The organism is Cupriavidus sp. OV096 (assembly GCF_900115455.1).
Classification (GTDB): Bacteria; Pseudomonadota; Gammaproteobacteria; order Burkholderiales; family Burkholderiaceae; genus Cupriavidus.
This window is the reverse complement of record NZ_FOWM01000003.1, coordinates 281,447-336,885: the sequence shown is the minus strand read 5'-3', so window position 1 is coordinate 336,885 and position 55,439 is coordinate 281,447. Positions and strand designations below refer to the sequence as shown.

Here is a 55,439-nt window from a genome sequence, read left to right as displayed (position 1 = left end):
GCCGAGGGTATTGCCGGACATGATGGAAACCGCGCTGGAATTGGGGACGGCCTACATTGTAAGGCCATTGGCGGCCACTGTCGGCGCCGCCGGGGATTCGGACATGGGCGCGAACACCCCGCTGCCGACGAAATCGGGATAGAAACGCGCCCGCATCCGTGCCAGATAGGCGGTCAGATTGGCGTGCGCCGACGCCGCCGTACGGATTGGCGTCTCGAACACGGGGCTGAGCAGGCTGGCGCTGAACGCGAACAAGGTGGCGTCGGCGCCGCATGGCGCATCGCCCAGCAGGTAGGGCTTGTCGCCAAGGATGTTGGCGATGGCCGTCACGCCGTGGATTGCCATGGCGTCAGCCTCCTCGTCCGAATGCCGGCCGAGGCCCTGCGCCCAGAGCATCTGGCGTACGCGCCGCTTGACCAGCGTGGTCACGATCCCGCGCACCGGTGCCGGCACGCGCTGGAAGAACTGGGCCGGGCCGCGCTCGAAATTGGCGTCATCGAGCCAGCGCACGCGGGCCACGGCCCAGTAGAGGTTGTCTTCCATCAGCTTTTCCACGGCCCAGGCCACCCCGCGCTCGGCCTCGGACAGCCCCGCGTCGAAGTCCACGTGATAGGTCTTCTCGATATGCCAGCGGATCATCGTCGAATCCGCGACGATGCGCCCCATGTCGTCGAGGTAAGGCAGCTTGCCCTTGGGCGCGCGGCGCAGGTTGCCCGGCATGGTGCGGTACGGCAGCCCTGCCAGCTTCAGCAGCAGTTCGGCCTTCATGACGAACGGGCTGGCGTCGGGCAGGCCAAAGGCAGGGCCGAAGGTATAGAGCGTGATCATTGTCGTTGGGCTCGTCGTATCGTCGTGTCGTCGTATTGCGCCTATTTCCAGTCGCCCCGCAAGGCCAGCACCATCTGCTGGAGCCCTTCCGCCGATGCGGCCTCGGGCGCCACGGGTTCCCCCACCACGAGTTCGAGCCGGCTCAGGATGCCGCGCCGGAACGGGCGCGACATGGCCACTCCGCCCTTGCGAGAGAAAAAGCTGCCCCACAGCCCGCGCAGCGCCATCGGCACCACGGGCACCGGCGTGCGGCGGATGATCTGCTGCACACCGCCCTTGAACGGGTTGATGTCGCCGGTAGCCGTGATCTTGCCTTCGGGGAAGATGCAGACGAGGTCGCCGTCCTCAAGTGCGGCGGCCACGGCGTCGTAGGCGCGCTCGAGCATCCTGGGGTCCTCGTGCGCTGGCGCGATCGGAATCGCCTTGGCCTGCCGGAAGAACCACGACAGCAGCGGCACCTTGAAGATCCGGTGATCCATCACAAAGCGCACCGGGCGCGGGCTGGCCGCCATCAGCACCACGGCGTCGGCAAAGCTCACGTGGTTGCAGACAAGCACGGCGGGGCCGTGCTCGGGAATCCGGTCGGCGTTGATCCGGCGCAGCCGGTAGATGGTGTGGACCAGAATCCAGGCGATGAAGCGCAGCAGGAACTCGGGCACCAGCGTATAGATATAGATGGCCACCACGGCATTGAGCAGCCCCACCACCAGGAACAGCTGCGGGATGCTGTAGCCGGCCAGCGCCATGCCCACGCCGAGCAGCGACGCGGCGATCATGAAGAAGCTGTTCAGGATGTTGTTCGCCGCGATGATCCGCGCCCGGTGCGTAGGCAAGCAGCGGCTCTGGATCAGCGCATACAGGGGCACGCTATAGAAGCCGCCGAACATGGCCAGCAGGAACAGGTCCACCAGCACGCGCCAATGGCGCGTATCGTCCAGGAAACCGCCGATGCCGCTCAGCGTGGCGCCGGCCGACTGGCCGTTACTGGCCAGGTACAGGTCCACGGCGAACACGGTCATGCCGATGGAGCCGAACGGCACGAGGCCGATCTCCACGGTGCGGCCGGACAGCCGCTCGCACAGCAGGGAGCCGATGCCGATGCCGATCGAGAACATCGCCAGCAGCAGCGTAACCACGTTCTGGTCTCCGCCGAGCACGTCGCGGGCGAAGCTGAAAAAGGCGGTCAGGAAGGTGGCGCCGAGGAACCAGAGCCAGGAAATGCCGAGCAGGCTCAGGAATACCGTGCGCCGCTCGCGCGCAAGCATCAGGTTGCGCCACGTCTCGGTCAGCGGGTTCCAGTTGATGCGCAGGTCCGGCTGGGGCGGCGGCGAAACCGGCACGCCCTGCGACACCACCCGCCCCGCTACGGCGATCACCACGCAGGCGATGCCCACGTAGAGCGGCCCCACCACGGCGCCGCCGCGCATCACACCGGCCAACTCCCCGCCGATCAGCGTGCCGATCAGGATGGCGACGAAGGTACCCATCTCCACCAGTCCGTTGCCGCCCACCAGTTCCTGCTGGTCCAGGTGCTGCGGCAGGTACGCGAACTTCACCGGGCCGAACAGCGTGGAATGCAGGCCCATCAGGAATGTACCGAAGTACAACAGCGGCGCGCTGTGCCAGGCAAAGCCGGCCAGCCCCAGCACCATGATGGCGATCTCGAGCGACTTCACGAGCCGGATCAGCCGCGATTTCTCGATCTTGTCGGCAATCTGGCCGCTGGTGGCGGAAAACAGGACGAAGGGTGCGATAAAGATGGCCGAGATCAGGAACGCCGCGCTGCGCGCATCGACGCCGTCGAACAGGGCCGTGTGATAGGTCACCAGCGAGGTGAAGGCGACCTTGAAGACATTGTCGTTCATGGCCCCGAGAAACTGGGTCCAGAAGAACGGCGCGAAACGGCGTTCGCGCAACAGGCGAAACTGACTGTGCTGGCTTGGCTGGCTGTGTTGGCTCATGCAGACGGAAGCGGGCGGAGGCCGCTCGGCGGACTTCATGGACCCCGGACCCGCCGGGGCATCAGTTCGCCGCCATCATGCCAACAGTCTGGAGTGCAGGCAATAAAACTTCTGTTAAATCGCCGCCGGGCCCGCCAGCCCGGGCCAGACCGCGTTCAGTCGGTCTTTTCCTCGGGCCAGTCGCGGATATAGGCCTTGAGCATGCGGTTCTCGAAGCCCTGCTCCTCCACCACCGCCTTGGCCACGTCGTAGAACGAGATCACGCCCATCAGCGTGCGGTTGTCGAGCACCGGCAGGTAGCGGGTGTGGCGCTCCAGCATCATGCGGCGCACCTCGTTGACGTCCGTTTCCGGCGTGCAGGTCAGCGGCGCGTCGTCCATGACCTTGCGGATGCTGTGCGTGCCGAGCGTGCCGTGGTTGGCCGCCAGCGTCTCGATCAGCTCCCGGAACGTCAGCATGCCGACCAGATCGCCATATTCCATGACCACCAGCGAGCCGATGTCGTGCTCGGCCATGGTGTTGATGGCCACCAGCAGGGACGCATCCGGCGTGACGGTGTAGAGCGTATTGCCCTTGATCTGCAGGATGTCGCTGACTTTCATGGTGGTGTCTCCGCTGCCCGGTGTCGAGGCTGGTTCTGGTCTGTGGCCAGAGTTGGCCGATGCGGCGATCCTACCCAAACCGCCGTCTCTCGTAAAGGCGGCAAGTCTCAGCCAGTCTCAATGCGTTTTCAGAATCCTCCCCATTGCCAGGGCGGCGCACGGTGCTACGATGCCGGACGGAGACAACCTGCCGCCTACAACAGCCACTACAAGCGAACTCACCATGTCCGGTACCCGATTCGACACGCTGGCCCTGCACGCCGGCGCCGCCCCGGACCCCACCACCGGGGCCCGCGCCACACCGATCCACCTGACCACCTCCTTCGTGTTCCGGGACAGCGAGCATGCCGCGTCGCTGTTCAATATGGAACGCGCCGGGCACGTGTATTCCCGCATCAGCAACCCCACGGTGGCGGTGTTCGAGGAGCGCGTGGCGGCCCTGGAGAACGGCGCCGGGGCCATCGCCACGGCATCCGGCCAGGCCGCGCTGCACCTGGCCGTGGCCACGCTGATGGGGGCCGGCTCCCATATCGTGGCATCCACGGCGCTCTATGGCGGCTCGCACAATCTGTTGCACTACACGCTGCGCCGCTTCGGCATCGAGACCACCTTCGTCAATCCGCGCGACATGGACGCCTGGCGCGCCGCCATCCGCCCCGAGACGCGGCTGCTGTTCGGCGAGACGCTGGGCAATCCGGGCCTCGACGTGCTCGACATCGAAACCGTGGCGCAGATCGGCCAGGACCACAAGATCCCGCTGCTGGTCGACTCCACGTTCACCACGCCCTACCTGCTGCGCCCGTTCGACCATGGCGCCGGCTTGCTGTACCACTCGGCCACCAAGTTCCTGGGCGGGCATGGCACGACGATCGGCGGCGTGCTGTCCGAGGGCGGCACGTTCGATTTCGAGGCTTCGGGGCGTTTTCCCGAGCTGTCGGAGCCCTATCCGGGCTTCCACAACATGGTGTTTACCGAGGAAAGCACCGTGGCGCCGTTCCTGCTGCGCGCCCGGCGCGAGGGCCTGCGCGACTTCGGTGCCTGCATGAACCCGATGGCGGCGTGGCAGCTGCTCCAGGGCATCGAGACGCTGCCGCTGCGCATGAGCCGGCACGTGGACAACACCCGCCGCGTGGTGCAGTTCCTGGCCGGGCACGCGATGGTCGAGTCGGTGGCCTACCCGGAACTGGAATCCCACCCCGACCACGCACTGGCCAAGCGGCTGCTGCCGCGCGGCTGCGGGGCAGTGTTCAGCTTCAACCTCAAGGCGAACCGCGCGGCCGGGCAGCGCTTTATCGAGAGCCTCTCGCTGTTCTCGCACCTTGCCAACGTCGGGGATGCGCGCTCGCTGGTAATCCATCCCGCCTCCACGACCCACTTCCGCATGGATGCCGACGCCCTGCGCGCGGCCGGCATCGGCGAGGGCACGATCCGGCTGTCGATCGGACTCGAGGACCCGGATGACCTGATCGACGACCTGAAGCGCGGCCTGAAGGCCGCCGAGAAAGCCATGGGAGGAAAAGCCTGATGGAACTGACCGTCTCGGGCCATCCGGCCTATGCCTACACCGGCGGCAAGCCGTTCGATCCCGCCCTGCCCTGCGCCGTGTTCGTGCACGGCGCGCAGAACGACCACAGCGTCTGGGGGCTCCAGACGCGCTGGTTCGCCAGCCATGGCTTTGGCGTGCTGGCGGTGGACCTGCCCGGCCACAACCGCAGTCAGGGCGCCCCGCTGACCCGCGTGGAAGACATGGCCGACTGGGTCATGGCGCTGGTGGCGGCAGCCGGCGTCAAGGCGCCGGCCCTGGTCTTCGGCCACAGCATGGGATCACTGATCGCCCTGGAGTGCGCCGCACGTCACCCGGAAGCCGTCCGCGCCATCGGGCTGCTGGCCACGGCCTATCCGATGAAGGTGTCCGATGCCCTGCTCGACGCCGCGCTCCACCGCGAGGACGAGGCCATCGCCATGGTCAACCAGTGGTCGATCTCGAGCCTCGCCAGCAAGCCGTCGTCGCCCGGGCCCGGCGCCTGGATGCATGGCGGCAGCCAGCGGCTGATGGAGCGCGTGGCGGCGCGCAACCCGGGCGCGCACGTGTTCCACACCGATTTTTCGGCCTGCAACGGCTACGCGCATGGCGAGGAAGCGGCTGCCGCCGTGACCTGCCCGGCGGTATTCGTGATGGGGTCGAAGGACATGATGACGTCGCCGAAGGCTGCCCAGGCGCTGGCCGGCCGGATGCGCAGCGCCACCGTGGTCACGGTGCCAAGCGGTCACGCGATGATGGGCGAGAAGCCGGACGAGGTGCTCGATACGCTGGCCGCCTTCGCGCGCAAGGTTGTGGCGAGCACCTAGACTGGAACCATAACAACACCGATGCCGGAGACGACCATGGCGCAAACCCACAGCCGCGAATTCGAGAGCTTTGCCGCGTTCTATCCGTATTACCTGAACGAGCACCGGGACCGTACCTGCCGCCGCCTCCATTTCGTGGGGTCGACGGTGGCGCTGGCCTGTCTGGTGGCGCTGGTGGTCACCGGCAACGCGTGGTGGCTGCTGGGTGCCGTGGTGTCCGGCTATGCGTTTGCCTGGGTGGGCCACTTCGGGTTCGAGAAGAACCGGCCCGCCACGTTCCGGCACCCGTTCTACAGCCTGATGGGCGACTGGGTCATGTACGCGGACATCCTGCGCGGTCGGATTCCGTTCTAGCTGGAATCCGACCTAGCAGCTGGCTCAGACCTGCCCGTGCCAGCCGGGCGGCACCACCTCGAGCGTGCGGCGCTGCGGGCCGCCCCCCTCCTCTCCGGTATCGCCAGTGCCGCCACTGGCCTCCGCCGCCTCGTTGGCGGCTGGCGTCAGCAACTGCTGGCGGAACACGGCTTCGAGCGGTTGGTCCAGTTGGGGGTTGTCGAGCATCGAACGGAGCAGGTCCACGCCTTGCAACTGGTGCGCCAGCGCCGTGCGCGGCAGGCGCGCGAGGTTCAGCACAAGGCGGTCGTACAGCGTGCGCAGCGTCACCTGGGATGGGTCGCAAAGCATCGCCCAGTGCGCCTGCCCGCGGTCTTGCTGGAGCTTGCCCACGAGGTGCAGGGTCTTGAGCTTGCCGAGCAGGCTGGCCAGGTAGTCGGCCTCCATCCGCAGCTTGCGCCCCATGTCGAGTTCGCCCACGCTGCGCGGCACTTCGTCGCGGGCGCGGTAGAGCAGCAGCAGGATGCCCAGCGCATCGAAGAACTCGCTGCCGGCGAAGGTGCGGCGGCGCCAGTGGCCTTCCCGGATCACGGGCAGGTTGGCGGCGATGGTCGCCCCGAGCAGCGTGACCAGCCAGCTCACGTACATCCACAGCAGGAACAGCGGCAGGACCGCGAAGGTGCCGTAGACCGCCGTGTAGGTCGGAATATGGGTGATGAAGTAGCCGAACACGCGCTTGGCCACCTCGAAGGCCACGGCGGCCACCACACCGGCCACGATGGCATCGCGCCAGTCCACATAGGCGTACGGCACGGCCATATAGAGGAAGGCGAAGGCCAGCGCCGAGAGCATCACCGGCACGGTGCTGACCATCAGCCCCATGCCCATCGGCATGGAGCCGACGTAGCCCATCGACACCGAAATCAGGTAGGAGCTGACCGAGAGGCTGGCGCCGATCAGCACCGGGCCCAGCGTCAGCACGGCCCAGAACACCAGCACCCGTTGCGCCAGCGGCCGGCGCCGCTTGACGCGCCAGATAGCGTTCAGCGCATCCTCCACGGTCAGCATCGTCAGCACCGACGTCACCATCAGGCCAGCCAGGCCCAGCGCGGTCAGCCCGCGCGCGCTCTTGGAGAACTGGCCGAGGTAGCGCGAGACCGAATCGCTGACATTGCCGCCCGGAATCAGGTTCTGGAACAGGAAGGTCTCGATCTGGCCCCGGAAGTCCCGGAACACCGGAAACGCGGCCAGCAGCGCGAACGCCACGGTCAGCACCGGCACCACGGCCAGCACGGTGGTGAAGGTCAGGCTGGCGGACACCTGGGGCAGGCGGTCCTCGCCGGCGCGGCGCAAGGCGTAGCGCGCGAGCGCGCGCACCTTCTGCAAATTCCACTCCCTGCGCAGGCGGGCGATACGTGCGGCGGTCATGCGGGGGCTAGCTCCTGAGTCTTATAGCGGGGCACAACTATAATACGCGCATTGTTTCGCGGTGCCGGTCCGGGCCGCCCCCTCCCGATCCACGACTGAGCACCGACTCCGCGATACCTTGGCCGCCCTCCCCATCCTGGTCCTGTACTACAGCCGTCACGGCAGCACCCGCAAACTCGCCGACCTGATCGCCACCGGCATCGACAGCGTGCCCGGCGCTCATGCCCGGCTGCGCACCGTGCCGCCGGTGTCCACCGTCTGCGAGGCCACCGCGCCCGACATCCCGCCCGAAGGCGCCCCGTACGCCGAGCTGCGCGACCTCGAGGAATGCGCCGGGCTGGCACTGGGCAGCCCCACGCGGTTCGGCAATATGGCCGCGCCGATGAAATATTTCCTCGATGGCACCGTGGCCCAGTGGCTGTCCGGCGCACTGTCCGGCAAGCCCGCCTGTGTATTCACCGCCACCGGCAGCCTGCACGGCGGCCAGGAAACCACGTTGTTGTCGATGATGCTGCCGCTGTTCCACCATGGCATGCTGGTCATGGGCCTGCCCTATTCGGAGCCCGGCCTGATGACCACCACGGCCGGCGGCACCCCCTACGGCCCGAGCCACCATGCTTTTGTGGACAACCACGGCCCGGTCACCGACCAGGAAGCCGCGCTGGCCACGGCCATGGGCCGGCGGCTGGCCGAGACGGCGCTGAAGCTGGCCGGAGGGTCACGATGACCGCGCCGCGCAACGGCAGCCAGGGTGACGGCGACCTCCACAGCCCGGCGCTCTGGCGCGTCAGCGTAACCAGCCTGCTGGCGCTGGTGGCGCTGTGCATCGCCTGGGAGTGGTTCCTCGCCCCGCTGCGCCCCGGCGGCTCGTGGCTGATCCTCAAGTTCGTCTTCCTGCTCCCGGTGCTGCGCGGCGTGCTGGCGCGCAACCGGTACACGATGCAGTGGTCGTCGATGCTGATCCTGCTCTATTTCACCGAAGGCATCGTGCGCGCCACCAGCGACCGCGCGCCGTCGTCGCTGCTGGCCTGGGCCGAAGTCGCCCTGACGCTGGTGTTCTTCTTCAGCACCATCCTCTATCTGCGCCCGTACAAGCGTCGCGCGCGGGCACGGCAGCAAGCCATCCAGCCCCCCTCCCCCTCCCCCGACACCCGACCATGACCGCTCCGCACCTGGATTCGTTCCTCGACCTCTGCCGCGCCGCAGTCGGCCCGCAACACGTGCTTACCGAGGCCGCCGACAAGGCCCCTTATCTGACCGACTGGCGCCAGCGCTACACCGGCGACGCCGTGGCCGTGCTGCGCCCCGGCAGCACCGAGGAAGTGGCCGCGCTGGTCCACGCCTGCCACGCCCACAAGCTGGCCGTGGTGCCGCAGGGCGGCAACACCGGCCTGTGCGGCGGCGCCACGCCCGAGGCTGGCCCGGCGGCAGCCGCTGGCGTGGTGGTGCTGTCGCTGCAACGGATGAACCGGGTGCGCCATGTGGACCCGCTCAACAACACGATTACCGTCGAAGCCGGCGTGATCCTCCAGCAGTTGCAGGACGTGGCGCGCGAGCATGGCCGCCTGTTCCCGCTGAGCCTGGCGGCCGAGGGCAGCTGCACGATTGGGGGCAACCTGTCTACCAACGCGGGCGGCACGGCGGTGCTGCGCTACGGCAACACGCGCGAACTGTGCCTGGGGCTGGAGGTGGTAACGGCCAAGGGCGAAATCTGGGAGGGCCTGCGCGGCCTGCGCAAGGACAACACCGGCTACGACCTGCGCGACCTGTTTATCGGCGCTGAAGGCACGCTCGGCATCATCACGGCGGCGGTCATGAAGCTGTACCCGCTGCCCCGCGCGCGCGTGACGGCGCTGGCGGCTGTGCAGAGCCCGCGCGCCGCGCTGGCGCTGCTGGCCATCGCCCAGTCCCACGCCAGCGCCATGCTCACCGGCTTCGAGCTGATGTCCGCGATGTGCATGGACCTCGTGCGCAAGCACTACCCGCAACTGCGCTACCCCTTCACAGAGGCCCATCCGCAACTGGTGCTGCTGGAGCTGTCCGACAGCGAGGGCGAGGAACACGCCCGGGCGATCTTCGAGACGATGATGGAAGCGGCCTTCGAGGCCGGCGTGGTCACGGACGCCGTGGTGGCCGAGTCCGTGCAGCAGTCGCGCGATTTCTGGAACCTGCGCGAGCACATCCCGATGGCGCAGGTCGAGGAAGGCAAGAACATCAAGCACGACATTGCCGTGCCGGTCTCGCGCGTGGCGGACTTCATCGAGACCACGGACGCGCTGGTGCAGGACGCCTTCCCGGGCGCCCGCATGGTCACCTTCGGGCATCTGGGCGACGGCAACCTGCACTACAACGTGTCGCCGCCGGTGGGGGTGGATCACGAGCAGTTCCTGATCCATCAGGACGCCATCAACCTGATCGTCCACAACAGCGTGCAGTCGCACAATGGGTCGATCTCGGCCGAGCATGGCCTGGGCCAGCTCAAGCGCGAGGAGAACCGGCGCTACAAGAGCGAGGTGGAACTGGGGATGATGCGCGCCATCAAGCAGGCGCTGGACCCGCAGGGGCTAATGAATCCGGGGAAGGTGCTCTGACCGGCCCGCGTCTTCATCGTCATCGGAATCCTCTGGATCCTCTAACGAATCCAGATCGGGCAGCGCGCCGGGGGTCTCGAACAGCTCGTCGCACAGCGCGCGACCCTCGGCGGTCAGCTGGGCGGTGCCCCGGCCTGACTCGTCGATCTCGGCTTCAGCCAGGTCCGCCTCGGCCAGTTGCGTCAGCACGCGCCGCAGCACGCTCATCTGCACTGATGCGCGCTTGCTGAGGCGGGCCAGCGAGAGCGGCCCGCCACCGGGCTCCCGGGCCGCCTGCCACAGGGCAGCCAGGATGCCGGCCAGTACCGGATCGAGCGTGTCCTCATCGGCATCGGCGCCGTCGTTCCCGGTATCTTCTTCTTGGTTCATGCGCTTGTCTCCTTGTCTGGCGCCGCTTCTGCGAGCGACGTCACCAGTTTGCCCAGCGTCACCACGGCCGCTTCCACCTCGGCCGACCATGCGCTGCTGTAGTTTAGGCGGATGTAATGCGTGTACGTGGGCACGGGCGAGAAGATGTGCCCCGGCGCCACGGTAATCCGCCGCTCCAGTGCCGCGTGGTACAGCGCCATGGCGTCCACGCCCTCGGGCAACTCCACCCAGAGCACATAGCCGCCGGCCGGCCGCGACACCCGCGTGCCGGCCGGGAAGAAGCGCCGCACCGCCGCCGCCATGATATTGGCCTGCTGCGCATAGGTCTTGCGCACGCGCCGCAGGTGGTAGTCGTAGCCGTCGTTCTTCAGGAATTCGGCGATGGCTAGCTGGGGAATCGCCGGCGTGGTCAGCGTGTTCAGGAACTTGAGCCGCTCCACCTGATCCCGGTAGCGCCCCGGCAGCGCCCAGCCGATGCGGTAGGCGTTGGTCAGCGTCTTGGAGAACGACGAGCAGTGCAGCACGATGCCGGCCTTGTCGTAGGTCTTCAGCGAGGTGGGATGCGCATCGCCGTAATACAGCTCGCCATAGACATCGTTCTCGATGACCGGAATGTCGCGCTCGGTTAGCAATTTGACGAGTGCCTGCTTGCGTTCGTCCGACATCTGGAAGCCGAGCGGATTCTGGAAATTCGGCATGACCATGCAGGCAGCCACGGGCCGCTCGTCGAACAGGCGGGCCAGCGCCTGCACGTCGATGCCTTCCACGGGGTCCGTCGCGACCTCCACGGCGCGCATGCCCAGCCGTTCGATGGCATGCAGCATCGCATAGTAAGTCGGCGATTCCACGGCGATGGTGTCGCCCGGCTTGGCCACCGCCTGCAGGCACAGGTTGATGGCCTCGGTGGCGCCAATCGTCACGATCACCTCGTTCGGGTCCACCGCCTGGCCGTTTTCCAGGTAGCGCCGCGTGATCTGGCGGATCAACTGGGGCGAGCCGGGCGGCAGGTCGTCCAGCAGGCTCCACGACTCGTAGCGCTTGCCGATGGCGTTGGCGTACTGGATGATCCGCTGCCACGGGAACAGCTTGGCGTCGGGATAGGGGGAGCCGAGCGGGATGGCGTCATCGGCGCGGATCGAGCGCAGCGTGGACAGCACCAGCGCGCTCACGTCCACCGGCGACGGGCGGGCCGCCGGGCGGGTCGGCTGGAGGTCGATGGCCGGCTCGCCGGGCCGGGCGCGCACGAAGTAGCCGGACTGCGGCCGGCTCTCCAGCATGCCGCGCGACTCCAGCAGCAGATAGGCCCGGATGACCGTGGTAATGCTCAGGCGATGATGCTGGGCGGCCTGCCGGACCGACGGAATCTTCTCGCCGGGCAGCAGCACGCCTTGCTGCACCAGCGCCTCGATCTCGGCCGCGAGCTTTTCATACAGGGTCACACCGCCAACCTTTCGCCACGTCAGGGTTCATCGGAACGCTGGCGGGGGTGGGGCTGCCCTATTCGGTCACCTGGGCCGCCGCTGCCAGCGGCTCAGATCGTAATACGGATTGGGATTGTCCGGGCGGCGACGTGTACTCGACGAAGCCGTCCTGCCGGCAAAAGCTCAGCAGCCGCAGCCCGGCCTGCTCGGCGATGCGGATGGCGAGCGAGGTGGGCGCCGAGATCGTCGCCAGCATCTGGATATGCATGCGCGCGGCCTTGCGCACCAGCTCGTAGCTGGCGCGGCTGGACAGGAACACGAAGCCCTCGTCCATCACCACGCGGCGCCGGGCCAGGTGGCCGATCAGCTTGTCCATGGCGTTGTGCCGCCCCACATCCTCGAAAGCGTGGAGCACCTCGCCATCGGGCCCGCACCAGGCGGCGGCATGCACGCCGCCGGTGGTGCGCATCAGCATCTGGTGGGCCGGCAGGCCGGCGGCGGCGCGCTGGATCACCTCGCGCGACGGCACGATGCGGTGGCGCGGTACCGGCATCGGCACGGGCTGGAGGTCAAGCAGTTGCAGGCTTTCCACGCCACACACGCCACAGCCAGTGCGGCCGGCCAGCGAGCGGCGGCGGTCCTTCAGCGCCATGAACGCGCGCTGGCTGATTTCGATGCGGACCTCGATGCCGCTTATGCCATCCAGGTCATCGGTCCCGCAAGCCGGCTGCACCTCGACATCGTAGATCTCCTTGATGCTGTCCACGATGCCTTCGGTCAGCGAGAAGCCGACCGCGAACACTTCCAGGTCCAGCGGCGTGGCCATCATCACGGCATGCGAGATGCCGTTGTAGACCAGCGCCACCGGCACTTCCTCGGCCACATAGTCCAGGTCGACCGTGCGGGCGTCGCCCTTGTGACGGGCGACCTGCCGCTGGGCGTAGCCCAGTTCCCCTTCGCTCATGCCGCCGCTTGCGCCGACGTTTGCACCGAGGCGGCCCGGGCCAGCAGCACCGGGATCGACTTCGACGTCGGCGTGCCCGAGCGGTCGCCGATACTTTCCAGCGGCACCAGCGGATTGGTTTCCGGGTAGTAAGCGCCCAGGCAGCCGGTCGGGATGTCGTAGTCCACCAGCAGGAAGTCCTTGGCATGACGCGTCACGCCGTCCTCCCAGACACTGGTGATATCCACGCGCTCGCCCTCGGCAAACCCCAGCCGCGCGCGGTCCGCCGCGTTGATGAACACCACCCGGCGCAGGCCGAACACGCCGCGATAGCGGTCATCCAGCCCGTAGATCGTGGTGTTGTACTGGTCGTGCGAGCGGGTGGTCATCATCACCAGCAGGTCGTCGCCGTAGCGGGCGCGAGCGCGCTGGATCGGGGTGTCCTTGTCGATCGCATGGACCAGGAACTGGGCCTTGCCGGACGCGGTGCGCCACACGCGGTTGCGCGAGGCCGGCGTCAGGTGGAAGCCACCCGGCTGCGCCACGCGTTCGTTATAGCGCTCGAAGCCCGGGATGACCTTTTCGATGGCATCGCGGATGCGCGCGTAGTCCTGCGCGTACCAGAGCCAGTCCACCTTCTCCGAACCCAGCGTGGCGGCGGCCATGCCGGCCACGATGGCAGTCTCGGACAGCAGCTCCGGCGAGGCCGGCTTGTTCATGCCGTAGGAGATATGGACCATGCACACCGAATCCTCGACGGTCACGCCCTGCGCCACGCCGTTCTGGAGGTCGATCTCGGTGCGGCCGATGGTCGGCAGCAGCAGCGCGTCCTTGCCGATCACGAGGTGGCTGCGGTTCAGCTTGGTCGCGATGTTCACGGTCAGGTCGCACTGGCGCAGCGCTTCCCAGGTGCGCGGGGTGTCCGGCGTGGCGATCGAGAAATTGCCGCCCAGGCCGATGAACACCTTGACCTTGCCGGCCAGCATCGCGTTGATGGCGGCCACCACGTCCTGGCCGTGCGCGCGCGGCGGCTCGAAGTCGAACGCGGCGCCCAGGCGATCCAGGAAGGCGTCGTCCGGCTGTTCCTCGATACCCATCGTGCGGTCGCCCTGCACGTTCGAATGCCCGCGCACCGGCATCAGCCCGGCGCCGGGGCGGCCGATATTGCCGCGCAGCATCATCACGTTGGACAGCAACTGGATCGTGCTGACCGAATTCTTGTGCTGCGTAATGCCCATGCCCCAGCAAGCGATGGTGCGCTCGCTCTTGACGTAGACGTCCGCCAGCGCGTCGATGTCCTCACGCGTGACGCCCGATTCGGCCACGATGTCGGCCCACGATTCGGCGCGCAGGTCGGCCGCGAAGGCCTCGAAGCCGGCCGTGTGCTCGGCCAGGAAGTCCACGTCCACCACGCGCTTGCTGCCCGTGGCGATGGCTTCGTCATCGAGTTCGATCACGCGCTTGCCGAGGCCCTTGATCAGCGCGAAGTCGCCGGCCAGCTTGGGGCGGACGAACATCGACGCAATCTTGGTGCTCTGCCCCGTCACCATCTCGGAGACGTGCTGCGGGCTCGTAAAACGCTGAAGTCCGCGCTCCTTGAGCGGGTTGATCGACACGATGGCCGCGCCCCGCTTGGCGCAGTCGCGCAGCTCGTTCAGCATGCGCGGGTGGTTCGTCGCCGGATTCTGTCCAAAGACGAGGACGGCGTCGGTGAGCTGGAAGTCGTCGAGCAGCACCGTGGCCTTGCCCACGCCCACCGTTACCGGCAGGCCACGGCTGGTGGCCTCGTGGCACATGTTCGAGCAATCGGGGAAGTTGTTGGTGCCGACCATCCGCACGAACAACTGGAACAGGAACGCGGCCTCGTTGCTGGCGCGGCCCGAGGTGTAGAACGTGGCGGCGTCGGGGTTGTCCAGCCTGTTCAGATGCTGGGCGACCAGCGCGAACGCGTCCTGCCAGGCCACCGGCTGGTATTTGTCGGTGGCGGCGTCGTAGACCATCGGGTGGGTCAGGCGGCCGTGCTGTTCGAGTTCGAAGTCGGACTGGGCCATCAGCGCCGTCACAGTGTGATCGGCAAAGAACTCGGGCGTGACGCGCTTGCTGGTGGCCTCGGCGGCCACGGCCTTGACGCCGTTTTCGCAGAATTCGAAGGTCGAGGCATGCTGGCGGTCAGGCCAGGCGCAGCCGGGACAGTCAAAGCCGTCCGGCTGGTTCTGCTTGAACAGGGTCTTGTACTTGCCGCCGCCAACCTTCTCCTTGATCAGGTTGACTGCGACTTGCTTCAGGGCGCCCCAGCCGGCGGCCGGGTGCGTGTAGGGGGCAACATGCCCCTTCTCTGGGGTAGGGGTACTCATCGGGGGGCGACTCGCAATCAAGTGCTCGGAGCGCGGCCCGGTTATCCGTGATGTCGGCGCATCCGCAGCGATTGATGCAGACTAGGCGCGATTGATGAGTGGAGGGACGTACAGAACACCTGCGGGCGGAAGAGTACAGTTTGCATCATCGCGGTGCAACAATCGAAAACTGTACTTAGGTGTGAGCGGACGCTAACCCGCTATGTGTTGACTGGCATGCCTCGCCCTAATCCGGCTGTTGCGGGGTGGCGCTGATGATGTCTTCCAATTGTGCGCTCATCGGGATGTTCAGCCGCTCCCCGGTGGGCAGCCGGCTCAGGAACCACTGCTTGTAGAGCCGCTCCAGTTCGCCCGTGGTGATCAGGTCGCGCACGGCCCGGTCCACCACGGCCGCGAACTGCGGATCGCCCTTGCGCAGCATGACCCCGTAGGGGTCGTAGGACAGGAAATCGCGCGTCACATCGAACTGCTTGCCCGCGCCGGACTTGGCCAGGAAGCCGTAGAGCAGTACGTCGTCGCCGGCATAGGCATCGGCGCCGCCGTGGCGCAGTACCTCGAAGGCATCGGCATGGTCGCGCGCCCGGATCACCTTGAGGTTCAGCGCGAAGCGCGTGGAAAGCTTCTCCAGCGCATCGGCATTGGTCGTGCCCGCCGTGGCCACCACGGTCTTGCCCTTGAGGTCGCGGAAGGTCTTGATCGGCGAGCCGCGCGGCACCATCAGCTTGGTCCCGGCGATAAAGATCACCGGCGAGAACGCCACCATCTTCAGCCGCTCGGCGTTGCGCGTGGTGGAGCCGCATTCGAGATCGACCTTGCCCGAAGTGACCGCGTCGAAGCGGTTTTCCGAAGTCACCGGCACCCACTGGATGGCGAGGTCGCGCCCCACCTCTGCCGCCGCGGTCTGGACGATGGCCGTGCAGACATCGATGGAATAGCCGATCGGGCGCTGCGCCTGGTTCAGGTAGGAGAACGGCAGCGACGATTCCCGGTAGCCGATGATCAGGCTGCCGGTGTCCTTGGCCTTGCGCAGCGTGCCGCTCAGCTCGCCGGTGTCCTGCGCGACGGCAGCGCCGAGACAGGCGAGCCAGCACACGGCCGCCGCCGCCGCGCCGGCCAGCCACCGGGGCGCACCACCGGATCGAAAATGAAGACGGGGGATGGACATGGCATCAGGCCTGTGCGGTCCCCGGCTTGTGCAGCGGCGGCCCGCCGCCTGGGTCCACGCCGCCCTCGCTGCCCTCGCCCCGATCCCCGAGCGTGGATTCGCTCGACAACTGCCCTTCCCACTTCGCCACCACGGCCGAGGCAATCGAGTTGCCCACGGCATTGGTAGCCGAGCGGCCCATGTCGAGGAACTGGTCCACGCCCATGATCAGCAACAACCCCGCCTCGGGGATGTTGAACTGGTTCAGCGTGGCGGCAATCACCACGAGTGACGCACGCGGCACCCCCGCCATGCCCTTCGAGGTCAGCATCAGCAACAGCAGCATCGTGATCTGGGTGGCCAGCGGCAGGTGGATGTCGTACGCCTGGGCAATGAACAGCACGGCGAACGTGCAGTACATCATCGACCCGTCCAGGTTGAAGGAGTACCCCAGCGGCAACACGAAGCTGGAAATCTTGCGATTGACGCCGAAGCGGTCCAGCGCGTCGAGCATCTTCGGATACGCCGCCTCCGAACTCGCCGTCGAGAAGGAAATCAGGAACGGCTCCCGGATCAGCCGGATCAGGGTGACGATGCGCCTGCCCAGGAACACCCAGCCGGCCAGCGCCAGCAGCGCCCACAGCACGAACAGCGACAGGTAGAAGCTGCCCATGAACTTGGCGAAGGTCAGCAGGATGCCCAGCCCCTGCGTGGTCACCGTCGAGGCAATCGCCGCGAACACGGCCAGCGGCGCCATCCACATCACGGCGCCGGTGATCTTCAGCATCACCTGGGCCAGGTCTTCGATCACCCCGGCCATGCGCGCGCCGCGCTCGCCCAGTGCCGCCAGCGCCGTGCCGAAGAAAATCGAGAACACCACGATCTGCAGGATCTCGTTGTTGGCCATCGCCTCGGCGACGGATTTCGGCACCAGATGCGCGATGAAATCCTTGAGCGTGAAGGCGTTGGTCTTGAGGTTGGTGGCGGCGCCCACGTCGGGCAGCGGCAGGCCGATGTTGATGCCGGGCTGGAGCACCGTGGCCATGATCAGGCCCAGCGTCAGCGACACCAGCGAGGCCGTGATGAACCACGCCAGCGCCTTCACGCCCACCCGGCCCACGGTGCTGGCGTCCCCCATATGGGCGATGCCCATGACCAGCGTGGAGAAGACCAGCGGCGCGATGATCATCTTGATCAGCCGCAGGAAGACATCGGTGATGACGGAGATGTAGCCGGCCACGTCCTTGGCCAGCTTGGGGTCGGGGAAGGCCGTGTGGCACGCGTAGCCGACCACGCCGCCCAGGATCATCGCAATGACGATATAGGTCGTGATACTGGACTTCTTGCTCATGACGACTCCTTGGGCTGCCGCATCGAACAGGTCCTGCGCCGGGGCCGGCACTTAACGATAGGACGCGGATGCGAAATGCCCAAATACGAAGTCACGCGGATGGTGCATGTGGACCGGACAGCACCCGGCTACCGGGTGTCAGGAACCGGTCGCTGCCCCATCCAGACGTCGAGATAGCGCGCCATCAGCGCGCGATCGAGCCGGGGAAAGGCCAGCCCGCCGGCCACCGCCAGGGCGCGAGCCGTATGCGTGGCGTCGTAGCGCGGCATGCCCTCGTAGACTTCCCAGCGGGTGAGCCGGCCGTAGACCGGTTCCGTCAGCAGCGGCAGCAGCGGCCGCAGCGGATTGCCTGCCAGATCGGCCGAGTCTGCCAGCCGTTGCAGCCAGTCGGCATACGGCAGTGACTGCAGCGGATAGCCGCAGGCGCGCAGCATGCCGAAGAACGCGAGCAGGTCGGGCTGGTCGGCCTCGCGCGGCGGCACCAGATGGTAGGCACGGCCAAGGTTGCTGCCGTCGGCGGCGATACGCAGCAGCGCGGCGCTGACATAGTCGACCGGAACGATTTCCTTGCGCTGGTGCGGCAGGTGCGGATACGCCCCGATCGCGATGCAGCCCCGCACCAGCCGCGCGACGAAATCATTCCGATTGCCCGCCCCGCTGGCGCTGTCGCCCAGAATGAAGCCGGGGCGATACACCGCCGCCGGCACGCCCCGCCGGATCGCGGCGGTGACCAGCTGATCAGCCACCCATTGGCTGGCGGCATAGCCCATGTCGAACATCAGCCCCGGCAGGTGTCGGGCGAGATCGTCATCCTCGTACAGCGTCTTGGTGGGGGCCAGTAGCCCGGCCGGGCCGAACGCCGCGATGCTGGACACGTAGTGGAGCGCCTTGGCGCGCCCGCTGGCGACGAAGCGCAGCACGTGCAACGTACCCGCGACGTTGGCGGCGCGATGCAGGCTGCAAATGGCCTGGGCGTTGAGCGCTTCGCCGCCGACCAGCAGCGTACGCAGCGTGGCGAACGCATCGGGGCACGCGTGCACGGTATGGTTGAACAGCGCGCTGGTGATGAACATCGTCGTCACGCCTTGCGCGCGCAGGCTATGCCGGAAAGTGGCGGGGTCGATACAGGTCTGCCGGGGCAGGAACACCACGGTGCCCCCGTTCAGCAGCGCCCCCCAGGTCTCGAACAGGGCGGCGTCGAAGGTGGGATTCGCGATGGCCGCGATCCGGTCGTCGGCATTCAGCGATACATAGCGCGGTTGCCAGGCCAGCCGCACAATGCCACGCGCCAGGATCTCCACGCCCTTCGGCTGGCCGGTGGTGCCCGAGGTGTAGAGGACATGGGTCCGATGCGCGAGACCCGCTGCCGGCATGGCGATGCTGCCGGCGGCCTCGGCCCCCGGCGTCAGGTAATCGGCCGGGCAATCGGCCAGGCAATCGGCCACCGCGCCCAGGCGGGCGCGATCGCCGGCCGTCGACACGGCGATCCGCACGTCGAGGTCGTCCAGCATCAGCCGAATCCGTGCGTCGGGCGCATCGGGATCCAGCGGCAGGCAACTCCCGCCCGCGCGGATCACGGCAAGCTGGCAGATGGTCTGGTCGATGCCGGCGGGCAGGAGGATGCCGACCGGCGTCTCCGCCCTCACGCCCCGGCTGGCGAGCGTACGGGCAACGCTGTCGACCCGGGCATCGAGCGCGGCATAGGACACGTGCCGCCCGCCGTAGACCAGCGCGATGGCGTCAGGCCGCTGCCTGACCCGACGGCGGAACCATGCGTCCAGGCCACTTACCTCGGCAGATGCATCCATCTTCGCCCCCTGGCAATTCAGGCCAGCGAGTATAGATCCGCTTCGGCTGCATGATCGCGACCTCTGCGGTGTCAGTCACGCCGCAGTCATGCACGGCGCAGCGGCTGACAAGGAGAAGAATCAGTGCACCCGGGTCGGTGTGGCGGATGGCGCCGGCACCTCGCGCGGCGCGGCGTGCTTGAGCGATCCGTAGCGGTTGGCGTAGAGCCAGGTAAATTCCGCCCCCAGCAGGAAGATCTGCGCGGAGTAGTAGACCCACATCAGCAGCACCACGAGCGAGCCGGCCGCGCCATAGCCGGACGCCACGCCGCTCTTGCCGATGTAGAGACCGATCAGGAACTTGCCGATGCTGAACAGCACGGCGGTGACGGTGGCGCCGAGCCAGACGTCCGGCCAGCGCACGGCGGCGTGGGGCATGATCTTGTAGATCATGGCGAAGACGACGGTCACCAGCACCACGCTGACGAGCAAGTCGAGCGCATGGCCGAGCAGTTCGCCCTCGAACAGCGGCCCCCACACCCGCCCGAGCGCGGCGAGCCCGGCGCTGGCCAGCAGCGAGACGATCAGCAGGAAGCCAATGCCAAGCACCATCCCGAATGACAGCAGCCGCGAGCGCAGCAGTTCGAGAATGCCGGACGCCTTCCTCCGCTCCGGCACCTGCCAGATGCGGTCCAGCGCGCTCTGGAGTTCGGCGAACACCGTGGTGGCGCCAATCGCCAGCGTCACCGTGCCGACCAGTGCGGTCAGCGTGCTGAGACCGGGGTCGCTCAGCGCGAGGAGCATGTTCTCGATGGCTTCCGCGCCCTCCGCACCGATCAGCCCGGAGAATTCGCTCATCACCGCCCCGCGCGCCGCCTCGGCCCCGAAGACCATGCCGGCCACCGAGATCACGATCAGCAGCAGCGGCGCGATCGAAAACACCGTGTAGTAGGCCAGCGCGGCGCCCATGCTGGGCGCGTAGTCGTCCATCCACGCGGTCACGCTGTCGCGCATCAGGCCGTAGGCTTGATGGAGGGAGATAGGTCTCCAGCGCATCGCTGCCCCAGGTTTGTCGATTTACTTCTTCGGCTGGTCGTGTCCCACCGGCACCGGCCCCTTGCCCGGCACGTTCTTCACGAGGTCGGACGTGGCCCAGTCGCTGCCGTGGTCGCGCGGCTTTTTCAGGTCGCGGTTGTCTTCGCCATAGTGCGGCGGCCCCGAGGCGGGGTCGCGCGGCGTGCCATCGGGCCAGACGCCGCCGTCGCTGCGGCGGTGGACACTGTGCGCATCGCCGTGTTCAGTGGGCTTGCCGGCGGGCTTTCCATCCTCTGGTTTGGTCATTTCGCGTCTCCGGTCATGACATAGCGGAATCAAGAGAAGCGAATTTCATACCCGGCGGCGGCGCACGGCCCAGCCGGGCGGGACGGGCCCGGTGGCGCCCGCCAACCGGCAAAAACTACACACCCGCCCGCGCGCCGCCTATATTGGGATGTATCCAATCCATCACAGGAGACCTCGATGCGCTTCCCTTCGCGCTGGTGCCAAGCCGATCTGCCACGTGTCGCCGCCACCGCCGCCATGCTGCTCGCGCTGGCGGCGTCCGGAGTGGGACTGAGCGGATGCTCGACCGCGCCCGCGGACCCGGCCGCCAACTCGGCGACCCCCTCCGCCCAGCAGACGGACGCCCTGCCCTCCTGGCGCGACGGCCCCGCGAAGCAAGCCATCGTCAAATTCGTCACCGACGTGACCCGCCAGGGCTCGCCTAACTTCGTGCCGACCGAGCAGCGCGTGGCGGCCTTCGACAATGACGGCACGCTGTGGAGCGAGCAGCCGCTCTACTTCCAGTTCTTCTTCCTGCTCGATCAGGTCAAGGCCGCCGCGCCGCAGCATCCGGAATGGCGCAACAACCCCGCCTTCAAGGCCCTGATGGCCAACGACATGGCCAAGGTGATCGCCAACGAGAAGCAGTTGTTGCAGTTGATTGCCGTCGCCAACAGCGGCATGAATGTGGATGACTACGACAAGACCATCCGCGCGTGGATCGCCAGCGCGCGCCATCCGAAGTTCAACCGGCCCTACACCGATCTGGTCTACCAGCCGCAGCTGGAACTGCTGTCCTACCTGCGCGCGAACGGGTTCAAGACCTATATCGTGTCCGGCGGGACCATCGAGTTCATGCGGCCGTGGGTGGAGCAGGCGTACGGGATTCCGCCCGAGCAGGTGGTGGGCTCATCGCAGGCGGTGCACTATGGCACGTTGAACGGCAAGCCGGCGCTGGTGCGTGACCCGAAGATCGAGTTCATCAACGATGGCCCGGGCAAGCCGGTTGGCATCTATCGCCATATTGGCCGCCGGCCGATCCTGGCCGTGGGCAACTCGGATGGCGACTTCCACATGCTGGAATACACCACCACTGGCGACGGCCCGCGCCTGGCCGTGCTCGTCCATCACGACGATGCCGAGCGGGAATTCGCCTACGACCGCGCGTCAAAGATCGGCAAGCTGGACAAGGCGCTGGACGCCGCGCAGGCGCGCAACTGGACCGTCATCAGCATGAAGCAAGACTGGCAGGTGGTGTACCCGAAGCGATAACCTTCCCGCCCGCTACGGCATGATCCCGATGTAGCGCCCGCGCGGGCGGATCACCTGCCCCACCCCCAGCTGCTCCAGACTGTGCGCCAGCAGGCCGATGCTGCGCGCCGTGGCGAACATGGCGAACGCGGCGTCGTCCGGCAGGCGGTAGTGGATGGACAGCGCCGCCAGCGCCACGTCGATATTGGGCTGCAGGCCGGTCAGCCGGGTGGCTTTCTCGATAAAGCGCGTGATCACGTCGGGCGGATCGAACAGGGCCAGCAGCGCCATCGCGCGCGGATCGCCATCGGGATAGAGATGATGGCCGAACCCGGCCAGCGGCAACCCGGTGGACAGGTAGTGGGCAATCACCTGATCCTCGCCCAGCCGCTCCACCTCATTGAACAGCGCCTTGACGCGGCCGGACGCATCGCCGTGCAACGGCCCGGACAGCGTGGTCAGCCCGGCCAGCAGGCAGGCCGGCAGCGAGGCGCCCGTGGATGCCGCGATACGCGTGGCGAAGGCCGAGCTGGTCAGCTCATGGTCCACCAGCAGCACCATCGCGGTCCGCAGCAGATCCGCCACCTTCGGCGATTGCTGCCACCCCTGCGCAAAGCGGAGGTGCAAGGGCTGCTGCCCCGCCTGCGCGCCGAAGGCATTGGCCAGCTGGCCCACCAACTCCTGCGCTTCCAGATGCAACACCCGCGTCATGCGCCCATGCGTGGAATGGCCCGTGGCCGCCAGCGTGGCCAGCGTATGGAAGGCCGCCACGCGCCCGGGCTCGGCGACGCCGGCCATCGATGAGAAGTCGACGACCTGCTCGGCGTCCCACAGCAGGTGCGCCACCTCTTCCAGCGTGGCGGATCCGGCCAGCGTCACGGCGTCCTGCCCCCGGTAGTACAGCCGCTCGCGCACGAAGGTCGAGAGCGCGGTGGGGATGCTCGGCTCCGCGCCGAACAGCGTGTTGGTGGCCAGCGTCTCGTGCTTGCGCCCGGCCTGCTTGCGCCTGGCGAGGCCGGCCACATCCTCGGCCCGATAGAGGCTGCGCCGTGTGTCGGCGGGATCGGACATGACCTCCAGCTTGCCCCGGCTGACATAGGCATAGAGCGTTTGCGGCCGCACGCCAAGTCGGCTGCACGCCTCATCCATCGATATCCAGGTTCCCATGTTGACGCTTCCCGTGCGAATTTATATTGATTTTATATATCAATCTTGCCTCGTGAATCAACTATTACATACCATGCATCCATCATCAACACCCAAAGCCTCACGCACATGAAGCCGCAAATCCTCCAGCTGAACCCGATCCTGATCCCGGCGGCCAATGACGAACTGGCCAGCCGCTACGTGGTGCACAAGTACTTCGAGATTGCCGACCAGGCGGGCTGGCTGCGCGAGCACGCCGCATCCATCCAGGCGGTGATCACCGGCGGGCACACCGGGATTTCGCGGGCGATGCTGGAGCAGTTGCCGGCCCTGAAGGTGGTCGCCATCAATGGCGTGGGCACCGATGCGGTGGACCTGGCCTACTGCCGCGAACGCGGTCTTGCGGTGACCGCCACGCTGGGCGCGCTGACCGAAGACGTGGCCGATCTGGCCATCGGCCTGCTGATTGCCGCCTGCCGCAATATCTGCGCGGGCGACCGCTTCGTGCGGGACGGCCAGTGGGAACTGCATCCGCAGCCCAGCGCCATCCCGCTGGCGCGCCGCTTCAGCGGCATGCGCGTGGGCATCGTCGGCATGGGCCGCGTCGGCCGCGCCGTGGCCACGCGGGCGGCGGCCTTCGGCTGCCCCATCCGCTACACCGACCTGCGCGCGATGGACGACGTGCCGCACACCTTCGTGGCGGACCTGCTGGATCTGGCCCGCGAGAGCGATGCGCTGGTGCTGTGCGCCGCCGCCGACAAGGCCGAGGGCATCATCAATGCCGCCGTGCTGGAAGCGCTCGGCCCGCAGGGCTACCTCATCAACGTGGCGCGCGGCCGGCTGGTCAATGAAACGGATCTGGCCGATGCCATCGCCGCCGGGCGTATCGCGGGCGCGGGCCTCGATGTGTTCGTCGACGAACCGCGCGTGCCGCTGGCGCTGCGCCAGTCGGACCGCACCACGCTGCAGGCCCACCGCGCCAGCGCCACCTGGGAGACGCGCGGCGCCATGGTGCAGATGGTGCTGGACAGCGTGGCGCAAGGCCTGGCGGGCGAGCGTCCCGCCATGAGCCTGACCACCTGAGCGATCACGATGGATTTCGTCTTCCCACCTGCCCCGCCGGTCTCGCTGCCTGTCTCGGGTGACACGGCGCGGTTTCCCATCGCCCGGGTCTTCTGCATCGGCCGCAACTATCGATGGGACCCGGCGGAGCCGGCGCCCACCGAGATGCCCGCCTGGTTCATGAAGCCGGCGACCGCCGTGGGGCCGGCCCGGGGCGAGCTGCCTTATCCGCCGGAGACGACCGAGTACTGCCACGAGGTGGAACTGGTCGTGGCCATCGGCCGGGGCGGGCGTGACATCGACCCGGCGCAGGCCGAGGCGCAGCACATCTGGGGCTATGCCGTCGGGCTCGACCTGACCCGGCGCGACTTGCAGCAGCAAGCCAAGCGCGTCGGCGGCCCCTGGGAGCCCGCCAAGGCCTTCGACCACTCGGCGCCGTGCAGCGCCCTCGTGCCCGCCGCGACTTGCGGCCATCCGCGCGAAGGGACGATCCAGCTCGCCGTGAACGGTGTCGAGCGGCAGCGCGCGGACCTCTCCGGCCTGCTCTGGTCGGTGCCGGAACTGGTGGCGATGCTGTCCCGATCCGTGGCGCTGATGCCGGGCGACCTGATCTTCACCGGTACGCCGGTCGGCGTCGGGCCCTTGCAGCCCGGCGATGTCATCCAGGCCAGCGTGGCAGGCATCGGCGAGCTAGCGCTGACCGTCGCCCGCTGAAGGCCATCCGCCACCATATATATATAGGAGACCCCCTTGAACGCACCCCGCAAGATCGCCCTCGTCACCGGCGCCGGCAGCGGCGTAGGCCGCCTGACGGCCATCGCCCTGCTCAATGACGGCTGGACCGTCGTGCTGGCCGGCCGGCGTGCCGAGCCGCTGCAGGCGCTGGCCGCCGAGGCCGCCGAACGCGGCCAGCCCGCCATGGCCGCGCCCACCGACGTGACCGACCCGGCAAGCGTGCAGGCCCTGTTCGACACCATCGAGCGCGAGTTCGGCCGGCTGGACCTGCTGTTCAACAACGCCGGCGTCAACGCCCCGGCCGTGCCGATGGACGAGCTGCCGCTGGACAAGTGGTTCAACGTGATCAACACCAACGTCACGGGCGTCTTCCTGTGCGCGCGGGCCGCCTTCGGCCTGATGCGCCGGCAGTCCCCGCAGGGCGGGCGCATCATCAACAATGGCTCGATCTCCGCGCACACGCCGCGCCCGTTCACGGCGCCGTACACGGCCAGCAAGCATGCCGTCACCGGGCTGACAAAGGCGCTGGCGCTGGACGGCCGCGCCTACCACATCGTGGCCAGCCAGATCGACATCGGCAACGCCCTGACCGAACTGTCCGAACGCATGACGCGCGGCGTGCTGCAGGCCAACGGCACCACCGCGCCGGAGCCGATGATGGATGCCACCCACGTCGCCAATGCCGTGCGCCACATGGCCTCGCTGCCGCTTGAGGCCAACGTCCTGACCATGACCGTCATGGCCAGCGCGATGCCCTTCGTCGGGCGCGGCTGACATCACAGAGTTAACAAGAGTTGACCAGAAATCGAACGGAGACAACGATGCAATTCACCCCTTTCATCAAGACCCTTGGCCTGTCCGCTGCGCTGTCCACCACGCTGATCGTGGCGCCGGGGATGGCCTCGGCGCAGCCCAACTACCCGAGCCGCCCGGTCACCATCATCGTCCCGGCCCCGGCCGGCGGCGGCATCGACCTGATCGCGCGGGTCGTGGGCGAGAAGCTCTCGGTCAAGTTCGGCCAGCCGTTCATCGTCGAGAACCGCCCGGGCGCCTCCAACAACCTCGGCACGGCGGTGCTGGCCAACGCCAAGCCGGACGGCTACACCATCGGCATCGTGGGCGGCAGCCACAACATCAACAAGTTCCTGTTCAAGAACCTCGGCTGGGACCCGCAGAAGAGCTTCGAGCCCATCGTCTACACCCACGAGATTCCGCTGGTGTTCGCGATCTACCCGAAGCTGCCGGTCAAGACCATGCCTGAACTGGTGACGTGGATGAAGGCCAACCCGGGCGAAGCCAAGGTGGCCACGTCCGGCCGTGGCAGCGCGCAGGAGATGGCCGCCGAGATGTTCCGCATGGTCAGCGGCGCGCCGGTGCTGCTGGTGCCCTACAAGGGCTCGTCCGCCGCCCACCCCGATCTGGTGGCCGGCCGCACGGCGCTCTATATCGACACCATCAGCGCCATCCAGGAGCAGGTGAAGGCGGGCAACGTGCGCGCCGTGGCGGTCTCCACCCGGAATCGCTCCAAGACCCTGCCCAATGTGCCGACGGCCGAGGAACAGGGGCTCAAGGGCTACGACGCCAACACCAACGGCGGCTTCCTGGCCCCGGCCGGCACGCCGAAGGAGATCGTCGCCAAGCTCAACACCGAGATCAACGCGGCGCTGAAGCTGCCCGAGGTGCGCGCCAAGCTGGAAGCGGCGGGTATCGAGGTGCAGGGCGGCACGCCGCAGGCCTACGCAGCGGTGATCCAGTCCGACCTGACGAAGTGGGGCAAGGTCGTGAAGCAGGCCGGGATCGAGGCGGAATAACCGGCCCAGCCAGCGACCTTCGACCAGCGCCCCTCTGATTAGCAGGATGGTGAGGCGCCCCGGATCCTTGTTACCGTTTGCTCCCGCCGCCAGCTACGTCTGGCGTCGACAAGACAAACGAACAATGGGAAGAAGGGGTTAGTCATGCTGAAGTGGAAATATCTGATGGGCGCGCTGGTCGTGGGGGCTGCCCTGGCCGGCTGCGGGGGCAGCGACGGGCAGGCGCCCGTGCAAACAGAGACGCCGGCGGCTCCCGCCGAGCCGCCGGCGCCAGTACCGGTCAAGTACTCGGGCACGCTGTCCTTCGGCGACACCATCGCCCTCACCGTGGACGCCCCGTCGCGCGGCAAGCTCACCCTCAGCTTTATCGATTCGGCCTTCGGCCTGCGCGGCACGGTCATCGGCAACTACACGAACACGGACGGCAATTTCACCGTGAGCGGCCTCGTGGCCGATAGCGCGGACCCGCCCCCGGCCAACCTGACCGCCAAGCTGGCGGGCATCGGCCTGAGCTTCCACCAGGGGGCCGACGGCCTGGTTGGCGAGATCTCCGGCCTGCCGAACCTGCTGGGCACCAGCACGGGCCTGCTGGCCGGCGATATCGCCGCGAGCGCGGTCACCATCGACCCGCCGGCGCTGAGCAGCCTGGCCGGCACCTACAACGTGCTGATGAACTTCGCCATCTACGACCAGGCCACCGGCAAGCCGCTAGCGGGCCCCGCGAGCACGCCGGCCGGCATGCGCTTCGACACCGACGGCAACGTGCAGCTTTGCAACAGCGCGGATCTCGTCACCTGCGCCACCCCGCAACTGGGCAAGCTGACCCTGGCCGACCAGACGCGCTTTCCGGGTGCATTCGACCTGGTGATGAACGGCGGCGGCTACTTCCGTGGCCGGCTGTTCGTCAACCCGAACGGCGGCATGCGCTTTGACATGAACTACGCCGAGGCGGGAGCGGTCGCCACCGGCACCTGGACCATCCAGCCCGCCCGCGCGCTGGTGGCCGGGGAGCTTGACGGCACGTGGGCCTGCTCTTACGCCAACCGCGTTGTGGACGGCGCGACGGCAGTGCTTGACGGCACAATGGTGCGGGAGACGCTGACCGTCGCCGGTGGCAAGCTCACCGTCGCCAGCAGGGCGCTCACGCTGCCGCTGATGCTGAACAGGTTCCAGGATGACGTCACGCTGAACGGTGTGGCAATCGCCGCCGATGGCGACCTGGATGCCGAGCCGGGCGACCCGGCCGCCGATCCGCCCACCTTCGCCCATGTCTTCCTGAAAACGGGCACCGACTCGCTGGCGTGGCTCAACCTGTCGCTCGGCAGCATCCTCCAGGGCACGTGCCGCCGCGCGTCCTGACATCGCGCAACATCCGGGCATCACTCTGCGCCGGCCTTCGGGCCGGCGCTTTTTTTGCCGGGGCGTCAGTCGTGCAGCAGGTGCCGCAGCCACAGGCTCATCAGCCCCGCCCGGCCGCGCACGCCGAATTTGCGATAGATGCCGGTGATGTAGGAGTGCGTGGTGGAGACCGCCAGCCCGAGTTGTTCGGCGATCTGCTTCTCGCCGGCTTCGGTCAGCAGCAGGTTCAGCACCCTGCGTTCGTGGGGGGCGAGCGCGTCGAGCCGACTGGCATGGTCGGGGGGATGCGGAGGGATGGCCGGCGTCTGCCGCTGCGCGGTCACGTCCCGGGCCACGCCGATGCGCAGCTCGTGCGCCGCGTGCCATTGGGCCGACCAGGACAGATGGACGTCCGCACCGTTTCGGTGCCGGTAGCGATTCTCGAAGCCCACGCGCTTGTTGCCAGCCAGGACCCGGCCGGCCTCGCGCAGCGTCTTCTCCCGGTCCGCCGGCACCACCAGTTCGAGCACCAGCTGGCCGACCAGATCGGACTGCCGGTAGCCGAGGATCTCCTCGCACACCGTGTTGGCGTAGCGGATCTGCCCGGTCTGGTCGACCAGGAAAACAGCGTCGGGGATGCTGTCTGCCAGCGCAATCGCGCCGTCCTCCTTGAGAAGTTTCGTCATCGGTTGGGGGCGATGGCGTTGCGGAGACGCAACTGCCGTGCGCGGGGGCGATCAATCAAATAGTGTGCGGGGGTCAACATGGCCGCTCGCGACAATAGCGCAGCGCCGCGCAGCATCCTATCCGAAATCGCTCATCTGCTCATGGCCGAACCGAAGCGCCTCCCCGACCGGCACATTCCCGGCTGGCTGGACGTTGCCACGTCCGACGCGGACGACGCCGCGCGCATCCAGCGCCAGTGGAAAGGCGCCTCCGGGGCAGGTTGAAATCGCCCGACGGCGGGACTATGGTCAGATCAAGGGCATGAATCGCGGAGATGCCATGTCAGGTCGAAAGCCACTGGAACGGGGAACCCTGCCGAGCTTCCTGCTGGCCCTGTTTATCCACGTGCTGCTGGGCTTGTGGCTCTATTACGCGGTCCATTGGCAGAGCCGGACCCCGGTCGGCGTGGAAGCCGAGTTGTGGGACGCGATCCCCGAAAATCCGCCGCAGACCGTGGTCGAGACGAAGCCGGTGGTCCCGCAGCCGGAACGGAAGCTAGAACGGAAGCTGGAACCCGAGCTGAAATCGGAAGACAGGCCCGACATTGCCTTGCAGGCCGAGAAACGCCGTGCGGCAGCCAAGGCCGCCAAGGCACTTGAAGCCACGAGGGCAGCCGAAGCCGCGAAGGCTTTCGAAGCCGCCGCGCAAGCGCAGCAGCGTGAGCAAAACCTCCGCGACGCCGAGCGTCAGGCCGCTGCGGCCACCGCAGCCGCCACAGCCAGTGCAAGCGGTGCAGGCAGCCGCCCCGGCGACGGTGCCGGCACAGGCGGCACCACGTCGCCGGGCTATGCGGACAAGGTGCGACGCCGGGTCACGCCCAACATCCTCTTCGATGGAGACCTGCCCGACAATCCCACCGCCGTGGTCGCAGTGCATCTGGCACCGGACGGCACCGTGCTGGAGGCCCGGCTGGCCCGCTCGAGCGGACACACCGGCTGGGACAACGCCGTGCTGCGCGCCGTGGCACGCTCCAACCCGCTGCCGCGCGACGAGAACGGCGTGGCGCCCGCCCACATCAATCTTTATTTCCAGCCGAGGGAATAGGAAGACCGCGATCTTCCGGCGATGCTAGCGGCGCCGGATCACCGTCCCGGCGTGTCAGAAGTGCGTCCGCAGATGCCGGACGATTGCGAGGGGATGGCCGCCATGCAGCCAGAACTCGCGGGATACCGCGAGGGCAATCAGCCATGAAGCCGCGACGATGAGAAGGTCGCACCGCCCGCTCTTCCACCAGTTCAGCGAATGGCGCCCCGCGATCCACGGTACGCCCAGCGGGTTCGGCCAGTCGGCCAGCAAGTGCATGACGCCCCCGCAGGCAAAGCCGAATGCGGGTGCGGCCAACGGATGGGTGCCCAGCGCGTGGTAGGCCCATAGCAGGAGGCCAATCCACGCGATGCCCCAATGCGTCCAGGTGCGATGGGTAATCCACAGGCGACGCGACCTCGACCACCATGCCACTTCCATCCAGTCTGGCGCGGTGCTGCCCAGCATCGCCGCCACAAACCCCGCTATGCTGGCCCAGCCCCACCCTTCGCTGCCGGTCTTCGCGATGACCACTGCAGCGATGACGGCCGCCGCCCATCCGGTGGCGTGGTGAGCTTTGCTTGAGGCCATGAGACTGCGCGAGTTCGCCGGTGATCTTAGAGGGGGCGCAATCTTGGCAGATGTGCGCGAGAAACTCCAGCACTGGATCGATCGCGTCGCGCGGAGCGAGCCTATCCAACCTGTGCCGTGGCCGCCTTCTCCCAACGCCACAACGTCGCGCGGCTCACGCCCAGCCGTTGCGCCGCCTGCTGACGATTGCCGCCACACTCGGCCAGCACTTCCAGCACGCGTGCACGGGGCGCGGTCGATGATGACGGCGCAAGCTCGGGTGGTGGCGCCATGACGCTGACCGCCCCGAACAGTTCCGGGCAATCGTGATGCAGTTCGTCGAACGCAATGTGCTCCAGATCCTCCCATTGCGAGAAGAACACCGCCATCCGCTCGCAGATATTCTCCAGCTCACGGATATTGCCCGGCCAGGCGTGCGCCTGCAGCCTTGGCAGCAAGCGCGCGACCAGGGCCGGTGCGTCGAGGCGCGAGTCCAGCCGGTCCAGCGAGCGCCGCAGCAGGAATGTGGCGAGCAAGGCGATGTCCTCGCGGCGCTCGCGCAGCGGTGGCAACGCCAGTTGCAGCGTGTTGATACGGTAGTAGAGATCCTGACGGAACTGCCTGGAGGCGATCAACTGCGGCAGCGGCTGATGCGTCGCCGCGATAATCCGCACGTCGACCGGAATCGGTATGGCACCGCCCAGACGCAGGATCTCGCGCTCCTGCAGCACGCGCAGCAGCCGCGTCTGCAGCGAGACGGGCATATCGCCAATCTCGTCGAGAAACAGCGTGCCGGTATGGGCCGATTCGAACAGCCCGCGCTTGCCCCCACGGCGCGATCCGGTGAAGGCGCCCTCGTCGTAGCCGAACAGCTCGCTTTCAAGCAGCGCCTCCGGGAAGGCCGCGCAGTTGATGGCGACGAACGGCTTGGCGGCGCGCTTGCTCTCGTTATGAATCGCTTGCGCAAACTGCTCCTTGCCCACCCCGCTCTCGCCAGATAGCAGCACCGTGAGATCCGTCCTGGCATAGCGCCGCGCCGTCGCGCAGGCGCGCTCGAAGGCCGGGCTGGCGCCGATCAGGTTGTCGAAGCGGTTGCGCGCATTGCGCGGATGCCGGCGCTGCTGGCTGCGCAGGCTGGCATCCGCATCCTGGATATTGCGCGCGTCATAGAGCGTAATGGCCGCGCCCACCGTGTCGCCATGCTCGCGGATCGGGGTGCGATTGGCGATCCAGTCGCGCTGCGCGAAGCGAAACACGCTGCCCCGCTCCTGCATGCCGCTGGCCAGCGTGGATTGCAGCGACAGCGCCGGCTCGATGTCCTCCAGATGCTGGCCGATCATTCTCGCCTTGACGCGGCCCAGCAGCATTTCCATCGGCGGGTTGACGGCAATCACGCGATTGTCGCGGTCGACGGCCAGCACGGCCTCCTGCAGGTTGTGCAGCACGCCGTTGAGCTGGTCATAGCGCCCCGCTTCCAGGCGGGCCACGCGCGCCAGTTCGATGGCGTCCTCAATCCCCTGGCGCACCGCATTGATCGAGTAGGCCAGGCGCCCCTGGATGCCGTACTGCTCCGCCAGCTCCATGACGATGCTGGAACCCACCACCACCTCATAGCCGTCACGCACGAGCCGCTCGAAGCACTGCCGTGCCTCGTCAGGGGTGCGGTACGCGTACTGCGCCACCTCGATATTGAGCAACTCGCGGACCGCATCCAGTTCGGGAATGCACTCGCCGTACATCACCACGCCTACCCGGTTCGAAATATGCCGTGCCTGCAGGAGCGCCACCAGGATGTCGAAGCCACTGAGCTTGATGGTGGCGACGGGTGCATCGAGCGCGTTGCGCAGGATCGTGGCGTTCGCCCCGGCGCTGACGAAGACGTCAGCCGCCCCCTCGCGCAGGCGCTCGTGCGCGGCGTCCAGTGCGGCCTCGAACGAACCATTGACCACCTCTATCGTGGCGCGGTCGGCGAACTCGTCCAGCACCGTCATGGCGAAGCGGCTGAGGTGCTTGTAACTGATAAAACAAAGCCGCGGCAGGCTGCCGCGCTCAGGGGAAGTGTTGCGCATGGGTCTCCTCGTCGGCCGCCTCCGGGCGCTGCGGCGCCTCTCGTGACCATCGCACGAGCGTTTCACGGCCGTTTCATGAAATGTCTCAACAGTGTTTCATGAAACATGCGGAACGTCATCCTTCCTCTCCCATTCCGTTATGAATCAGTTACTTAGCGAACTCCGCAGGCACTGGCACACCGATTGCACTGAACCCTCCATACGAACACGGAGGAAGCCATGCAGGCGCTAGGACACATCACCGTACTTGACCTGACCCATATGCTCTCGGGCCCGTACGGCACCATGCTGCTGGCCGACCTGGGTGCCCGCACGATCAAGGTGGAGCCCCCCGGCACCGGAGAGGGCACGCGCAAATTGCTGGCGGAGAGCGAGGACTACGCCCGCGACGGGATGGGTGCGTACTTCCTCACGCTGAACCGCAACAAGGAAAGCGTGTGCGTGGACCTGAAGTCCGAGGCAGGCCGGGCGGTGTTTCTGGATCTCGTGCGCAATGCCGACGTTGTCTTCGACAATTTCAGCGCTGGCGTGACGGAGCGGCTGGGTATCGATTACGCATCGCTCTCCAAGGTCAACCCGCGCATCATCACCTGCTCCGTCACCGGCTTCGGCCAGACCGGGCCGGACCGGCAGCAGCCCGCGTTCGACCAGGTGGTGCAGGCCATGGGTGGCGGCATGTCCATCACCGGCATGTCGGATGGCCCGCCGGTACGCAGCGGCATCCCCGTTGGGGATCTGGGCGGCGGGGTATTCGGCGCCATCGGCGTGCTGGCGGCGCTGGCGGCGCGCGAGCAGACCGGGGTGGGCCAGCACGTGGACATCTCGATGCTGGACGCCCAGATCTCGCTGCTGAACTACATGGCGACGATGCACCTGATGTCCGGCCTGGTGCCCGAACGTATCGGCAACAGCCATTTCGTGCACGTGCCGTACAACACCTATCCGACCAGCGACGGCCACATCATCATTGCCTGCATCGGCGACGCGTTCTTCGAACGCTTCCTGAGCGTGATCGATCATCCCGAACTGCGCGCGCCCGAGTACCTGAAGCAGCCGGGCCGCTATGCCGACAAGGCGCGGATCGACGCCATCATCACCAACGAACTGCGCGCCGAGTCGTCGGCCTACTGGCTGGCCCGTTTGCGGCAGGCGCGCATTCCGTGTGGGCCCGTCAACGATTTCGCGCATGCGTTGCGCGAGCCGCAGGTGGAGGCGCGCGACATGATTGTCGAGGTGCCCCTGAAGACCGGCGAGACCGTGCGGATGCCCGGCAATCCGGTGAAGCTTTCCGGGGTGACCACGGCCGCCTATACCTGTCCGCCCGCGCTGGGCGAGCATACGGCCACGGTGCTGCGCGACACGCTGGGCTATGACGACGCACAGATTGCGCGGCTGCGCGAAGCCGGAGCCGTGGCATGAGCGACGCACAGCGCCACGCCACGCCGGACATCGTCATCACTGACGTCGCACCGCGCGACGGGCTGCAGAACCAGGCCGTCGCCATCTCCACCGATGCCAAGGTAGAACTGATCCGCCTGCTGGCGCGTGCCGGCGTACGGAGCGTCGAAGCCACCAGCTTCGTCTCACCGAAGGCCGTGCCGCAGATGGCCGACGCGGCGGACGTGGTCCAGCGCGCTGCGGCGCAGTGCCCAGACCTGCGGCTCTCCACGCTGGTGCCGAATCTCAAGGGCCTGGAACGCGCGCATGGCGCCGGCGCCACCGAGATCGCGGTGGTGCTCTCCGCCACCGAGACGATGAACCAGCGCAACATCAATATGGGGCTGGACGCGGCCACCGATGTCAGCGAAAAGACACTGGTGCGGGCGCGCGAACTCGGCCTGCGCACGCGTGCCTATGTGGCGGTCGCGTTCGACTGCCCGTTCGAAGGCCCGGTCGATCTCGATACGGTGTTGCGTCTGGCCTGCCGCATGCGGGACGCCGGCGCGGAAGAGATCGTCATCGCCGACACCATCGGCGCTGCAGCGCCCGCCGCCGTCAAATCGCGCATGGCTACGTTGGCACAAGCACTCGACCCCGGCACGCTGGCCGTGCATCTGCATGACACGCGCGGCCTGGGCGTCGCCAACGCATGGGCCGCGCTGGAGGCTGGCGTGCGCCGCTTCGACGCCAGCGTGGGCGGCATCGGCGGCTGTCCGTTTGCCCCCGGCGCGGCAGGCAACCTGGCCACCGAAGACCTGGTGCTGATGGCCGAGCAGTGCGGCCTGCGTACCGGGATTTCGCTCGACGGACTGCTCGATGCGGTGACATTCGCCGAATCGCTGCTGGATCGGCCCCTTGGCGGCCGCTCCATCGCATGGCTGCGGCGCCAGCAGAATCAACGCGGTAAAAGCGGCACGTAAGGCCGACACGGATGCCGCCGAGCATCCGGTCAGACAAGACCCATATAGGAAGGAGACACCTGATGAAGAACATTCGCTGGATTCGAGGCGTGCTGGGCGCCATGGCCTGTACCGCCGCGCTGGCTTCTGGCCACGCCGCCGCGAAGTGGCCGGAAAAGACCGTCACGCTGGTCGTGCCCTATGCGCCCGGTGGCGGCACCGATATCGTCAGCCGCCTGGTCGCGCAGAAGCTGTCCGAGCGTTGGGGGCAGTCGGTGGTGGTGGACAACCGGCCCGGCGCCAACGGCGTGATCGGCTCCAGTCACGTTCACAAGTCCGCCCCGGACGGCTACACGCTGCTGATGGTGGTGGGCTCGCACGCGATCAATCCCGTGCTGATGAAAAGCCTGCCCTACGACACGGTGCGTGGCTTCTCCCCCATCACACGCCTCGCCATCTCGCCGATGGTGCTGGTGGTATCGAAGTCCAACCCTGCGAAATCGCTGACCGACCTCGTCAGTGCCGCCCGTAGCCAGCCGCTCGGCATCGGTTATTCGGAAGGCCAGACGCGACTGACCGGCGAGCTGCTGCGCCAGGCGGGCAATCTCAAGACCATTCCGGTGTCGTACAAGGGCGGCGCACAGATCATGGTCGATGTCATCGGCGGCCATGTCGGCGCCGGATTCACCAGCGTGCTGACGGCATTGCCCCACGTGCAAAGCGGCAATCTGCGCGTGATCGGCGTGGCGGCGGATCAGCGCATGTCCCTCTTCCCCGATGCGATGACGTTCAAGGAGGCCGGACTCGATGGCGTGGAATCGCTGAACTGGTATGGCCTGTTCGGGCCGGCGGGCATGTCTCCGGCCATCGTGGAACAGATCCATCACGACCTGCAGCAGGTCACGCAGGACCCGGCACTCGCCAAGCAGATGAAAGACCAAGGGGCTACCATCGTCCTGACCCCACCGACGGAGTTTCGCGCCTTCCTCGACAAGGAAACGCGGAAATGGGCCGACGTGGCCAAACGCGGTGGCATCCAGCCCGAATAGGAAAACCCCATGAATCTTGAACTGACCGAAAAGCGCGTACTGATCACCGGCGGCAGCCGCGGCATTGGGCTCGCTTGCGCTCAAGCGTTCCTGCGTGAAGGTGCCAAGGTCGCGATCATCGGACGCAGCGAGGCCAATCTCGCCGCCGCACGGACCGCACTGGTGGCCGATGCGCCGGGCGCCGATCCCTTCACGGTTGCGGCCGACCTCAGTGACGCGGCGCAGGCCGCGCACGCCGTCGACGCCGCAGCCGCCGCACTGGGCGGGATCGACATCCTGGTCACGTCCGCCGGGGGTGCGCGCCGCACCCCGCCTGCGGAGCTGACGCCCAAGTCGTGGCGCGATGCGATGGACGCGAAGTACTTCAGCTACATGCACGTCATCGACCCGGTCATCAAGCGGATGGCCCAGGCCGGCCACGGCGCCATCGTCAATGTCGTCGGCATGGGCGGCAAGGTGGCGAGCCCGACCCATTTGCCTGGCGGCGCCGCCAATGCCGCCCTGATGCTGGCCACGGCAGGGCTGGCCAGCGCGTATGGCCGGTCCGGGGTGCGGGTGAACGCCCTCAACCCGTCAGCCACCCGCACCGAGCGGCTTCAACAGGGCCTGGAAGCCGAAGCGAAGCTGGCTGGCACAACCGTCGACGAGGCCCTCGGCAAGGCCAACGAACGCACCGGGCTCGGGCGGCTTGCCGCGCCCGAAGAGATCGCCGATGCCGTGCTGTTTCTCGCGTCGGCGCGCGCGTCCTACATCTCGGGGGCGATCCTGTCGATCGATGGCGCCACCACGCCCATCGTCGTCTGATCGCACAGAAGCCGTACCCGTGGTTCCGCAGCACCAGATTGCAGATAACAGGCGAATACCGCCGAACTCACTGTTGCATCAGGAGGAGACCCTATGCACCGCCGTACCCTCGTCAAGGCGCTATGCGCCATTGCCGTCGCCACGCCTGCCCTATCTGGCACCAGCGCCTTCGCGCAAGAGTACCCGTCGCGCCCGATCCGGCTGATCGTGCCGTTCGCGCCGGGCGGCGTGTCGGATACCAGCGCGCGCGTCATTGCGGACAGGCTGGGCCAGCGCCTTGGCCAGCAGATCGTGGTCGACAACAAGCCCGGTGCCTCGGGAAATATCGGCAGCGCGATGGCGGCCCAGTCGGCGCCAGATGGCTACACGCTGCTACTCGCTTTCGACGGCACCATCGTCATCAATCCGCATGTCTTTCCGAAAGTGCCGTTCGACCCGGTCAAGGACTTCGTGCCCATCGGCAAGATTGGCGATGCGGCGCTGATCCTGATTACCCACCCGTCCGTACCGGCAAAGAACCTGAAGGAACTCGTCGCGTATTCGCAGACCCGACCCGAAGGGTTGTCATATGGCAGTGCCGGCACCGGCAGCACGCCGCACCTGGCCGGCGAGCTGCTCAAGGCCCGCACCGGCCTGAAGATGACGCACATCCCCTACAAGGGCGGCGGCCAGGCGATGGGGGATCTGGTGGGCGGCACGCTGCCGGTGCTGTACACGGCCGTGGCCGGCGCGCAGCAATATGTGAAAACCGGCAAGGCCACCGCGATTGCAGTCTCCGGCGCGAGCCGCGTATCGACGCTGCCGGATGTGCCAACGCTGGAGGAATCCGGCGTCACAGGCCTGGTCAACGACTCGTGGGTGGGATTGCTGGCCCCCGCCAAGACGCCAAAAGAGATCGTCGACCGACTGTCGAAGGAGTTGAACGTCGTGGTCAACCAGCCTGAGACGCGCGAACGGCTCGCCACGCTGGGCATCGTGCCGGTCGGCAATTCATCGGAGGCGTTTGGCAAGCAGATCCAGGCGGACCTGAAGAAGTACGGCGAGGTCGTCAAGACCGCCAACATCAAGGTCGAGTGAGACGCGGGGCGGCTAGCGGAACCGGAACATCCCCTGCCAGAACGTCTCGAACGCACTGACGGGCTTTTCCGCTTCCGCAGGGGCGGCCTCGGGTGACGGGGCGGCTGCGTCCGCCGCCTTGCGCGACTCGTGCAGCGCCCAGACGCTGTCGGCAATGCGTCCGGCAAGGTCCGCCTCGCAATCCCGGCCCAGTAGCACACCGAACAGGACGTCGCGGGTGTGCCCATCGTCGGCAAAACGCATGGCGATGGCGACCATCTTCTCGTAGTGCTCCTGTGCCGCACGCCTGGCCGCTTCCTGCACCTCGCGCGCCTCGGCTTCCTCGGCCGCATGCTCGGCTTCCCAGCGGCGCGTTTCGCGTTCGAAGACGTCGTCGTAGACCTGTCGCTGCTCGGCATCGGACAGGATCGAATAGGCATCGCGAATCTGCTGGAAGGCGGCATGCGCCTCGGTTTCGCGACCGGGGTTGCGGTCCGGATGCCACTTCATCGCCGCGCGGCGATAGGCGAGCTTGATCTCGTCGAGCGTAGCATCGGACGGTACGCCAAGCGTCGCGTAGAGCGTATTCATGGGGGCGGGGCAGCGCGAAAAACGGAGGCGTCCATCCTAGCATGCCGCACCGCATCAAACCTCGCCGCAGGCCGCCGCCAGATTCATGCGCGTCTGCATGGCCGCCCCGATTCGCTTGAGCGGGTCGGGCGGAATCGGCCTCGTCAGTGTCGTGTCCGAAAAACCCGCGCCAGAAAAAACAAAACCCCGGAAGACCGCGATCTTCCGGGGTTCGCCGCCATTACGATGTAGTGGCGGAGACGGAGGGATTCGAACCCTCGATCCAGGTTTTGGCCCGGATGCTCCCTTAGCAGGGGAGTGCCTTCGACCTCTCGGCCACGTCTCCCAAACTTGCGTTGTGCGAGGGAGGCCGCACAACGAAGCGCGTATTCTAGCGGGGTCGTCTCAACAGGTCAATGACATTTCCATGACCAATCGCGCAAAAAACGCGACACCTACCCCGCCAGACACAACACTCACCAGATCACGCCTGATCCAGCTCGAACACCTTGTGGAGCGCGCGCACGGCCAGCTCCATGTACTTCTCGTCGATCAGCACCGAGATCTTGATTTCCGAGGTGGAGATCATCTGGATGTTGATGCCTTCTTCCGACAGCGTGCGGAACATCTTGCTGGCGATGCCCACGTGCGAGCGCATGCCCACGCCCACTACCGACACCTTCGACACCTTCGGGTCGCCGGACACGCTGGCGGCGCCGATATGGCCCTTCACGCTGTCGGTCAGGATGGTCAGCGCGCGCTGGTACTCGCCGCGCGGCACCGTGAACGTGAAGTCGGTCTTGCCGTCCACGGACTGGTTCTGGATGATCATGTCGACGTCGATATTGGCGTCGGCGATCGGGCCCAGGATCTGGTAGGCGATGCCCGGCTTGTCCGGCACGCCCAGAACGGTGATCTTGGCTTCGTCACGGGCAAAGGCGATGCCGGAGATGACGGCTGCTTCCATGTCAGACTCTTCCTCAAAAGTAATCAGCGTGCCCGAGTGCATTTCCTGCTCGAGCGGCATCAGGGGGTCGGTCAGCGACGAGAGCACGCGCGTCTTCACGCGGTACTTGCCGGCGAACTCCACCGAGCGGATCTGCAGCACCTTCGAACCCAGGCTGGCCATTTCCAGCATTTCCTCGAAGGTGATCTGGTCCAGGCGGCGGGCGTCCTCGACCACACGCGGATCGGTCGTGTACACGCCGTCCACGTCGGTATAGATCAGGCACTCGTCAGCCTCGATGGCGGCGGCGATGGCCACGGCCGAGGTATCGGAGCCACCACGGCCCAGCGTGGTGACGTTGCCGCTGTCGTCGATGCCCTGGAAGCCCGTGATCACGACCACGCGGCCGGCGTCCAGGTCACCCAGGATGCGCTCGTCGTCGATCGACTCGATCCGCGCCTTGGTGTAGGCCGAATCGGTCTTCACCGGCACCTGCCAGCCCGTGTAGCTGACCGCGTTGATGCCTTCGCCGTGCAGCGCGATGGCCAGCAGGGCCACACTGGCCTGCTCGCCAGTGGAGGCCAGCATGTCCAGTTCACGCGGGTCAGGCTGCGCGGAAATTTCCTTGGCAAGGCCCAGCAGGCGATTGGTTTCACCCGACATGGCCGAAGGCACCACGACAACGCGGTGACCGGCGCGGTGCCACTTGGCCACGCGCTTGGCGACATTCTTGATGCGTTCCGTGGAACCCATCGAAGTGCCGCCGTATTTGTGAACGATGAGAGCCATCTTCTTGTCGACGCCAGCGATTGTGCAAAGCCCTTGAAAATACACGATCGCCGGCCGTCAGGCAAGGCTGTGGCGGGGCGCTGCCCCTGCTCCCGATGGGAGCCTAGTCGAGTTCCACCCACTCCACGCGCCAGCGTGGCGCATGGGGCGCATCGGCCGGCCAGCGGCGATGCATGCCGAGCCCGGCTGCCAGCACGACTTGGGCGCCGCTCCACAGCAGCGGCAGCCAGGCGCGCCGCCACGCCGGCACGGCGGCCTCCTGGTAGGCCTGCTTGAGCGCGCGCGCCGGGCCGCCGGGCCGCAGCACGATCCGTTCACCGCCCTGCCGGGCCGCCAGCCGCAGCGGGCCGTGCAGCACCGCTTCCGGCACGCCGAAGGTGTCGTCGCGCGTGAATCGCAATGCACCCCGCCATGCCGGCACCACGATGCGTTCCTCGCCGTGCCAGAGGAATTCGAACGCTGCCGGCGCGGCGTCCGGCACCGCGCGGCAGGCCAGCGCCTTGTCGCGGAAACGCCGCAGCACCAGTCCGTCATGCGCGATGGCGGGCTCGCCGCCGTCACGCTCGATCAGTTGTGCCCGCATCGCGGCCAACCGCGCCGTGGAAGGCGGTTGCGCGCCGAGGTCGCGCAGCCAGTGGCGCAGCACGGCGTCGGCGTGGCCGGAGGGCAAGGCACGCAGGCCGGCCAGATCGAGTTCAGCAAGGGTGTCCGCGTCGCGCCCCGGCGAGACGAGACGGGCCAGCTCACCGGCCGCGAGCCCGTCGAGCATGGCCGCTGCCTGGCCGAAATGCGAGGCGGCCTGGAGCACGTTCTCGACCAGCGCGGGGAAGGCCTCGCGCAGCGCCGGCAGTTGTGCGCGCAGGGCATTGCGGACGAAGCGGGTATCGGCATTTGAAGGATCTTCGATCCACGACAGCCCGTGCGCGGCGCAATAGGCGTCGATCTCGTCGCGCGAGACATCGAGCCAGGGCCGTAGCAGTTGCACGTCGCCCTGCGCGTCCAGCGGCCGCCGCGCGGGCATGCCGGCCATACCAGCCACGCCAGCGCCGCGGAACAGCCGCATCAGCACCGTTTCCACCTGATCGTCGCGATGATGGGCGAACAGCAGCAGCGCGGCGCCGTGCGCCCGGCACATCCGCCCGAGCGCGGCGTAGCGGGCCCGGCGCGCGGCGGCCTCGATGCCCTCGCCCGCCAGCGCCTGCACGGTCACGCGCTCGGTGACCAGCGGCACCTGCGCCTCGCGGCACAGCGTCGCGCAGAAGTGCTCCCAGTCGTCGGCCGGCGCCTGCAGGCCGTGATGGACGTGCAGCGCCACCACGCGCACGGCCGAGGCCAGCCCCGGGCCTTGGGCCACCGCGGCGCGCGTGGCATGGAGCAAGGCCACCGAATCGCGCCCGCCCGAGAGCGCCACGGCCACCGTGACCGGCGCCGCGCCGCCAGAAACAACAAAGGCCGCACCGGCCTGGAGAGCCCGTGCGACCTTGTCGGTCAGGGGTGCGGTCAACGGCACCACACCGGCGCGCCCGTCATTCCTGGGCGCCGGTTTCCTTGAACTTGCCATAGGCCATCAGCCGTTCGTGCCGGCGTGCCTGCAGTTCCTTGACGCTCATGCCCTGGAACTGGCGCAGCGATTCCGCCAGCGAGCGCTTGAGCATCGTCGCCATGTTCTTCGGATCGCGATGCGCGCCGCCCAGCGGCTCACTCACGATCTTGTCGATCAGGCCCAGCGCCTTCAGGCGGTGCGCGGTCAGGCCCAGTGCCTCGGCGGCTTCCGGTGCCTTCTCGGCGGTCTTCCAGAGGATGGAAGCGCAGCCTTCCGGCGAGATCACCGCATAGGTAGCGAATTGCAGCATCTGCACCACGTCGCCCACGGCAATCGCCAGCGCGCCGCCCGAGCCGCCTTCGCCGATGATCGTGGCGATCAGGGGCACCTTCAGGCCGGCCATCACAAACAGGTTGTGACCGATGGCTTCCGACTGGCCGCGCTCCTCGGCGTCGATGCCCGGGAATGCGCCCGGCGTATCGACGAAGGTGAAGATCGGCAGGCCGAACTTGTCCGCCAGCTCCATCAGGCGCTTGGCCTTGCGGTAGCCCTCGGGCTTGGACATGCCGAAGTTGCGCAGCGCGCGCTCCTTCGTGTCACGGCCCTTCTGGTGGCCAAGCACCATGCACGCCTGGCCATTGAAGCGGGCCAGGCCGCCGACGATGGACAGGTCGTCCGCGAAAGCGCGGTCGCCGTGCAGTTCATGGAAGTCGGTGAAGATCTCCCGCACGTAGTCCAGCGTGTACGGACGCTGCGGATGGCGGGCGATCTGCGCAACCTGCCACGGGGTCAGGTTGGCGTAAATGTCTTTGGTCAGCTGCTGGCTCTTGCCGGCCAGCCGCGAAATCTCTTCGGAAATATCTACAGCCGAGTCATCCTGCACAAAGCGCAGTTCTTCGATTTTTGCCTCGAGCTCGGCAATCGGCTGTTCAAAATCCAGGAAGGTGGTTTTCATAGAAACACGGACCTGTCTGTGAAGGGGCGCATTCTACCGGAAAAAATACCGGTTTCGACCGCCCGATATGTTGATTTTCAAGCACTTATGCGCAAAATCAACGCCGTCACTGCCTGTTGATGGACTGCGTGGTTCCTAGTAAGTCACCGGTAGGGGGTCGAGGCTGCGCCACATGTACCACGTGGCCACCGTGCGCCACGGTTCCCAGTTGGCCGCCACCTCGCGCGCCTCGCTGCGGGTGACGGGTTCGCCACTAAAGTAGTTGGCGGAGATCGCGTTGATCAATCCGACATCATCGAGCGGCAGCACGTTCGGCCGCATCAGATTGAACATCAGGAACATCTCGGCCGTCCAGCGGCCGATGCCGCGGATCTGGATCAACTCGGCGATCACCGCCTCGTCGTCCATCGCTGCCCACTCTTTCACATGGACGCGCCCGGCCTTGAAATGTTCAGCCAGATCGATGATGTATTCGGCTTTGCGGCGAGAAAGGCCACAGGTAGCGAGCTGCTCGGCGCCGGACTTCAGGAACTGGGCCGGCGTGAGCTTCGGACACATCGTGACCAGGCGCTCCCAGACCGACTGCGCGGCCTTCACCGAGATCTGCTGGCCGACGACGGAGCGCGCCAACGTGACGAATGGATCACCGCGCGAGATCAGGTGCGCGGGGCCATACGTCGGAATCATCTTCTTGAGGATGCGATCGCGCTTCATCAGGTCGGCGCAGGCCTCGTCCCAATAGGCGGGACGTACTGCGTCGACGACCGTCTCCACCGGCAGCGGCACCGCCTTGGCTTCGGGCAATGCCGGCTTGGCGGCCTTGCCGGCCGCCTTGGTCGACTTGGTCGCCACCTTGCCGGGCACCTTGGCAGCCGGCTTCCCGGCCACCTTCGGCTTGCGCGCGGCAGCGTTCAAGCACGCCTCCACTCGGTCGCACCGCCTGGCTTGTCCTCGAGCACCACGCCGGCCGCGAGCAGTTCGGCACGAATGCCGTCCGCCTCGGCGAAATTGCGCGCGGCCTTGGCGGCCTTGCGCGCAGCGATGCGCTCCTCGATCTGCTCGGCCGTGGGGCCATCGGCCACCTTGCCGCCCTGCAGGAAGGTATGCGGATCGCGCTCGAGCAGGCCCAGCGTGCCGGCCAGCGACTTGAGCTGGCGCGCCATCTGTGCCGAGCCGGAGCGATTGACCTCGCTGGCGAGGTCAAACAGCACCGCCATCGCGATCGGCGTGTTGAAGTCGTCGTTCATCGCCTCGGCGAAGCGCTTGGCGTGCGGCTCCTCCCAATCGACCGCGCAGCCGCCGGGCTGCGTTTCCTTGAGCGCCGTGTACAGGCGCGTCAGCGCGTGGCGGGCGTCGTCCAGGTGGGCGTCGCTGTAGTTCAGCGGGCTGCGGTAGTGGGCGCGCAGGATGAAGAAGCGCACGACTTCCGGGTCGTAGGCCTTCAGCACCTCGCGGATCGTGAAGAAGTTGCCGAGCGACTTCGACATCTTTTCGTCGTTCACGCGCACGAAGCCGTTATGCATCCACATATTGACGAACGGCTTGCCGCTCGCGCCCTCGGACTGGGCGATTTCGTTCTCGTGGTGCGGGAACTGGAGGTCGGCGCCGCCGCCGTGGATGTCGAAATGCTCGCCCAGCAGCGTGCAGCTCATGGCCGAGCATTCGATATGCCAGCCCGGCCGGCCGCTGCCCCACTTCGAGTCCCATTTGGTCTCGGGCGGCTCGGTCGGCTTGGCGGACTTCCACAGCACGAAGTCGAGCGGGTCCTGCTTGGCGTCGTTGGCGGTCACGCGCTCACCGGCGCGCAGGTCTTCCAGCGACTTGCCGGACAGCTTGCCGTAGCCCTGGAACTTGCGCACCGAGTAGTTCACATCGCCATCGGCCGCCTGGTAGGCCAGGCCGTTGGCCTCGAGCTTCTCGATCAGGTTCAGCATCTGCGGCACGAAGTCGGTGGCGCGGGGCTCGTGATCGGGGCGGATGATGCCCAGCGCGGCGGCATCCTCGTGCATGTACTGGATGAAGCGCGTGGTCAGCTGGCCAATTGTCTCGCCATTCTCGGCCGCCCGGCGGATGATCTTGTCGTCGATGTCCGTGATGTTCTGCACGTACGTCACGTCATAGCCGGCGGCGCGCAGCCAGCGGTGCACCATGTCGAACACCACCATCACGCGCGCGTGGCCGACGTGACAATAGTCGTACACGGTCATGCCGCACACATACATGCGGACCTTGCCCGGTTCGATTGGCACGAAAGGCTGCTTTTCACGCGCGAGCGTGTTGTAGATGTTCAGTTGCTGCATGAAGCGATCGAAGAGTGAAGGAGGACGCACCGGCACCGCGGGACGCCGTTCGGCGGACGCGCACAAGCATGCGGGCCACGGCGTGCGGGCCCCATATCTTACCGGAAGGCCCTGCGGCCTGTGCTGCACGTCCTGCCGCTTTGCTAGAATGCCGCGGAGTATAACGGACCGCCCTTACATGAGCCTGCTTCTGCCCACCCCGACCATGACCTCCCGCCCCGCCCCTGCCGCCGGCCGCCGTGCCAGCCCCTTCCGCGCCGTGGCGGGCGTACTGGCCATGGCCGGCGCCCTGCTCGCCGCCCCGGCGTTCGCGCAGGGCCCGCGGTATCTGGAGGCGCCGCCGGCACCCGGTACTGGCCCCCGCTCGGCGGACCCCGGCATGGTTCCGGCGGAAAAAGCCGTGAAGGACAAGCGCTACGACGACGCCGTAGAGGGCTTCGACCGCGTGCTGGCCGCCAACCCGCGCAACGCGCAGGCGCGCTTCCAGCGTGCCTGGTCGCTGGCCCAGGCCGGGCGCGAGGACGACGCCATCAAGGCCTTCTCGGAAATGGTCCAGGACTTCCCCGAGCTGCCCGAGCCGCACAACAACCTCGCCCTGCTCTACGCCAAGCGCGGCGACCTGAAGCGTGCCGAAGCCGAACTGCTCGCCGCGCTGGATTCGCGCCCCGACTATGCCATCGCCTATAGCAATCTGGGCGATGTGTACCGGCGCCTGGCCGAACAGGCCTACGCCCAGGCCGTGAAGCGCAATCCGAAGGACACCCGCGCCGCCGCTGCACTGCAGCAGGTACGCCCGGCTGCGGCAGCGCCTGCGCCGGCCAGTGCCCCGGCGGCACGCTGATCATCCACCCCTAGCAGGCTTGCGGGCGCCGGCGATCGTTTCCGAACGTTTGCCAGGCGCCGCCAGCCCCCAATCCCGCATCACGGAGTCCAGAACATGACCGTTTCCCGCCGCATCGTCCTGGCTGGCCTGATGGCCGCCGCCGCCCTGTCTCCACTGGCCGCGATGGCCCAGGGCGCCAGCCCGGCCGCCGCCGCGCCCAAGACCGAGCGCGTGCAGTTCGTCACGAACGCCGGCAAGTTCACCATCGAGGTGTACCCGGAAGCCGCGCCCAAGACCGTCTCCAATTTCATGGAGTACGTGAAAAGCGGCTTCTACGGCGGCACGATCTTCCACCGCGTGATCAATGGCTTCATGGTCCAGGGCGGCGGCTTCGACCGCGACATGAAGGAGAAGCCAACGCGCGCGCCGATTCCGCTCGAAGCGCAGAATGGCCTGAAGAACAAGGCCGGCACCGTGGCCATGGCCCGCACGTCCAATCCGAACTCGGCCACCGCGCAGTTCTTCGTCAATGTGGTGGATAATCCGAACCTCGACTACCCGCAGCCCGATGGCAACGGCTACGCCGTCTTCGGCAAGGTGGTGGAAGGCATGGACACGATCGACAAGATCAAGTCGATGCCCACCACGGCCTACGGCGCCATGCGCAACGTGCCGGCTGCGCCGGTCGTGATCGAATCGGCCACTGTCGTCAAGTAACACCCCGAACACCAACCGCCATAGAACAGAGGTAACGCCATGTCCAAGGTACAACTGCACACCAACCAGGGTGTCATCACCATCGAACTCGACGCCGAAAAGGCACCGAAATCGGTCGAAAACTTCCTGTCGTACGTGCGCAAGGGCCACTACGACAACACGGTTTTCCACCGCGTGATCAAGAACTTCATGATCCAGGGCGGCGGTTTCGAACCCGGCATGAAGCAGAAGGACACCGACGCCGCAATCGAGAACGAAGCCGGCAACGGCCTGAAGAACGACAAGTACACCGTGGCGATGGCCCGCACCAACGCGCCGCATTCGGCCACGGCCCAGTTCTTCATCAACGTGGTGGACAACGACTTCCTGAACTTCAGCTCGCCCACGCCGCAAGGCTTCGGCTACGCCGTGTTCGGCAAGATCGTGGAAGGCACCGAAGTGGTCGACCAGATCAAGGCCGTGCGCACGGGCAGCTCGGGCTTCCACCAGGACGTACCGGTGGATGACGTGGTGATCGAAAAGGCCGTTGTGGTCGAATAAGTGTCTTTGCACCAATCCTGTTGCAATTAATGCTCTCCGCTGGCGGCATGATCCCGAACCCTCGACGCGCATGACCGCCACGCCCCGCCCGCCGGCGTCCGCGCCCCTGCCCTTGCAGGTGCCGGCGCCGGCGTGGTTCATTTCCGACCTCCATCTCACGCCGGGCATGCCCCGCACGCTGGCCGCGTTCCGGCGCGTGCTGGACCGCGCCGCGCAAGACGCGCGCGCGCTGTTCATCCTTGGCGATTTCTTTGAATTCTGGGTCGGCGACGAAGAAACGGCCTCGCCGTTCGCCGCCGATGTGGCTGCGTCGCTACGGCGCCTGGCCGATGCCGGCGTGTCGGTGTACCTGATGCACGGCAACCGCGATTTCCTGATCGGCGCGCACTTCGCGGCGGCTGCCGGCGCCACGCTGCTGCCCGATCCCACGCTGATTGAGTGTGCCGGCCAGCGCGTGGTCCTGAGTCACGGCGACATGCTCTGTACCGATGACGTCCGCTACATGCGCTTCCGCCACTGGACGCGCAAGCGCTGGGTGCAGCGGCTGTTCCTGGCGTTGCCGCTCTCGGCACGCATGGCCGTGGCGCAACGGCTGCGCGCGGACAGCGAGGCAGGCCGCGCGCGGCAACTGGCCAATCCGGCCGCCACCCCACCCACCTACGGCGATGCCACGCCCGCCGCCGTCGCCGCGCTGCTGGACGTCCATGGCGCCGCCACGCTCGTCCACGGCCATACCCACCGGCCCGCGCGCCATGCCCACGGCGAGACCGTGCGCTGGGTGCTGACCGACTGGGATCTCGATGGCCGCCATCCGCGCGCGGCCGTGCTGCGGCTTGGCGCGGATGGCTTCACGGTGCTGCCCCAACTCGACTAGGTCGACTAGGTCGACTAGGTCGACCGAGGCAGCGATCCGTTGCCTACTTCATCATCTTGCGCAGTTCGCTCGCGTCGAAGCGGTCGTTCGGTGTGTTTTCGAGATGCTCGCCAAGACGGTCGAGCGCGGCCAGCACGGCCTCGATGCGATCATGCTGCTTGGCGGCGTTGTCGATCAGGCTTTTGAGCGCCAGCGAGACCGGGTCGTCCGCGTTCGGCGTGATGCCGTAGGCCGAGAACTCCTGCTTGGCGCCCTGCTGCGCCGCTGGCGCGTCGGGCATGATGATGCGCGCGGGAATGCCCACGGCCGTGGCGCCCGGCGGCACCGGCTTCAGCACCACGGCGTTCGAGCCCACGCGGGCGCCATCACCCACAACGAAGCCGCCCAGCACCTTGGCCCCGGCGCTGACCACCACGCCCGCGCCCAGCGTCGGATGCCGCTTCTGGCCCTTGTATAGCGAGGTGCCGCCCAGCGTCACGCCCTGGTAAATCGTGCAGTCGTCGCCGATCTCGGCGGTCTCGCCAATCACCACGCCCATGCCGTGATCGATGAACACGCGCCGGCCCAGCTTGACCGCCGGATGGATCTCGATGCCGGTGAGAAAGCGCGACCAGTGCGAAATCCATCGGCCCAGCCAGTGCAGGCCACCGCGCCAGCACACGTTGGCCACGCGGTGAAATATCACGGCGTGCAGCCCGGGATAGCAGGTCAGCACTTCCAGACGGCTGCGCGCGGCGGGATCGCGCAGCATGATCGTGTCGATATCTTCCTTCAGGCGAGTGAACATCTTTATCGTGTCGTGAGCGGTCGCCGGCGCCGTGTTTGGCCGGAGCGCTTTTTTTAGTATCAAGGGACAGGACTCGGGGGACGTCCAGGCGCGCGAGCAGGGAGTGTAAGAGATTTGTGAGCCTGCCGCCCGGCCATGGGCGCCGCCCCCGACGTCGTCAGGGACTTTGCGCGGGGCCCGGGTTCAACATCGTGCCGGCGTGGGTGCCAGAGATGCAGGGATCAACACTGCCGCGATAGTCGTCACAGTCTTACGGTTCCTTGTCAGTCTCGCCGGGCTTATCGGACGTCTTGGACGGTTGGGACGTTTTGGAGGTTTCGATCTTGTCCGATGGGTCGCCCGCCGCGATCATCATCCGCTTGGCAATGCCGCGCAGGATATTGACCTCCTCGCGCTCCAGCCCGGCCCGCGCGAACAGGCGCCGCAGACGCGACATCAGCTTGCGCGGGTTGGTCGGATCGAGAAAGCCGATGGCCGCCAGGCCCGCCTGGAGGTGACCGAACATCGATTCGATCTGCTCGGCCGTGGCGGGCTCCCCAGCATAGCCGATATCACGCGAGGCGTCCGGGCGCGCCTCGGGCGCGGCCAACAGCGCCAGACGCATCTCATAGGTGATCAACTGCACCGCCTGGGCGAGGTTCAGCGAGGCATACGCCGGATTCGCCGGAATGTGGGTCACGGCGGCGCAGCGCTCCACCGCGTCGTTGGGCAGGCCGTAGCGCTCGTTGCCGAACACGAAGGCGATCACGGCATCGGGTGCTGCTGCCAGCACTTCATACCCGCGCGCTGCGGCATCGCGCGGCAGCAGGCGCGGCGGGCCGAACTCGCGTTGGCGGGCGGTCATCGCCACGGTATAGGCCGCGCCAGCCAACGCGGATTCGATATCCGGGACGATTTGTGCATCAACAAGCACATCGCCAGCGCCGCTGGCCATCGCCACGGCATCGGGGTGATGGAGCACGTCCGGCTCGCGCGGGTTCACCAGCACAAGGCTGCCGGCCCCCGCGCCAAAGCCCATGGTCTTCATCGCCCGCGCGACCGATCCGACATTGCCGGGGTGGCTGGTTTCGATGAGCACCACACGCACACGGTGAAAAATGGACAACGCATCACTTACAGGCGTCGATCCGTCTGGCAGGGTCTTTTGGGTTTCCGAAGCGGAGTCTTTGTTCATTCAGTGGAGTTCAGGTAGCCGGGCTCGTGCGGTGGGCCGGCTTCCTATACAATGCAGCCTTCAAATTTGTGGGTGCGGCGCCGGTTGTCCGGGCGGCGTGCCTCGTTCTTCTACAATTCGTTGTGTTGTTCGGCCGGTTATTGGGCCCCCCGCACGCGCCGCCGCGAGGCCTGGCGTGCCGGTGCGCGCCCCTGCCCCGCCGCCTGGAGAGATTCATGCATCCGATGCTCAATATCGCCGTCAAGGCGGCCCGCAAGGCGGGTTCCATCATCAACCGCGCGTCCATGGACGTCGATCTCGTGCGCGTTTCGCGCAAGCAACACAACGATTTCGTGACCGAGGTCGATCGCAGCGCCGAAGCCGCGATCATCGAGATTATCCGCACCGCCTATCCCGAGCACGCCATTCTAGCGGAAGAGTCCGGCCAGTCCTGGGTCGACGGCGATCCGGAAGCCGAATACACGTGGGTCATCGACCCGCTGGACGGCACCACCAACTTCATCCACGGTTTTCCGCAGTACGCGGTCTCCATCGGCCAGTTGCACAAGGGCGTGCCCGTGCAGGCCGTGGTCTACGACCCCACGCGCGATGAACTGTTCACCGCCAGCAAGGGCGCCGGCGCGTTCCTGAACAACCGCCGCATCCGCGTGACCCGCCGTGACAAGCTGGCCGACTGCCTGATCGGCACCGGCTTCCCGTTCCGCGACCTGGAAGGCGTGGACGAATACCTCGAAATGTTCGCGCTGATGACGCGTAGCTGCGCCGGCCTGCGTCGCCCGGGCGCCGCCGCGCTGGACCTGGCCTACGTGGCCTGCGGCCGCCTGGACGGCTTCTTCGAACGCGGCCTGAAGCCGTGGGACATGGCCGCCGGCATGCTGCTGATCACCGAGGCTGGTGGCCTGGTGGGCAACTACGCGGGCGAATCGCGCCAAATGGAACAGGGCGAAGTGCTGGCCGGCAACCCGAAGGCGTTCGGGCAGATGGTGCGTCTGCTGTCGCCCTTCTCGTTGGACAACGCCAAGCCGTCCGCCGCGATCTAAGCGACCCACGCGGCTCGCTGCACGCTACAACAGGCGCCTCCGGGCGCCTGTTTTTCGTTAACTCTCGAGCGTGCAACCGCTCGGCAACACCATCGACGTGAGGCCATCGCCGCGCACGGCACAGGTCCATCCACCGTTCGTGAGCCTGCCAACCGTGATCCGTGCACCGCGCACCAGGGGATGCACCTCGCCATCGAGCAGCACGACGATCGCGCCCGAGCCATCGGCATTGAACGCGAAGGTATCGGCCGTCGCCGTCAGCGTCGAGCGCACGTAGCCAAGCGTGCCCACCGGGTCCGGGAACGCGAACACGCCGTTGTGAATGCGCTCCTCCACGGCCGTCTTGTAGTTCGCGGCCTCCCAGAACCCGCGTGAGATCTGCGTCTTGATGATGTATTGCTGATAGGCCGGAATCGCCAGCGCGGCAAGGATGCCGATGACGGCCACGACGATCATCATTTCGATCAGCGTAAATCCCCGGCGCAGCCGCTGGGGCAGTCGGGGGTTGTCTGTTGTGATGTTTGGCATCGGGCGATTCCGGCAGGTTGACCGCCTACTCCTATCCAAACTACGTGCCAGCCGCAAAAACCCCCAAAAGTGACAGGATTTGGCGCAATTCCGCCGCCGAACCGGCGTGGGTGACAGTTTGCCGCGTGACATATCCGCCGCCTGACAATTCTCGTCAGGTGCGCCGACTTTTTCAGAATCCTCCCAAAGACCTTGGGCTGCCCGGCCCCTACGATGGGTTGCACCAGAGAACTCTCATATTTTATGCATGGGCAAAAAATATCTTGACCCGCTTCTTTGTTGTCCATACATTAATTCCGTCTTCATCGAGTTCGATGCCGCCAAGGATCTCGTCAACCGCTTCAAGCATGGCGTGTCGCTGGAGGTGGCAGTCATGCTCGATCTGGACGCCGCGCAGGTCGTCATCGACACCCCCTACGACTACAACGAGGCCCGCACGATTGCGGTGGGTCCGATTGGTCAACGGATCTACGTGATGGTCTACACGATGCGCGGCAATGTGATGCGGGTGATCAGCCTGCGCAAGGCAAACCGCCGAGAGGTCTTGAACTATGTCGACAAAGCAAACGATCCACATTCCTGACGATGCCGAGGACGCCGCGATCACGCGCGGCGCACTCAGCGACCCCGACAACCCGCCGCTGACCGACGCGCAGCTCGAGCAAATGCGCCCGGCCCCGCGCCGCGGGCGCCCCGCCCTGCCGCCGGAGGCCCGCAAGGTCACGCTGAACATGCGCGCGGACCGCGACGTGGTGGAGGCGTTCAAGGCCACCGGCGACGGCTGGCAGACGCGCATCAACGAGATCCTGCGTGCCTATGCACACACGCACCGGATGCTGCCGCGCTGAGCGCGGCGTGATTTCCGACAAGAAGGCCAGCGCTGAGAACATTTCTCACGCATTTTCAGAATTTGCCTCAAGGTGCGGGCACGGGCAGGCAGTAAAATGCCGCTTTGTGCCGTGGCGGAGGCAATCCGCCTGACGGCAATCGATATACCGGCGGCCCACCGTGGCCGCCCGAGAGGAATGCATGTCCGTAGAAGCCCTTTCCGCCGATCGTGATGCCGGGGACGCCCTCGGCCCCACCCCTGACGTGCCTGCCACGCCAGACACGTCCGCCGAGGCGGCGCCTGGAGACACCACCGCCGCGCCGGACACCAAGTCCACCGCGAAGCGCGGCGCGCCCGAGAAGCACACGCCGATGATGATCCAGTACCTCCGCATCAAGGCGGATCATCCGGACACGCTGCTGTTCTACCGGATGGGGGACTTCTACGAGCTGTTCCATGACGACGCGGAGAAAGCCGCGCGGTTGCTGGACATCACGTTGACGTCGCGCGGACAGTCCGGCGGCGTGCCCATCCGCATGGCCGGTATCCCGTTCCATTCGGTCGACCAGTACCTGATCAAGCTCGTCAAGCTGGGCGAATCGGTGGCGATCTGCGAGCAGATCGGCGATCCGGCCACGAGCAAGGGCCCGGTGGAGCGCAAGGTGGTCCGCATCGTCACGCCGGGCACGCTGACCGACGCCGCGCTGCTGCCGGACAAGGTCGACACGTTCCTGATGGCCGTGCACCAGCAGACCACGCGGCGCGGCATCAGCAAGACCGGCCTCGCCTGGCTGAACCTCGCCAGCGGCGAACTGCGGCTGATGGAGTGCGAGGCGGCACAACTGGGCCGCGAACTCGAACGGATCCGCCCCGCCGAACTGCTGTTTGCCGATGGCATCGACCTGCCGGCGCTGACCTGCGCGCGTACCCGGCTGCCGGAGTGGCATTTCGACCAGGATGCCGGCACGCGCCGGCTGCGCGAGCAGATTGGCGTGGCAAGCCTGGAACCGTTCGGCTGCGCGGGCCTCGGCGCGGCGCTTGGCGCGGCCGGCGCGCTGCTGAATTACGCGGCGGCCACCCAGGGCCAGTCGCTACGGCATGTACAGGGCGTGACCGTCGAACGCGAATCGGAATTCGTGGGCCTCGATTCGGCCACGCGGCGCAACCTGGAACTGACGGAAACGCTGCGCGGCGGCGAATCGCCGACGCTGTTCTCGCTGCTCGACACCTGCGCCACGGCGATGGGCAGCCGCGCGCTGCGCCACTGGCTCCATCACCCGCTGCGCGACCCCGCGCTGCCGCGTGCGCGCCAGCAGGCCATCGGCGCGCTGATCGCCCAGGACCCGGACGCCCTGCGCACCAACCTGCGCCGGCTGGCTGACGTCGAGCGCATCACGTCCCGGCTCGCCCTGCTGACGGCGCGGCCCCGCGACCTGTCGTCGCTGCGCGACACCCTGCGCGCGCTGCCCGACGTGCGCGCCACCGTGACGCTGGCCGACGACGCCCCGCTGCTGGCGCAGACCCTCGACGACCTCGAAATCCCGGAAGACTGCCTCGGCCTGCTGGTGCGAGCCGTCGCCGAGGAACCGTCCACGGTGCTGCGCGACGGCGGCGTGATTGCGCGCGGCTACGATGCCGATCTGGACGAACTACGAGACATTTCCGAGAACTGCGGCCAGTTCCTGATCGACCTCGAGGCACGCGAGCGCTCCCGTACGGGCATCGCCAACCTGCGCGTGGAGTACAACCGCGTGCATGGCTTCTATATAGAGGTGACGAACGGCCAGGCGGACAAGGTGCCCGACGACTACCGCCGGCGCCAGACGCTCAAGAACGCCGAGCGCTACATCACGCCAGAGCTGAAGTCCTTCGAGGACAAGGCGCTGTCCGCACAGGACCGCGCGCTGGCGCGTGAGAAGGTTCTCTACGAAGCGCTGCTCCAGGCCCTGCTGCCGCATATCTCCGCCCTGCAACGCGTGGCGGGCGGGCTGGGGCGGCTCGATGTGCTGGCAGCACTGGCCGAACGGGCCCGCACGCTCGACTGGGTCCAGCCCGAGCGCGTGAGCGAGAACGTGATCGACATCGTGCAAGGCCGCCACCCGGTGGTCGAGGGCCAGCTAGCCGCCGATTCGACCGAGTTCATCCCCAACGACTGCCAGTTGACCGAGGCGCGCAAGCTGCTGCTGATCACCGGCCCGAACATGGGCGGTAAGTCGACGTTCATGCGCCAGACCGCGCTGATCGTGCTGCTGGCATGTGTGGGCGCCTGGGTACCGGCGCGGCGCGCCGTGATCGGTCCGGTCGACCGCATCTTCACGCGGATTGGCGCAGCAGACGATCTTGCCGGCGGCCGTTCCACGTTCATGGTGGAAATGACCGAGGCGGCGGGCATCCTGCACCACGCCACGCCGTCCAGCCTTGTGCTGATGGACGAGATCGGCCGGGGCACCTCGACGTTCGACGGGCTGGCGCTCGCCTGGGCCATCGCCCGCCACCTGCTCTCGCACAACCGCAGCCACACGCTGTTCGCCACCCACTATTTCGAGCTGACGCAGCTGCCGCAGGAGTTCGCGCAGGCGGCCAACGTGCACCTGTCCGCCGTGGAACATGGCGACGGCATCGTGTTCCTGCACGCCGTGCAGGACGGCCCGGCGAGCCAGAGCTATGGCCTGCAGGTCGCCCAACTGGCCGGCGTGCCGCAGCCGGTGATCCGCGCCGCGCGCAAGCATCTGGCCTGGCTGGAACAGCAGTCCGCCGATGCCACCCCCACGCCGCAACTCGACCTGTTCGCCGCGCCCGCTGCGCCGCCGGACGAAGATGAGGAGGCGGACGGGGAAGGCGGGGCCGCAGCGTTGCCGGTCGATGCGGCCGCCCTGGAGGCGCTCGACGCGCTGGCTGACATCGACCCCGACAGCCTGACGCCGCGCGACGCGCTCGATGCGCTGTACCGGCTCAAGGCGCTGGCGGAGAGCAAGCCCTCCGTATGACGGCACATCGGCGGGTCTGGCGGCACATGGCGGTGGCCGCGGTTTGCTGGACGGCATGTGCCGGGCCCGGGCTCGCCCACGCGGCCCGGACCGGGCGCGTCGCGCCACCCCCGCCGGCAGCGGTGCAGCCCGTGCGCATTGCGCTGATCGCCGATGTGCCGCAATGGCCGGCGGCCGAGGCCGACACGGCCGCACTATTCGATCTGATGTCGACCCAGCAGGTGGCGCTGATCGTCCATGCCGGCGGCATCAAGGGCGATACCGAGTCGTGTGGCGA

General features: G+C 67.1%; 55 protein-coding genes and 1 tRNA gene (2 of these 56 running past the window's edge). 28 read left to right on the top strand and 28 right to left on the bottom strand.

Annotation, left to right across the window (positions count from 1 at the left end):
• From aroC to BM115_RS08860, 4 genes are all read right to left on the bottom strand, one after another.
• On the bottom strand, nt 1-21 hold the beginning of the coding sequence (gene aroC, locus BM115_RS08875) for a chorismate synthase (protein ID WP_092292764.1). 1,095 nt of this gene lie to the left of the window's left edge; only the first 21 of its 1,116 coding nucleotides appear in the window; the start codon lies at nt 19-21; its stop codon lies off the left edge, out of view.
• A gap of 30 nt (nt 22-51) precedes the next feature.
• Complete coding sequence (locus tag BM115_RS08870) at nt 52-828, bottom strand: glutathione S-transferase family protein (RefSeq protein ID WP_092292762.1); 777 nt, start codon at nt 826-828, stop codon at nt 52-54.
• Between the two features lie 41 nt (nt 829-869).
• Nucleotides 870-2,789: an MFS transporter gene (locus tag BM115_RS08865; protein ID WP_092292760.1), complete on the bottom strand. Its 1,920-nt coding sequence runs from the start codon at nt 2,787-2,789 to the stop codon at nt 870-872.
• A 155-nt stretch (nt 2,790-2,944) separates the two neighbouring features.
• The gene (locus BM115_RS08860; protein WP_092292758.1) at nt 2,945-3,391 is read right to left on the bottom strand and encodes a CBS domain-containing protein; all 447 of its coding nucleotides are present in this window, start codon (nt 3,389-3,391) and stop codon (nt 2,945-2,947) included.
• A 223-nt stretch (nt 3,392-3,614) separates the two neighbouring features.
• On the opposite strand from BM115_RS08860, the gene BM115_RS08855 reads away from it, so the two are divergent.
• The 3 genes from BM115_RS08855 to BM115_RS08845 are packed head-to-tail and all read left to right on the top strand — an operon-like array spanning nt 3,615 to nt 6,094.
• Nucleotides 3,615-4,916 (top strand): O-acetylhomoserine aminocarboxypropyltransferase, encoded by a 1,302-nt coding sequence (locus tag BM115_RS08855; RefSeq protein WP_092292756.1) that lies wholly within the window; start codon nt 3,615-3,617, stop codon nt 4,914-4,916.
• Nucleotides 4,916-5,740, top strand: a complete 825-nt coding sequence (locus BM115_RS08850; RefSeq protein ID WP_092292754.1) for an alpha/beta fold hydrolase — start codon at nt 4,916-4,918, stop codon at nt 5,738-5,740. The genes BM115_RS08855 and BM115_RS08850 overlap by 1 nt, the downstream gene beginning before the upstream one ends.
• 36 nt (nt 5,741-5,776) lie before the next feature.
• On the top strand, nt 5,777-6,094 hold the full coding sequence (locus tag BM115_RS08845) for an Mpo1-like protein (RefSeq protein WP_092292752.1): 318 nt from the start codon (nt 5,777-5,779) through the stop codon (nt 6,092-6,094).
• Between the two features lie 24 nt (nt 6,095-6,118).
• On the opposite strand, the gene BM115_RS08840 is transcribed toward BM115_RS08845, so the two are convergent.
• Nucleotides 6,119-7,501, bottom strand: coding sequence for a YihY family inner membrane protein (locus tag BM115_RS08840; RefSeq protein ID WP_092292750.1), 1,383 nt, complete (start codon nt 7,499-7,501; stop codon nt 6,119-6,121).
• A 118-nt stretch (nt 7,502-7,619) separates the two neighbouring features.
• On the opposite strand from BM115_RS08840, the gene wrbA reads away from it, so the two are divergent.
• Genes wrbA through BM115_RS08825 form a run of 3 tightly spaced genes read left to right on the top strand, consistent with a single transcriptional unit; the run spans nt 7,620 to nt 10,092 of the window.
• Complete coding sequence (wrbA, locus tag BM115_RS08835) at nt 7,620-8,228, top strand: NAD(P)H:quinone oxidoreductase (RefSeq protein ID WP_255370744.1); 609 nt, start codon at nt 7,620-7,622, stop codon at nt 8,226-8,228.
• A complete protein-coding gene (locus BM115_RS08830; protein WP_092292748.1) occupies nt 8,225-8,662 on the top strand; it encodes a DUF2069 domain-containing protein in 438 nt (145 codons plus the stop codon). Before wrbA ends, BM115_RS08830 begins: the two co-directional genes overlap by 4 nt.
• Nucleotides 8,659-10,092 (top strand): FAD-binding oxidoreductase, encoded by a 1,434-nt coding sequence (locus tag BM115_RS08825; RefSeq protein ID WP_092292746.1) that lies wholly within the window; start codon nt 8,659-8,661, stop codon nt 10,090-10,092. The genes BM115_RS08830 and BM115_RS08825 overlap by 4 nt, the downstream gene beginning before the upstream one ends.
• On the opposite strand, the gene BM115_RS08820 is transcribed toward BM115_RS08825, so the two are convergent.
• The 9 genes from BM115_RS08820 to BM115_RS08780 form a co-directional block, all read right to left on the bottom strand.
• On the bottom strand, nt 10,066-10,461 hold the full coding sequence (locus BM115_RS08820) for a helix-turn-helix domain-containing protein (RefSeq protein ID WP_092292744.1): 396 nt from the start codon (nt 10,459-10,461) through the stop codon (nt 10,066-10,068). The two genes, BM115_RS08825 and BM115_RS08820, sit on opposite strands and share 27 nt — an antisense overlap.
• Nucleotides 10,458-11,900: an aminotransferase-like domain-containing protein gene (locus BM115_RS08815; RefSeq protein ID WP_092292742.1), complete on the bottom strand. Its 1,443-nt coding sequence runs from the start codon at nt 11,898-11,900 to the stop codon at nt 10,458-10,460. The genes BM115_RS08820 and BM115_RS08815 overlap by 4 nt, the downstream gene beginning before the upstream one ends.
• Before the next feature lie 58 nt (nt 11,901-11,958).
• Nucleotides 11,959-12,846: a formate dehydrogenase accessory sulfurtransferase FdhD gene (fdhD, locus tag BM115_RS08810; protein ID WP_092292740.1), complete on the bottom strand. Its 888-nt coding sequence runs from the start codon at nt 12,844-12,846 to the stop codon at nt 11,959-11,961.
• On the bottom strand, nt 12,843-15,179 hold the full coding sequence (locus BM115_RS08805; protein ID WP_092292738.1) for an FdhF/YdeP family oxidoreductase: 2,337 nt from the start codon (nt 15,177-15,179) through the stop codon (nt 12,843-12,845). The genes fdhD and BM115_RS08805 overlap by 4 nt, the downstream gene beginning before the upstream one ends.
• A 226-nt stretch (nt 15,180-15,405) precedes the next feature.
• The gene (locus BM115_RS08800) at nt 15,406-16,344 is read right to left on the bottom strand and encodes an amino acid ABC transporter substrate-binding protein (protein WP_092292736.1); all 939 of its coding nucleotides are present in this window, start codon (nt 16,342-16,344) and stop codon (nt 15,406-15,408) included.
• Nucleotides 16,345-16,348: 4 nt separating this feature from the next.
• Nucleotides 16,349-17,674: a dicarboxylate/amino acid:cation symporter gene (locus tag BM115_RS08795; RefSeq protein WP_092292734.1), complete on the bottom strand. Its 1,326-nt coding sequence runs from the start codon at nt 17,672-17,674 to the stop codon at nt 16,349-16,351.
• 128 nt (nt 17,675-17,802) lie between these two features.
• A complete protein-coding gene (locus tag BM115_RS08790) occupies nt 17,803-19,482 on the bottom strand; it encodes an AMP-binding protein (RefSeq protein ID WP_092292732.1) in 1,680 nt (559 codons plus the stop codon).
• Nucleotides 19,483-19,602: 120 nt separating this feature from the next.
• Nucleotides 19,603-20,517, bottom strand: a complete 915-nt coding sequence (locus tag BM115_RS08785; RefSeq protein WP_092292730.1) for a YihY/virulence factor BrkB family protein — start codon at nt 20,515-20,517, stop codon at nt 19,603-19,605.
• A gap of 21 nt (nt 20,518-20,538) precedes the next feature.
• Complete coding sequence (locus BM115_RS08780; protein WP_092292728.1) at nt 20,539-20,802, bottom strand: hypothetical protein; 264 nt, start codon at nt 20,800-20,802, stop codon at nt 20,539-20,541.
• 177 nt (nt 20,803-20,979) lie between these two features.
• Here BM115_RS08780 and BM115_RS08775 point away from each other — a divergent pair, with 177 nt between their 5' ends.
• Nucleotides 20,980-22,053, top strand: a complete 1,074-nt coding sequence (locus tag BM115_RS08775; protein ID WP_369823385.1) for an HAD family hydrolase — start codon at nt 20,980-20,982, stop codon at nt 22,051-22,053.
• Between the two features lie 12 nt (nt 22,054-22,065).
• On the opposite strand, the gene BM115_RS08770 is transcribed toward BM115_RS08775, so the two are convergent.
• Nucleotides 22,066-23,199 (bottom strand): citrate/2-methylcitrate synthase, encoded by a 1,134-nt coding sequence (locus BM115_RS08770; protein ID WP_092292726.1) that lies wholly within the window; start codon nt 23,197-23,199, stop codon nt 22,066-22,068.
• Nucleotides 23,200-23,307: 108 nt separating this feature from the next.
• Here BM115_RS08770 and BM115_RS08765 point away from each other — a divergent pair, with 108 nt between their 5' ends.
• From BM115_RS08765 to BM115_RS08745, 5 genes are all read left to right on the top strand, one after another.
• Nucleotides 23,308-24,261, top strand: a complete 954-nt coding sequence (locus BM115_RS08765; RefSeq protein WP_092292724.1) for a 2-hydroxyacid dehydrogenase — start codon at nt 23,308-23,310, stop codon at nt 24,259-24,261.
• A gap of 9 nt (nt 24,262-24,270) precedes the next feature.
• On the top strand, nt 24,271-24,954 hold the full coding sequence (locus BM115_RS08760) for a fumarylacetoacetate hydrolase family protein (protein WP_092292722.1): 684 nt from the start codon (nt 24,271-24,273) through the stop codon (nt 24,952-24,954).
• Nucleotides 24,955-24,990: 36 nt separating this feature from the next.
• The gene (locus tag BM115_RS08755; RefSeq protein ID WP_092292720.1) at nt 24,991-25,749 is read left to right on the top strand and encodes an SDR family oxidoreductase; all 759 of its coding nucleotides are present in this window, start codon (nt 24,991-24,993) and stop codon (nt 25,747-25,749) included.
• 47 nt (nt 25,750-25,796) lie between these two features.
• Nucleotides 25,797-26,786 carry a Bug family tripartite tricarboxylate transporter substrate binding protein gene (locus BM115_RS08750; protein ID WP_092292718.1) on the top strand — a complete coding sequence of 330 codons (990 nt, stop codon included), beginning with the start codon at nt 25,797-25,799 and terminating at the stop codon, nt 26,784-26,786.
• A 144-nt stretch (nt 26,787-26,930) separates the two neighbouring features.
• Nucleotides 26,931-28,145, top strand: a complete 1,215-nt coding sequence (locus BM115_RS08745) for a hypothetical protein (RefSeq protein ID WP_143093868.1) — start codon at nt 26,931-26,933, stop codon at nt 28,143-28,145.
• Nucleotides 28,146-28,210: 65 nt separating this feature from the next.
• Here BM115_RS08745 and BM115_RS08740 read toward each other — a convergent pair whose 3' ends face one another.
• Nucleotides 28,211-28,810 (bottom strand): helix-turn-helix transcriptional regulator, encoded by a 600-nt coding sequence (locus tag BM115_RS08740; RefSeq protein WP_092292714.1) that lies wholly within the window; start codon nt 28,808-28,810, stop codon nt 28,211-28,213.
• 78 nt (nt 28,811-28,888) lie between these two features.
• Here BM115_RS08740 and BM115_RS08735 point away from each other — a divergent pair, with 78 nt between their 5' ends.
• Nucleotides 28,889-29,074 (top strand): hypothetical protein, encoded by a 186-nt coding sequence (locus BM115_RS08735; RefSeq protein WP_092292712.1) that lies wholly within the window; start codon nt 28,889-28,891, stop codon nt 29,072-29,074.
• 55 nt (nt 29,075-29,129) lie between these two features.
• Nucleotides 29,130-29,894 carry a cell envelope integrity protein TolA gene (tolA, locus tag BM115_RS08730; RefSeq protein ID WP_092292710.1) on the top strand — a complete coding sequence of 255 codons (765 nt, stop codon included), beginning with the start codon at nt 29,130-29,132 and terminating at the stop codon, nt 29,892-29,894.
• 54 nt (nt 29,895-29,948) lie between these two features.
• Here tolA and BM115_RS08725 read toward each other — a convergent pair whose 3' ends face one another.
• Nucleotides 29,949-30,464 (bottom strand): metal-dependent hydrolase, encoded by a 516-nt coding sequence (locus BM115_RS08725; RefSeq protein ID WP_092292708.1) that lies wholly within the window; start codon nt 30,462-30,464, stop codon nt 29,949-29,951.
• 101 nt (nt 30,465-30,565) lie between these two features.
• Nucleotides 30,566-32,512 carry a propionate catabolism operon regulatory protein PrpR gene (gene prpR / locus BM115_RS08720; RefSeq protein ID WP_092292706.1) on the bottom strand — a complete coding sequence of 649 codons (1,947 nt, stop codon included), beginning with the start codon at nt 32,510-32,512 and terminating at the stop codon, nt 30,566-30,568.
• 219 nt (nt 32,513-32,731) lie between these two features.
• Between prpR and BM115_RS08715 the strand changes: the two genes are divergently transcribed.
• The 5 genes from BM115_RS08715 to BM115_RS08695 all read left to right on the top strand — a co-directional run bounded on the left by BM115_RS08715 (nt 32,732) and on the right by BM115_RS08695 (nt 37,781).
• Nucleotides 32,732-33,931, top strand: coding sequence for a CaiB/BaiF CoA transferase family protein (locus tag BM115_RS08715; RefSeq protein ID WP_092292704.1), 1,200 nt, complete (start codon nt 32,732-32,734; stop codon nt 33,929-33,931).
• Nucleotides 33,928-34,872, top strand: coding sequence for a hydroxymethylglutaryl-CoA lyase (locus tag BM115_RS08710; RefSeq protein WP_092292702.1), 945 nt, complete (start codon nt 33,928-33,930; stop codon nt 34,870-34,872). The genes BM115_RS08715 and BM115_RS08710 overlap by 4 nt, the downstream gene beginning before the upstream one ends.
• Before the next feature lie 62 nt (nt 34,873-34,934).
• Nucleotides 34,935-35,900 (top strand): Bug family tripartite tricarboxylate transporter substrate binding protein, encoded by a 966-nt coding sequence (locus BM115_RS08705; protein ID WP_092292700.1) that lies wholly within the window; start codon nt 34,935-34,937, stop codon nt 35,898-35,900.
• 9 nt (nt 35,901-35,909) lie between these two features.
• The gene (locus BM115_RS08700) at nt 35,910-36,704 is read left to right on the top strand and encodes an SDR family oxidoreductase (protein WP_092292698.1); all 795 of its coding nucleotides are present in this window, start codon (nt 35,910-35,912) and stop codon (nt 36,702-36,704) included.
• Between the two features lie 93 nt (nt 36,705-36,797).
• Nucleotides 36,798-37,781: a Bug family tripartite tricarboxylate transporter substrate binding protein gene (locus BM115_RS08695; RefSeq protein ID WP_092292696.1), complete on the top strand. Its 984-nt coding sequence runs from the start codon at nt 36,798-36,800 to the stop codon at nt 37,779-37,781.
• 12 nt (nt 37,782-37,793) lie between these two features.
• On the opposite strand, the gene BM115_RS08690 is transcribed toward BM115_RS08695, so the two are convergent.
• From BM115_RS08690 to cysS, 7 genes are all read right to left on the bottom strand, one after another.
• Complete coding sequence (locus BM115_RS08690) at nt 37,794-38,351, bottom strand: J domain-containing protein (protein ID WP_092292694.1); 558 nt, start codon at nt 38,349-38,351, stop codon at nt 37,794-37,796.
• Between the two features lie 231 nt (nt 38,352-38,582).
• A tRNA-Ser gene (locus BM115_RS08685) sits at nt 38,583-38,676 on the bottom strand.
• A gap of 138 nt (nt 38,677-38,814) precedes the next feature.
• The gene (locus BM115_RS08680) at nt 38,815-40,065 is read right to left on the bottom strand and encodes an aspartate kinase (RefSeq protein WP_092292692.1); all 1,251 of its coding nucleotides are present in this window, start codon (nt 40,063-40,065) and stop codon (nt 38,815-38,817) included.
• Between the two features lie 103 nt (nt 40,066-40,168).
• A complete protein-coding gene (gene tilS / locus BM115_RS08675) occupies nt 40,169-41,626 on the bottom strand; it encodes a tRNA lysidine(34) synthetase TilS (protein ID WP_177219878.1) in 1,458 nt (485 codons plus the stop codon).
• Entirely contained in the window at nt 41,592-42,563 is a 972-nt protein-coding gene (locus tag BM115_RS08670) for an acetyl-CoA carboxylase carboxyltransferase subunit alpha (RefSeq protein ID WP_092292690.1), read from the bottom strand. The genes tilS and BM115_RS08670 overlap by 35 nt, the downstream gene beginning before the upstream one ends.
• A 135-nt stretch (nt 42,564-42,698) precedes the next feature.
• Complete coding sequence (locus BM115_RS08665; protein WP_092292688.1) at nt 42,699-43,478, bottom strand: DNA-3-methyladenine glycosylase family protein; 780 nt, start codon at nt 43,476-43,478, stop codon at nt 42,699-42,701.
• The gene (gene cysS / locus BM115_RS08660; RefSeq protein WP_092292686.1) at nt 43,475-44,863 is read right to left on the bottom strand and encodes a cysteine--tRNA ligase; all 1,389 of its coding nucleotides are present in this window, start codon (nt 44,861-44,863) and stop codon (nt 43,475-43,477) included. Before cysS ends, BM115_RS08665 begins: the two co-directional genes overlap by 4 nt.
• 178 nt (nt 44,864-45,041) lie before the next feature.
• Here cysS and BM115_RS08655 point away from each other — a divergent pair, with 178 nt between their 5' ends.
• The 4 genes from BM115_RS08655 (at nt 45,042) to BM115_RS08640 (ending at nt 47,817) form a co-directional block, all read left to right on the top strand.
• On the top strand, nt 45,042-45,704 hold the full coding sequence (locus BM115_RS08655; RefSeq protein ID WP_092292685.1) for a tetratricopeptide repeat protein: 663 nt from the start codon (nt 45,042-45,044) through the stop codon (nt 45,702-45,704).
• Between the two features lie 96 nt (nt 45,705-45,800).
• Complete coding sequence (locus tag BM115_RS08650) at nt 45,801-46,403, top strand: peptidylprolyl isomerase (protein WP_092292683.1); 603 nt, start codon at nt 45,801-45,803, stop codon at nt 46,401-46,403.
• A gap of 39 nt (nt 46,404-46,442) precedes the next feature.
• The gene (locus tag BM115_RS08645; protein ID WP_092292681.1) at nt 46,443-46,943 is read left to right on the top strand and encodes a peptidylprolyl isomerase; all 501 of its coding nucleotides are present in this window, start codon (nt 46,443-46,445) and stop codon (nt 46,941-46,943) included.
• 70 nt (nt 46,944-47,013) lie between these two features.
• On the top strand, nt 47,014-47,817 hold the full coding sequence (locus tag BM115_RS08640; protein WP_092292679.1) for a UDP-2,3-diacylglucosamine diphosphatase: 804 nt from the start codon (nt 47,014-47,016) through the stop codon (nt 47,815-47,817).
• A gap of 43 nt (nt 47,818-47,860) precedes the next feature.
• On the opposite strand, the gene cysE is transcribed toward BM115_RS08640, so the two are convergent.
• Nucleotides 47,861-48,604 carry a serine O-acetyltransferase gene (gene cysE, locus BM115_RS08635; protein WP_092292677.1) on the bottom strand — a complete coding sequence of 248 codons (744 nt, stop codon included), beginning with the start codon at nt 48,602-48,604 and terminating at the stop codon, nt 47,861-47,863.
• Between the two features lie 250 nt (nt 48,605-48,854).
• Entirely contained in the window at nt 48,855-49,778 is a 924-nt protein-coding gene (locus BM115_RS08630; RefSeq protein ID WP_092292675.1) for an RNA methyltransferase, read from the bottom strand.
• A 215-nt stretch (nt 49,779-49,993) separates the two neighbouring features.
• Between BM115_RS08630 and BM115_RS08625 the strand changes: the two genes are divergently transcribed.
• Nucleotides 49,994-50,818: an inositol monophosphatase family protein gene (locus BM115_RS08625; protein WP_092292673.1), complete on the top strand. Its 825-nt coding sequence runs from the start codon at nt 49,994-49,996 to the stop codon at nt 50,816-50,818.
• A gap of 57 nt (nt 50,819-50,875) precedes the next feature.
• Here BM115_RS08625 and BM115_RS08620 read toward each other — a convergent pair whose 3' ends face one another.
• Nucleotides 50,876-51,346: a pilin gene (locus BM115_RS08620; protein WP_092292671.1), complete on the bottom strand. Its 471-nt coding sequence runs from the start codon at nt 51,344-51,346 to the stop codon at nt 50,876-50,878.
• A gap of 247 nt (nt 51,347-51,593) precedes the next feature.
• Here BM115_RS08620 and BM115_RS08615 point away from each other — a divergent pair, with 247 nt between their 5' ends.
• The 4 genes from BM115_RS08615 to BM115_RS08600 form a co-directional block, all read left to right on the top strand.
• Nucleotides 51,594-51,929, top strand: a complete 336-nt coding sequence (locus BM115_RS08615; protein ID WP_092292669.1) for a BrnT family toxin — start codon at nt 51,594-51,596, stop codon at nt 51,927-51,929.
• Entirely contained in the window at nt 51,898-52,194 is a 297-nt protein-coding gene (locus BM115_RS08610) for a BrnA antitoxin family protein (RefSeq protein WP_092292667.1), read from the top strand. The genes BM115_RS08615 and BM115_RS08610 overlap by 32 nt, the downstream gene beginning before the upstream one ends.
• Nucleotides 52,195-52,546: 352 nt before the next feature.
• A complete protein-coding gene (gene mutS, locus BM115_RS08605) occupies nt 52,547-55,162 on the top strand; it encodes a DNA mismatch repair protein MutS (RefSeq protein ID WP_092293299.1) in 2,616 nt (871 codons plus the stop codon).
• On the top strand, nt 55,159-55,439 hold the 5' end (the start) of the coding sequence (locus BM115_RS08600) for a hypothetical protein (RefSeq protein WP_369823388.1). 766 nt of this gene lie beyond the right edge of the window; only the first 281 of its 1,047 coding nucleotides appear in the window; the start codon lies at nt 55,159-55,161; its stop codon lies beyond the right edge, outside the window. The genes mutS and BM115_RS08600 overlap by 4 nt, the downstream gene beginning before the upstream one ends.

Excerpts from the sequence above, each read along its gene's own strand:
- BM115_RS08870 (WP_092292762.1), bottom strand. The coding sequence starts at position 828 with ATGATCACGCTCTATACCTTCGGCCCTGCCTTTGGCCTGCCCGACGCC.
- BM115_RS08865 (WP_092292760.1), bottom strand. The coding sequence starts at position 2,789 with ATGAGCCAACACAGCCAGCCAAGCCAGCACAGTCAGTTTCGCCTGTTG.
- BM115_RS08860 (WP_092292758.1), bottom strand. The coding sequence starts at position 3,391 with ATGAAAGTCAGCGACATCCTGCAGATCAAGGGCAATACGCTCTACACC.
- BM115_RS08855 (WP_092292756.1), top strand. The coding sequence starts at position 3,615 with ATGTCCGGTACCCGATTCGACACGCTGGCCCTGCACGCCGGCGCCGCC.
- BM115_RS08850 (WP_092292754.1), top strand. The coding sequence starts at position 4,916 with ATGGAACTGACCGTCTCGGGCCATCCGGCCTATGCCTACACCGGCGGC.
- BM115_RS08845 (WP_092292752.1), top strand. The coding sequence starts at position 5,777 with ATGGCGCAAACCCACAGCCGCGAATTCGAGAGCTTTGCCGCGTTCTAT.
- BM115_RS08840 (WP_092292750.1), bottom strand. The coding sequence starts at position 7,501 with ATGACCGCCGCACGTATCGCCCGCCTGCGCAGGGAGTGGAATTTGCAG.
- BM115_RS08830 (WP_092292748.1), top strand. The coding sequence starts at position 8,225 with ATGACCGCGCCGCGCAACGGCAGCCAGGGTGACGGCGACCTCCACAGC.
- BM115_RS08825 (WP_092292746.1), top strand. The coding sequence starts at position 8,659 with ATGACCGCTCCGCACCTGGATTCGTTCCTCGACCTCTGCCGCGCCGCA.
- BM115_RS08820 (WP_092292744.1), bottom strand. The coding sequence starts at position 10,461 with ATGAACCAAGAAGAAGATACCGGGAACGACGGCGCCGATGCCGATGAG.
- fdhD (WP_092292740.1), bottom strand. The coding sequence starts at position 12,846 with ATGAGCGAAGGGGAACTGGGCTACGCCCAGCGGCAGGTCGCCCGTCAC.
- BM115_RS08805 (WP_092292738.1), bottom strand. The coding sequence starts at position 15,179 with ATGAGTACCCCTACCCCAGAGAAGGGGCATGTTGCCCCCTACACGCAC.
- BM115_RS08800 (WP_092292736.1), bottom strand. The coding sequence starts at position 16,344 with ATGTCCATCCCCCGTCTTCATTTTCGATCCGGTGGTGCGCCCCGGTGG.
- BM115_RS08795 (WP_092292734.1), bottom strand. The coding sequence starts at position 17,674 with ATGAGCAAGAAGTCCAGTATCACGACCTATATCGTCATTGCGATGATC.
- BM115_RS08790 (WP_092292732.1), bottom strand. The coding sequence starts at position 19,482 with ATGGATGCATCTGCCGAGGTAAGTGGCCTGGACGCATGGTTCCGCCGT.
- BM115_RS08785 (WP_092292730.1), bottom strand. The coding sequence starts at position 20,517 with ATGCGCTGGAGACCTATCTCCCTCCATCAAGCCTACGGCCTGATGCGC.
- BM115_RS08780 (WP_092292728.1), bottom strand. The coding sequence starts at position 20,802 with ATGACCAAACCAGAGGATGGAAAGCCCGCCGGCAAGCCCACTGAACAC.
- BM115_RS08775 (WP_369823385.1), top strand. The coding sequence starts at position 20,980 with ATGCGCTTCCCTTCGCGCTGGTGCCAAGCCGATCTGCCACGTGTCGCC.
- BM115_RS08770 (WP_092292726.1), bottom strand. The coding sequence starts at position 23,199 with ATGGGAACCTGGATATCGATGGATGAGGCGTGCAGCCGACTTGGCGTG.
- BM115_RS08765 (WP_092292724.1), top strand. The coding sequence starts at position 23,308 with ATGAAGCCGCAAATCCTCCAGCTGAACCCGATCCTGATCCCGGCGGCC.
- BM115_RS08760 (WP_092292722.1), top strand. The coding sequence starts at position 24,271 with ATGGATTTCGTCTTCCCACCTGCCCCGCCGGTCTCGCTGCCTGTCTCG.
- BM115_RS08750 (WP_092292718.1), top strand. The coding sequence starts at position 25,797 with ATGCAATTCACCCCTTTCATCAAGACCCTTGGCCTGTCCGCTGCGCTG.
- BM115_RS08745 (WP_143093868.1), top strand. The coding sequence starts at position 26,931 with ATGCTGAAGTGGAAATATCTGATGGGCGCGCTGGTCGTGGGGGCTGCC.
- BM115_RS08740 (WP_092292714.1), bottom strand. The coding sequence starts at position 28,810 with ATGACGAAACTTCTCAAGGAGGACGGCGCGATTGCGCTGGCAGACAGC.
- BM115_RS08735 (WP_092292712.1), top strand. The coding sequence starts at position 28,889 with ATGGCCGCTCGCGACAATAGCGCAGCGCCGCGCAGCATCCTATCCGAA.
- tolA (WP_092292710.1), top strand. The coding sequence starts at position 29,130 with ATGTCAGGTCGAAAGCCACTGGAACGGGGAACCCTGCCGAGCTTCCTG.
- BM115_RS08725 (WP_092292708.1), bottom strand. The coding sequence starts at position 30,464 with ATGGCCTCAAGCAAAGCTCACCACGCCACCGGATGGGCGGCGGCCGTC.
- prpR (WP_092292706.1), bottom strand. The coding sequence starts at position 32,512 with ATGCGCAACACTTCCCCTGAGCGCGGCAGCCTGCCGCGGCTTTGTTTT.
- BM115_RS08715 (WP_092292704.1), top strand. The coding sequence starts at position 32,732 with ATGCAGGCGCTAGGACACATCACCGTACTTGACCTGACCCATATGCTC.
- BM115_RS08710 (WP_092292702.1), top strand. The coding sequence starts at position 33,928 with ATGAGCGACGCACAGCGCCACGCCACGCCGGACATCGTCATCACTGAC.
- BM115_RS08705 (WP_092292700.1), top strand. The coding sequence starts at position 34,935 with ATGAAGAACATTCGCTGGATTCGAGGCGTGCTGGGCGCCATGGCCTGT.
- BM115_RS08700 (WP_092292698.1), top strand. The coding sequence starts at position 35,910 with ATGAATCTTGAACTGACCGAAAAGCGCGTACTGATCACCGGCGGCAGC.
- BM115_RS08695 (WP_092292696.1), top strand. The coding sequence starts at position 36,798 with ATGCACCGCCGTACCCTCGTCAAGGCGCTATGCGCCATTGCCGTCGCC.
- BM115_RS08690 (WP_092292694.1), bottom strand. The coding sequence starts at position 38,351 with ATGAATACGCTCTACGCGACGCTTGGCGTACCGTCCGATGCTACGCTC.
- BM115_RS08680 (WP_092292692.1), bottom strand. The coding sequence starts at position 40,065 with ATGGCTCTCATCGTTCACAAATACGGCGGCACTTCGATGGGTTCCACG.
- tilS (WP_177219878.1), bottom strand. The coding sequence starts at position 41,626 with ATGGCAAGTTCAAGGAAACCGGCGCCCAGGAATGACGGGCGCGCCGGT.
- BM115_RS08670 (WP_092292690.1), bottom strand. The coding sequence starts at position 42,563 with ATGAAAACCACCTTCCTGGATTTTGAACAGCCGATTGCCGAGCTCGAG.
- cysS (WP_092292686.1), bottom strand. The coding sequence starts at position 44,863 with ATGCAGCAACTGAACATCTACAACACGCTCGCGCGTGAAAAGCAGCCT.
- BM115_RS08655 (WP_092292685.1), top strand. The coding sequence starts at position 45,042 with ATGAGCCTGCTTCTGCCCACCCCGACCATGACCTCCCGCCCCGCCCCT.
- BM115_RS08650 (WP_092292683.1), top strand. The coding sequence starts at position 45,801 with ATGACCGTTTCCCGCCGCATCGTCCTGGCTGGCCTGATGGCCGCCGCC.
- BM115_RS08645 (WP_092292681.1), top strand. The coding sequence starts at position 46,443 with ATGTCCAAGGTACAACTGCACACCAACCAGGGTGTCATCACCATCGAA.
- BM115_RS08640 (WP_092292679.1), top strand. The coding sequence starts at position 47,014 with ATGACCGCCACGCCCCGCCCGCCGGCGTCCGCGCCCCTGCCCTTGCAG.
- cysE (WP_092292677.1), bottom strand. The coding sequence starts at position 48,604 with ATGTTCACTCGCCTGAAGGAAGATATCGACACGATCATGCTGCGCGAT.
- BM115_RS08630 (WP_092292675.1), bottom strand. The coding sequence starts at position 49,778 with ATGAACAAAGACTCCGCTTCGGAAACCCAAAAGACCCTGCCAGACGGA.
- BM115_RS08625 (WP_092292673.1), top strand. The coding sequence starts at position 49,994 with ATGCATCCGATGCTCAATATCGCCGTCAAGGCGGCCCGCAAGGCGGGT.
- BM115_RS08620 (WP_092292671.1), bottom strand. The coding sequence starts at position 51,346 with ATGCCAAACATCACAACAGACAACCCCCGACTGCCCCAGCGGCTGCGC.
- BM115_RS08615 (WP_092292669.1), top strand. The coding sequence starts at position 51,594 with ATGGGCAAAAAATATCTTGACCCGCTTCTTTGTTGTCCATACATTAAT.
- BM115_RS08610 (WP_092292667.1), top strand. The coding sequence starts at position 51,898 with ATGTCGACAAAGCAAACGATCCACATTCCTGACGATGCCGAGGACGCC.
- mutS (WP_092293299.1), top strand. The coding sequence starts at position 52,547 with ATGATGATCCAGTACCTCCGCATCAAGGCGGATCATCCGGACACGCTG.